General features: G+C 40.6%; 52 protein-coding genes (1 of these 52 running past the window's edge). 12 read left to right on the top strand and 40 right to left on the bottom strand.

Features of this window, described 5'->3' with window-relative positions; translation table 11 throughout:
• The 3 genes from L1D46_RS03425 to bfr (L1D46_RS03415) all read left to right on the top strand — a co-directional run.
• Positions 1-693: the 3' end of a TonB-dependent receptor gene (locus tag L1D46_RS03425; RefSeq protein ID WP_130052505.1), read on the top strand. 1,443 nt of this gene lie to the left of the window's left edge; the window shows 693 of its 2,136 coding nt (coding positions 1,444-2,136); the start codon falls outside the window, past its left edge; its stop codon occupies positions 691-693.
• Between the two features lie 209 nt (positions 694-902).
• Entirely contained in the window at positions 903-1,376 is a 474-nt protein-coding gene (bfr, locus tag L1D46_RS03420; RefSeq protein WP_130052506.1) for a bacterioferritin, read from the top strand.
• An 11-nt stretch (positions 1,377-1,387) separates the two neighbouring features.
• Positions 1,388-1,852: a bacterioferritin gene (gene bfr, locus L1D46_RS03415; RefSeq protein WP_130052508.1), complete on the top strand. Its 465-nt coding sequence runs from the start codon at positions 1,388-1,390 to the stop codon at positions 1,850-1,852.
• A gap of 57 nt (positions 1,853-1,909) precedes the next feature.
• Here bfr (L1D46_RS03415) and L1D46_RS03410 read toward each other — a convergent pair whose 3' ends face one another.
• Both L1D46_RS03410 and L1D46_RS03405 read right to left on the bottom strand, forming a co-directional pair.
• Positions 1,910-2,383, bottom strand: coding sequence for a mechanosensitive ion channel domain-containing protein (locus L1D46_RS03410; protein ID WP_130052509.1), 474 nt, complete (start codon positions 2,381-2,383; stop codon positions 1,910-1,912).
• Between the two features lie 59 nt (positions 2,384-2,442).
• Positions 2,443-2,898: a hypothetical protein gene (locus L1D46_RS03405; protein ID WP_130052511.1), complete on the bottom strand. Its 456-nt coding sequence runs from the start codon at positions 2,896-2,898 to the stop codon at positions 2,443-2,445.
• A gap of 184 nt (positions 2,899-3,082) precedes the next feature.
• Here L1D46_RS03405 and L1D46_RS03400 point away from each other — a divergent pair, with 184 nt between their 5' ends.
• Positions 3,083-3,514, top strand: coding sequence for a hypothetical protein (locus L1D46_RS03400; RefSeq protein ID WP_130052512.1), 432 nt, complete (start codon positions 3,083-3,085; stop codon positions 3,512-3,514).
• A gap of 151 nt (positions 3,515-3,665) precedes the next feature.
• Here the strand turns inward: L1D46_RS03400 and L1D46_RS03395 are convergent, their stop codons facing one another.
• From L1D46_RS03395 to hutH, 4 genes are all read right to left on the bottom strand, one after another.
• Positions 3,666-4,052, bottom strand: coding sequence for a hypothetical protein (locus tag L1D46_RS03395; protein WP_130052514.1), 387 nt, complete (start codon positions 4,050-4,052; stop codon positions 3,666-3,668).
• Between the two features lie 90 nt (positions 4,053-4,142).
• Entirely contained in the window at positions 4,143-4,553 is a 411-nt protein-coding gene (locus L1D46_RS03390) for a GFA family protein (RefSeq protein WP_130052515.1), read from the bottom strand.
• Between the two features lie 121 nt (positions 4,554-4,674).
• Complete coding sequence (locus L1D46_RS03385; RefSeq protein ID WP_130052517.1) at positions 4,675-6,675, bottom strand: urocanate hydratase; 2,001 nt, start codon at positions 6,673-6,675, stop codon at positions 4,675-4,677.
• A gap of 11 nt (positions 6,676-6,686) precedes the next feature.
• The gene (gene hutH / locus L1D46_RS03380; protein WP_130052518.1) at positions 6,687-8,180 is read right to left on the bottom strand and encodes a histidine ammonia-lyase; all 1,494 of its coding nucleotides are present in this window, start codon (positions 8,178-8,180) and stop codon (positions 6,687-6,689) included.
• A gap of 119 nt (positions 8,181-8,299) precedes the next feature.
• Between hutH and L1D46_RS03375 the strand changes: the two genes are divergently transcribed.
• Complete coding sequence (locus L1D46_RS03375) at positions 8,300-9,196, top strand: LysR family transcriptional regulator (protein ID WP_130052519.1); 897 nt, start codon at positions 8,300-8,302, stop codon at positions 9,194-9,196.
• 6 nt (positions 9,197-9,202) lie between these two features.
• Here L1D46_RS03375 and L1D46_RS03370 read toward each other — a convergent pair whose 3' ends face one another.
• From L1D46_RS03370 to L1D46_RS03340, 7 genes are all read right to left on the bottom strand, one after another.
• A complete protein-coding gene (locus tag L1D46_RS03370) occupies positions 9,203-9,586 on the bottom strand; it encodes a DoxX-like family protein (protein WP_130052521.1) in 384 nt (127 codons plus the stop codon).
• Positions 9,587-9,635: 49 nt separating this feature from the next.
• Positions 9,636-10,052 (bottom strand): DUF805 domain-containing protein, encoded by a 417-nt coding sequence (locus L1D46_RS03365; RefSeq protein ID WP_205987947.1) that lies wholly within the window; start codon positions 10,050-10,052, stop codon positions 9,636-9,638.
• Positions 10,053-10,241: 189 nt separating this feature from the next.
• Positions 10,242-10,769 (bottom strand): DUF4240 domain-containing protein, encoded by a 528-nt coding sequence (locus L1D46_RS03360; RefSeq protein ID WP_062565591.1) that lies wholly within the window; start codon positions 10,767-10,769, stop codon positions 10,242-10,244.
• Positions 10,766-10,960, bottom strand: coding sequence for a YwbE family protein (locus tag L1D46_RS03355; protein ID WP_130052523.1), 195 nt, complete (start codon positions 10,958-10,960; stop codon positions 10,766-10,768). The genes L1D46_RS03360 and L1D46_RS03355 overlap by 4 nt, the downstream gene beginning before the upstream one ends.
• Positions 10,961-11,019: 59 nt before the next feature.
• Positions 11,020-11,466 carry a hypothetical protein gene (locus L1D46_RS03350; RefSeq protein ID WP_130052525.1) on the bottom strand — a complete coding sequence of 149 codons (447 nt, stop codon included), beginning with the start codon at positions 11,464-11,466 and terminating at the stop codon, positions 11,020-11,022.
• Positions 11,467-11,468: 2 nt separating this feature from the next.
• Positions 11,469-11,741 carry a hypothetical protein gene (locus L1D46_RS03345; RefSeq protein WP_130052527.1) on the bottom strand — a complete coding sequence of 91 codons (273 nt, stop codon included), beginning with the start codon at positions 11,739-11,741 and terminating at the stop codon, positions 11,469-11,471.
• Positions 11,734-11,940: a hypothetical protein gene (locus tag L1D46_RS03340; protein WP_130052529.1), complete on the bottom strand. Its 207-nt coding sequence runs from the start codon at positions 11,938-11,940 to the stop codon at positions 11,734-11,736. Before L1D46_RS03340 ends, L1D46_RS03345 begins: the two co-directional genes overlap by 8 nt.
• Positions 11,941-12,028: 88 nt before the next feature.
• On the opposite strand from L1D46_RS03340, the gene L1D46_RS03335 reads away from it, so the two are divergent.
• Positions 12,029-12,835: an ion transporter gene (locus L1D46_RS03335; RefSeq protein ID WP_175580486.1), complete on the top strand. Its 807-nt coding sequence runs from the start codon at positions 12,029-12,031 to the stop codon at positions 12,833-12,835.
• Between the two features lie 54 nt (positions 12,836-12,889).
• Here the strand turns inward: L1D46_RS03335 and L1D46_RS03330 are convergent, their stop codons facing one another.
• The 21 genes from L1D46_RS03330 to L1D46_RS03230 all read right to left on the bottom strand — a co-directional run bounded on the left by L1D46_RS03330 (position 12,890) and on the right by L1D46_RS03230 (position 40,003).
• A complete protein-coding gene (locus L1D46_RS03330) occupies positions 12,890-13,270 on the bottom strand; it encodes a VOC family protein (protein WP_130052532.1) in 381 nt (126 codons plus the stop codon).
• A gap of 344 nt (positions 13,271-13,614) precedes the next feature.
• A complete protein-coding gene (locus tag L1D46_RS03325) occupies positions 13,615-13,920 on the bottom strand; it encodes a hypothetical protein (RefSeq protein ID WP_130052534.1) in 306 nt (101 codons plus the stop codon).
• 54 nt (positions 13,921-13,974) lie between these two features.
• Positions 13,975-14,298 carry a hypothetical protein gene (locus tag L1D46_RS03320; protein WP_130052535.1) on the bottom strand — a complete coding sequence of 108 codons (324 nt, stop codon included), beginning with the start codon at positions 14,296-14,298 and terminating at the stop codon, positions 13,975-13,977.
• Positions 14,299-14,847: 549 nt separating this feature from the next.
• Positions 14,848-15,282: a GNAT family N-acetyltransferase gene (locus tag L1D46_RS03315; RefSeq protein ID WP_130052537.1), complete on the bottom strand. Its 435-nt coding sequence runs from the start codon at positions 15,280-15,282 to the stop codon at positions 14,848-14,850.
• A gap of 2 nt (positions 15,283-15,284) precedes the next feature.
• A complete protein-coding gene (locus tag L1D46_RS03310) occupies positions 15,285-16,817 on the bottom strand; it encodes an EAL domain-containing protein (RefSeq protein ID WP_130052539.1) in 1,533 nt (510 codons plus the stop codon).
• Positions 16,818-16,922: 105 nt separating this feature from the next.
• On the bottom strand, positions 16,923-18,881 hold the full coding sequence (locus tag L1D46_RS03305; RefSeq protein WP_130052541.1) for a methyl-accepting chemotaxis protein: 1,959 nt from the start codon (positions 18,879-18,881) through the stop codon (positions 16,923-16,925).
• Between the two features lie 283 nt (positions 18,882-19,164).
• Positions 19,165-19,776, bottom strand: coding sequence for an FMN-binding negative transcriptional regulator (locus L1D46_RS03300; RefSeq protein ID WP_130052543.1), 612 nt, complete (start codon positions 19,774-19,776; stop codon positions 19,165-19,167).
• 61 nt (positions 19,777-19,837) lie between these two features.
• Positions 19,838-20,980 carry an aspartate-semialdehyde dehydrogenase gene (gene asd, locus L1D46_RS03295; RefSeq protein ID WP_130052545.1) on the bottom strand — a complete coding sequence of 381 codons (1,143 nt, stop codon included), beginning with the start codon at positions 20,978-20,980 and terminating at the stop codon, positions 19,838-19,840.
• A 122-nt stretch (positions 20,981-21,102) separates the two neighbouring features.
• On the bottom strand, positions 21,103-21,999 hold the full coding sequence (gene yegS / locus L1D46_RS03290) for a lipid kinase YegS (protein ID WP_130052547.1): 897 nt from the start codon (positions 21,997-21,999) through the stop codon (positions 21,103-21,105).
• Between the two features lie 403 nt (positions 22,000-22,402).
• A complete protein-coding gene (locus tag L1D46_RS03285; RefSeq protein ID WP_130052549.1) occupies positions 22,403-25,093 on the bottom strand; it encodes a TonB-dependent receptor in 2,691 nt (896 codons plus the stop codon).
• Between the two features lie 65 nt (positions 25,094-25,158).
• Entirely contained in the window at positions 25,159-29,259 is a 4,101-nt protein-coding gene (locus tag L1D46_RS03280) for a hypothetical protein (protein ID WP_130052551.1), read from the bottom strand.
• A 290-nt stretch (positions 29,260-29,549) separates the two neighbouring features.
• Positions 29,550-30,857, bottom strand: a complete 1,308-nt coding sequence (locus L1D46_RS03275) for a tetratricopeptide repeat protein (protein ID WP_130052553.1) — start codon at positions 30,855-30,857, stop codon at positions 29,550-29,552.
• Between the two features lie 17 nt (positions 30,858-30,874).
• Positions 30,875-31,480 (bottom strand): energy transducer TonB, encoded by a 606-nt coding sequence (locus L1D46_RS03270; protein WP_054552071.1) that lies wholly within the window; start codon positions 31,478-31,480, stop codon positions 30,875-30,877.
• Positions 31,481-31,492: 12 nt separating this feature from the next.
• Positions 31,493-31,906 carry a biopolymer transporter ExbD gene (locus tag L1D46_RS03265; RefSeq protein ID WP_063707380.1) on the bottom strand — a complete coding sequence of 138 codons (414 nt, stop codon included), beginning with the start codon at positions 31,904-31,906 and terminating at the stop codon, positions 31,493-31,495.
• Between the two features lie 46 nt (positions 31,907-31,952).
• A complete protein-coding gene (locus tag L1D46_RS03260) occupies positions 31,953-32,480 on the bottom strand; it encodes a MotA/TolQ/ExbB proton channel family protein (RefSeq protein WP_054552070.1) in 528 nt (175 codons plus the stop codon).
• A gap of 3 nt (positions 32,481-32,483) precedes the next feature.
• Entirely contained in the window at positions 32,484-33,851 is a 1,368-nt protein-coding gene (locus L1D46_RS03255; RefSeq protein WP_130052555.1) for a MotA/TolQ/ExbB proton channel family protein, read from the bottom strand.
• Positions 33,852-33,861: 10 nt separating this feature from the next.
• Complete coding sequence (locus tag L1D46_RS03250; protein ID WP_130052557.1) at positions 33,862-34,614, bottom strand: DUF3450 domain-containing protein; 753 nt, start codon at positions 34,612-34,614, stop codon at positions 33,862-33,864.
• Positions 34,615-34,790: 176 nt separating this feature from the next.
• Positions 34,791-35,396: a DsbA family protein gene (locus L1D46_RS03245; RefSeq protein ID WP_167658882.1), complete on the bottom strand. Its 606-nt coding sequence runs from the start codon at positions 35,394-35,396 to the stop codon at positions 34,791-34,793.
• On the bottom strand, positions 35,397-36,476 hold the full coding sequence (locus L1D46_RS03240) for a diguanylate cyclase (protein WP_239976781.1): 1,080 nt from the start codon (positions 36,474-36,476) through the stop codon (positions 35,397-35,399). It lies immediately after the preceding gene.
• Positions 36,477-36,494: 18 nt separating this feature from the next.
• The gene (locus L1D46_RS03235) at positions 36,495-38,384 is read right to left on the bottom strand and encodes a methyl-accepting chemotaxis protein (protein WP_130052559.1); all 1,890 of its coding nucleotides are present in this window, start codon (positions 38,382-38,384) and stop codon (positions 36,495-36,497) included.
• 347 nt (positions 38,385-38,731) lie between these two features.
• Positions 38,732-40,003 carry a sugar MFS transporter gene (locus L1D46_RS03230; protein WP_130052561.1) on the bottom strand — a complete coding sequence of 424 codons (1,272 nt, stop codon included), beginning with the start codon at positions 40,001-40,003 and terminating at the stop codon, positions 38,732-38,734.
• Positions 40,004-40,140: 137 nt separating this feature from the next.
• Here L1D46_RS03230 and L1D46_RS03225 point away from each other — a divergent pair, with 137 nt between their 5' ends.
• From L1D46_RS03225 to L1D46_RS03215, 3 genes are all read left to right on the top strand, one after another.
• On the top strand, positions 40,141-41,358 hold the full coding sequence (locus L1D46_RS03225; protein WP_130052563.1) for an AGE family epimerase/isomerase: 1,218 nt from the start codon (positions 40,141-40,143) through the stop codon (positions 41,356-41,358).
• The gene (locus L1D46_RS03220; RefSeq protein ID WP_130052565.1) at positions 41,358-42,311 is read left to right on the top strand and encodes a carbohydrate kinase; all 954 of its coding nucleotides are present in this window, start codon (positions 41,358-41,360) and stop codon (positions 42,309-42,311) included. The genes L1D46_RS03225 and L1D46_RS03220 overlap by 1 nt, the downstream gene beginning before the upstream one ends.
• Before the next feature lie 100 nt (positions 42,312-42,411).
• Positions 42,412-44,148, top strand: a complete 1,737-nt coding sequence (locus L1D46_RS03215) for a hypothetical protein (RefSeq protein ID WP_130052566.1) — start codon at positions 42,412-42,414, stop codon at positions 44,146-44,148.
• 26 nt (positions 44,149-44,174) lie between these two features.
• Here the strand turns inward: L1D46_RS03215 and L1D46_RS03210 are convergent, their stop codons facing one another.
• From L1D46_RS03210 to L1D46_RS03200, 3 genes are all read right to left on the bottom strand, one after another.
• Positions 44,175-44,699 carry an RNA methyltransferase gene (locus L1D46_RS03210; protein WP_054552060.1) on the bottom strand — a complete coding sequence of 175 codons (525 nt, stop codon included), beginning with the start codon at positions 44,697-44,699 and terminating at the stop codon, positions 44,175-44,177.
• Positions 44,699-45,196, bottom strand: a complete 498-nt coding sequence (locus tag L1D46_RS03205; RefSeq protein WP_130052567.1) for a YcgN family cysteine cluster protein — start codon at positions 45,194-45,196, stop codon at positions 44,699-44,701. Before L1D46_RS03205 ends, L1D46_RS03210 begins: the two co-directional genes overlap by 1 nt.
• A 70-nt stretch (positions 45,197-45,266) precedes the next feature.
• Entirely contained in the window at positions 45,267-47,090 is a 1,824-nt protein-coding gene (locus tag L1D46_RS03200) for a DUF885 domain-containing protein (RefSeq protein ID WP_130052568.1), read from the bottom strand.
• A 147-nt stretch (positions 47,091-47,237) separates the two neighbouring features.
• On the opposite strand from L1D46_RS03200, the gene L1D46_RS03195 reads away from it, so the two are divergent.
• Entirely contained in the window at positions 47,238-48,506 is a 1,269-nt protein-coding gene (locus L1D46_RS03195) for an amidohydrolase family protein (protein ID WP_130052569.1), read from the top strand.
• A gap of 196 nt (positions 48,507-48,702) precedes the next feature.
• Positions 48,703-51,114, top strand: coding sequence for a TonB-dependent receptor (locus tag L1D46_RS03190; RefSeq protein WP_130052570.1), 2,412 nt, complete (start codon positions 48,703-48,705; stop codon positions 51,112-51,114).
• Positions 51,115-51,279: 165 nt separating this feature from the next.
• Here the strand turns inward: L1D46_RS03190 and L1D46_RS03185 are convergent, their stop codons facing one another.
• The gene (locus L1D46_RS03185) at positions 51,280-51,999 is read right to left on the bottom strand and encodes a hypothetical protein (protein WP_058155173.1); all 720 of its coding nucleotides are present in this window, start codon (positions 51,997-51,999) and stop codon (positions 51,280-51,282) included.
• Between the two features lie 321 nt (positions 52,000-52,320).
• Here L1D46_RS03185 and L1D46_RS03180 point away from each other — a divergent pair, with 321 nt between their 5' ends.
• Positions 52,321-52,944: a tyrosine-type recombinase/integrase gene (locus L1D46_RS03180; RefSeq protein WP_004589486.1), complete on the top strand. Its 624-nt coding sequence runs from the start codon at positions 52,321-52,323 to the stop codon at positions 52,942-52,944.
• A 248-nt stretch (positions 52,945-53,192) separates the two neighbouring features.
• On the opposite strand, the gene L1D46_RS03175 is transcribed toward L1D46_RS03180, so the two are convergent.
• Positions 53,193-56,393 carry a CusA/CzcA family heavy metal efflux RND transporter gene (locus L1D46_RS03175; protein ID WP_004588883.1) on the bottom strand — a complete coding sequence of 1,067 codons (3,201 nt, stop codon included), beginning with the start codon at positions 56,391-56,393 and terminating at the stop codon, positions 53,193-53,195.
• Positions 56,394-56,404: 11 nt separating this feature from the next.
• Positions 56,405-57,661, bottom strand: a complete 1,257-nt coding sequence (locus L1D46_RS03170; RefSeq protein ID WP_002962258.1) for an efflux RND transporter periplasmic adaptor subunit — start codon at positions 57,659-57,661, stop codon at positions 56,405-56,407.
• Positions 57,662-57,671: the final 10 nt, after the last annotated feature.

Raw genomic sequence — 57,671 nt, 5'->3', positions numbered from 1 at the left:
TATTCACAAGGTTCTGATATCTCAGATATTGGCCGCTTATTACGTTCTGCAACAGTAAATGATATTGGCCTAATTCAAACAGAAGCATCAATCATCGATAACTATGAAATTGGCTTTACATCACAGTTTGATGACTTACGTTTTGAATTTGCAGCTTACCGCAGTACGTCTGAGTTTGGCACTACTAATAGCTTTAATGAGGTAACGGGTGTCTATGAGCCAGTAAGAGCGCCACAAGAGATCTGGGGTTACGAAACACTAATCGATTATAAAATTAATCCAACTCTCAAACTTGTTGCAACCTACAGCTATGTTGAAGGTAAGAACACCGAAGACGACATTTACTTAGGTTCTCGCCAAATAAGCCCACCAAAAGGTACTGCTAATTTAAACTGGCAACCAAATGATGAATTATCACTCACTGTGAGTTATTTATATGTGGGTTCACGCAAACGCTTTGAGCCAAATGCAGAGGGTGAGTTTGTTGGTGATCAAGGTCCAATTAGCAGTTACAACCTATTTAACCTAAGCGGTCGTTATAACTTTAGCAACAACTGGCAAGCGTTTATGGGTGTAGAAAACCTATTTAATAATGATTACTACCCTGCCCGTGCGCAGTCTTATACTTATGGTGGCTATAACATTAATGGTTTAGGTACGACCATGACACTTGGTGCAACTTATAGCTTCTAAAGCAGTTTTTGTTTAGAGCAACAAGCCCTTCTTAGTAAGGGCTTTTACCTTTAAGAATAGAAACGATAAATTGTTCATTTATCAACCATTAACGCAAACTTAAACGAGAATCACACTCAATAGTAAACAACTGATTTACAAAGGAAAATGTTTGCAATCTTATTTTTATATACTACAATTATCGCAACTTGGAATTCGAGGACAGCATTATGAAAGGTAACCAAAAAGTCATCGATAGTTTTAATAAACTACTCGCAAACGAATTAGCTGCTATAGATCAATACTTTATTCATTCTCGTATGTATGACGATTGGGGCCTAAATAAGCTGTATGAGCGTCTTAACCACGAAATGGAAGAAGAAAAAGACCACGCTGATTGGTTGATAAAACGTATTCTATTTTTAGAAGGCGTACCAAACATGACTAAACGTCGTGATTTATTAATTGGCTCAGACGTTAAAAGCATGATGCAAAATGACTTAACACTTGAGCTAGAAGTTGTTGACTGCGTTAAAGAAGCTATTTCAATTTGTGAACAAGAAAAAGACTATCAATCACGCGAAGTGCTTGAAAAGCTATTATTTGATACAGAAGAAGATCATGTTTACTGGTTAGAACAACAGCTGGGTCTAATCGACAAAATTGGTAGCCAAAACTACCATCAATCTCAAATGGGCGAATAGAGGCTAATTGTATGAAAGGCGATAAAAGCGTCATTGCTGCACTTAATAAAGTATTAGCAAATGAATTAGTGGGTATTAACCAATACTTTTTACACGCTCGTATGTTTAAAGATTTTGGTTTTTCAAAATTAGACAAAGCTGATTACAAAGTATCTATTCAAAAAATGAAAAACGCCGACCGTTTAATTGAGCGTATTTTGTTTTTAGAAGGTTTACCAAACTTACAAGATTTAGGTCGCCTACGTATTGGTGAAAACTCAGAAGAAATGATCGAAGCTAACATGAGCTTTGAGCTTGATTCATTAGTCGATCTTAAAGCGGCAATTAAACTTGCTGAAGAGAAAAAAGATTACATCAGCCGTGAAGCGTTAGATAACATCTTAAATGAGCAAGAAGAACAGATTGATTGGCTTGAAACACAGCAACAGTTAATCAAAACCGCAGGGCTTGAGAATTACCTGCAATCTCAAATGTAATTTGCTAAAACTTAAAAAAGCAGCCTAGGCTGCTTTTTTTATGGCAAAAATTTGTGCTTAATCATCTTCGCGATCAATGATTGACACTTTATTACTTAAAATTAAAGAGTTAGGAATTAAATGCACCGCTCCCTCGCCTTTAATTGTGATATAGCGCAAATTAAGGTCAATCACTGTGCCCTTTGAATTGCTCACTTCAATGTAATTACCAAGCTTAATGGGCTTATAAAGCACAATCATGACACCTGCTACTAGATTCGAAATAGCATCCTTCAACGCAAAACCCAAAGCAAAGCCTGTTAGGCCTAAGCCGGCAACTAAAGCGGCAACGTCAAAACCCAGTTTCGATAACGCAAGCACAATACCAATGAATAATAAAATAGCACGCTGCGAGTTAGAAATAAGCCGAAAAGTTTCAAGAGCGGTTGAATCAAAGCGTCGTTGAAATTGTTTAATAGCATGGTCTATAATCAGGCTTGCAATGTAAAACGCGGCGATAACTAAAAGTGCTTGAATAAATTGGCTAGTCATAGAATTTTCAATTAAAAATAAAAGCCCATAATAGGCTTGAAATTGCGTGAGACAAACATTTATTGCTTTTCAAACACACATGAAACTTCAGGTTTATTCAGTGTGTAAGTGATATTGCCATTATCTTTAAAACGCAGATCTTCAGTTGTTGAACCGTTATCGTCTTCATTTTCACAGCGAAAGTAGCGCTTAGTTCTGACAATCCCATTTACAAAGTATTTTAACTTCGAGCTGACAACACAAAAATTTGGGATCTTCTTTACCTGCGTACCGTTATGTAAGTCACTAAAGTCGATTAATGTTCCTAAGCTAAATCCTTGAGTTGTTTCTTTTATCAATGAAAAGGAGGCGTTTTGACAAACCACATCACTGCCTGCTTTCACTTTGTAATCACCTTGTTTATCTTTAATCAGAGCCAAAAACTGCGTTTTATTGCTCGGCTTCACATCAAGTAGAGCACTAGCAATTGACGAGGTTGATAGTAAAAAAGCCACTAAACAAAAGTAATATCTCATTGAAAATCCATAAACTTATAGACACTTTACTAGCATAGCATGCTGATTAAGGTTGGTGAATTTATAACGCATTAGTTAATACGATAAAAAAATGCTTTTGGTTCTATTTTATGAACTTTGCATAAGCAACCAATCTGTTTATGTGCTATAAATTTTAATGATGAAAATTTTTGGAGGGAATCAAATGAAAATAATCAAACTCATCGCTTTAACAACATTTTTAGCCCTAGCTAGCACACAAAGCCTAGCCAGTGATGACGACTGGAAGTCCATCGCCGAGAAAAAAGTCAGCTACAAAAGCGAAACCGATACCGTTAATCCTATCACCAGCAGCAACTACAGCCATATTAAAATTAAATGTACCCATGGCACTGTGAATCTTAAGAAAATTAAAGTTGTTATGAATAACGGTGAAGAAAAAGTGTTTGATAACCTAGGGGTTTTAACCAAAGGGATGTCGTCACGTAGTTTAAGCTTACCAGACAAAAACGACGCAAAACTCGATAAAATCAAACTTGAATATGAATCGGTAGGCAGCACAGCCCTTAGTATGGCAGGTGTAACCGAAAAAGCAGAAGTTGAGATTCTCGCGAAAAAAGCAAAGAAAGAAGATTAAAGTTGCGAGTTGCGAGTTGCGAGTTGCGAGTTGCGAGTTGCGAGTCAGGATGTTAGAGCCTATACAGTTTCACAAGTAGGAACGGCTTCAGCAGTGAACCTTCGATGTTCGGCGTTGAAACGCCTCCTACAAACTTTACTCTAGTATCTCGCTAACTCTTTACTGATTTGTCTAATTTAGTTACATAAGCTTTAAGCTCTGCAAGCTGACTTTTTTCGCCTTGGTGAACATTCATTGCTTTTGCAAAGTAGCTATTGGCTTGCTGCTGCTCACCAGCTTGCTCATGAATAAGTCCAATCCGAAGATAAGTAAACGCAAGATTATTAGGGCCTAACTCTGTTTGCAGCGTTTTAGCGCTATCAAGCTCAAGAATTCTTGCGAGTGCATTTAACGCATAAAGCGCACTATCGCTTGAACCTTTGATGTACTGAGAATGAGCGATTTCTAGCTCATTTTTAAGAAACTCGGCTGTCATTTCATTTGCGTTTGTAGGTACTGCTAACGAGACTAAAGCAGCTAAGGTTAAAACTTTAAACATATTAAACCTCCTTTTAAAATGTATCTTAAAGATTAATCAAACTCGATTAGCTGGTCAAACTTTATTCATAAAAGCAAATTATCAAAGCGCTTAATCGCGACCCAAGCCAATCAACTTTTTGCCATTTAAGCCTTTTCTATGCCATTCGGTTTGTTCTTCACAGAATATTTGCGCGTCTAATTCTTTACTTGGCTCTTCGTTTAAACTACCTGCAGGTACAAGTAGGTATTTACTGTCTTGTGATTCAAATGGCAGCGCAGAGCCACAGGTTTTACAAAACGCTCTAGATAATGCACGACCAGGATAATTAAACCGCGTTATATGCTGCTGACCTTTTACCCATTCGATAGCATCTGGTGAGGTAAACAAATTTGCAGCGTGAGCTGTTCCGCTCAGTTTTCGACATTGTTCACAATGACAGAAGTAAAAACGCCTAAATTTATCAGCAACTTTAAAACTCACTGCACCGCAGCAACATTCACCCGTCAGTGTTTTAGTCATCTCTATCTCCTCATTAGCTAAGCCAAAAATTTATTACCTAAACAATGCGCTATTTAAAAATTTTAGGCAATAAAAAAGGCCATGTTGCGTGTACAACATAGCCTTTTTGCATTGACACAACTTAGAAATCTAAGTTTGATAAAACTTCATCATCAACGTTATTAGACAAGGTCACTTTAAGTTTAGGCGTACGAGCCATTTCACGTTTAATTGCAAAATTAGCTTCTTCGTTACGAGCCCAACTACGACGAGCAATACCGTTGTTTACATCAAATAATAGCATAGATTTCAGACGACGCTCGGCAGCTTCACTACCATCTAGTAGCATACCAAAACCACCGTTGATCACTTCGCCCCAGCCTACACCACCACCATTATGGATAGATACCCATGTTGCACCACGGAAACCATCACCAATTACGTTATGAATAGCCATATCTGCTGTAAAGCGGCTACCGTCATAAATGTTTGATGTTTCGCGGAAAGGTGAATCAGTACCACTTACGTCATGGTGGTCACGACCAAGTACAACTGGACCAATTTCACCACGATTAATGGCATCATTAAAGGCTTTAGCAATTTCAGCGCGGCCTTGTGCGTCTGCATAAAGAATACGAGCTTGAGAACCTACAACAAGTTTGTTTTGCTTCGCATCTTTGATCCACGTGATGTTGTCTTGCATTTGCTGTTGGATCTCTTCAGGAGAGTCTGCCATGATTTTATTTAAAACATCTGCAGCAATAGCATCTGTTTTATCTAGATCTTCTGGCTTACCTGAGGTACATACCCAGCGGAACGGGCCAAAGCCGTAATCAAAACACATTGGGCCAAGAATATCTTGTACGTACGATGGGTATTTAAAATCAATACCATTATCAGCCATTACATCGCCACCAGCGCGTGATGCTTCTAACAAAAACGCATTACCGTAATCAAAGAAGTAAGTACCTTTTGCCGTGTGCTTGTTAACAGCATCGGCGTGGCGCTTAAGCGTCGCTTGTACTTTTTCTTTAAATACTTCTGGCTCTTCACGAATTAAACGATTTGACTCTTCATAGCTGATATCAACCGGGTAGTAACCGCCTGACCATGGGTTATGAAGTGAAGTTTGGTCAGAACCTAAGTGAATGAAAATATCTTCAGCTAAGAAGCTTTCCCATACATCAACCACGTTACCAATAAAGGCAATCGAAACCACTTCTTCATTTTGCTGAGCAGTACGTACACGCTCAACAAGCTCTGGCATGTTATCGATTAGCTCATCTACCCAACCTTGTTGATGACGCTTAATAGCCGCCTTAGGGTTAACCTCAGCACACACGGTAATACAGTTAGCAATGTTACCCGCTTTAGGCTGAGCACCACTCATACCGCCTAAACCAGCAGTTAAGAAGATCTTACCTTTTGGTGATTCGCCTTTTGCAAGTACTTTACGGAACGCATTCATTACCGTAATGGTTGTACCGTGAACGATACCTTGCGGGCCGATGTACATAAATGAACCCGCAGTCATTTGACCATATTGAGTTACACCTAGTGCATTGAATTTTTCCCAGTCATCTGGTTTTGAATAGTTCGGGATCATCATACCGTTTGTCACAACCACACGCGGTGCTTCAACTGATGATGGAAATAACCCCATAGGGTGACCCGAATACATGTGTAGCGTTTGGTCTTCTTCCATTTCGCTTAAGTACTTCATGGTTAATAAGTACTGCGCCCAATTTTGGAATACCGCACCGTTACCACCGTAAGTGATTAGCTCTTCTGGGTGCTGTGCTACAGCAGGGTCAAGGTTGTTGTCGATCATCAACATAATAGCGGCAGCTTGTTCGCATTTAGCCGGGTAATCACTGATCGAGCGCGCTTTAAGCTCATAGTTAGGTTTAAAGCGATACATGTAAATACGGCCAAATTGTTTGAGCTCAGCAGCAAATTCAGCAGCTAATTCTTGATGCCATTCTTTAGGGAAATAGCGCAATGCGTTACGAATAGCCAATTGCTTTTCGTCGGCCAATAAAATGTCTTTACGTTTTGGAGCTCGGTTTGCATCGCTTGGATACGGTTTTGGCTCTGGCAATACGCTTGGGATACCTTGCTTAATTTGTTCTTGAAAAGTCATTATTTGCTCCCTTAGTTAACTTTAAACGCTTGCGATTTAACAAGTTCTACCATGGCATCAATATCAGGCTTAAGTAAGCGGTCTTCTTCTAATTTGGCAACTTTGCTGCGAATTAATGCAAAGTTTTCTTCAATGATGTCAGAACACTTATTAGGACGTCTAAATTCAATTGCTTGTGCTGCATACATAAGCTCAATTGCAAAGATTTTATCAAGATTACCTAAAATCTGGTTTAACTTACGACCAGAAATACTACCCATAGATACGTGATCTTCTTGACCCATTGATGTTGGTACACTGTCCGCTGATGGTGGGAAACACAAAGATTTGTTTTCTGTTACCAATGCCGCAGTCACGTATTGTGGGATCATCATGCCAGAGTTTAAGCCACCCGATGACGTTAATAAACGCGGTAAACCATGTAAGCCCTCAAGTAGCAAGTAACAACGACGATCAGCAATGTTACCAAGCTCTGCTGCTGCAATTGAAGCATAATCTAATACCATAGCAAGTGGTTGACCGTGGAAACCACCACCCGAAATTGCTTCTTCTTCGCTGATCACAATTGGGTTATCTGTAACTGAATTCATTTCTGTTTCAGCAAGTTCTTTTAAGTGGTAATACGCATTACGTGATGCACCATGAACTTGAGGAATACAACGCAGTGAGTAAGGGTCTTGAACACGGTCACAATCAGTATGTGAAGCCATGTTTTCAGAGCCTGCAAAAAAGCTGCGCATACGCGCTGCAACTTCGATGTTACCTTTAAAAGCACGGATAGCATGTAACTCTTCACGGAATGGTGATTCGCTACCTTGCATACCTTCAATACTCATAGCACCTGCGATGTCTGCAAGGTCTAATAGGTAACGCATTTTAGTAAGCGCAGTAATGGCATGAGATAAAATAAACTGAGTACCATTAATTAACGCTAAACCTTCTTTAGCATGTAAATCTAGAGGCGCTAAACCGTGCTCTTTTAATACTTCTGCTGCTGGCTTGATTGTGTCGTTTACCCAAAACTCACCTTCACCTAGAAGAGGTAAAAATAAGTGCGATAACGGTGCTAAGTCGCCCGATGCGCCAACTGAACCTTGCTCTGGTACAACAGGAATGATATCAAGTTCAATAAACTTAAGCATACGCTCAACAACGGTTAAACGAATACCTGAAAAACCTTGGCTTAATGCATGTACTTTGGTGATTAGCATTAGCTTTGAAATAGGTTTAGCGATTGGCTCACCCACACCTACAGCGTGTGTGATCAATAAGTTCTTTTGTAGTAGGTTAGTTTCTTCTGGAGAAATTTGTGTATCACATAATGGACCAAAGCCAGTATTGATACCATAAATGGCTTTATCTGAGGCAGCCATTTTGTCTACATTTTGGCGGCTTTTATTAATTTTATCAATTGCTTCTTGGCAAAGCTCTGCCTGTAACGTACCGGCTGCAATAGCATTAACGCTATCTAACGTTAATTGGTCAACACCATACTTAAATGTCATTTATAACTCCTAAAGAACAGGATTAGTTTTATTTAGAGGGAGTCTAGCTTGCTCTAGTTGTTTTACAAATGCATAATTATCGTTATTCATTCCAGATTTATCGAACTAAAAGAAGAGCTATGCAAGTTCATGACGTAGACCTGCGCTTATTGCGCGTTTTTGTAGCAATTGTTGAGTGTGGCGGGCTTTCAGCCGCAGAGTCACGTTTGAATATTGGCCGCTCAACCATCAGTGCGCATTTATCAGACTTAGAAGTAAGGCTTGGCATTAAATTATGTAAACGTGGCCGCAGTGGCTTTGAAATTACAGATGCAGGAGCTATCACCTATCAGGCATCGATTGAACTGCTTCAGCAATGCGAAGCCTTTGCTAATACCGTAGCAAGCTCTAAAAATGAGTTATCGGGACGTTTAAGTATCGCCATGATAGATACCATGGTTAGCGATCCACGCTGTGCCGTTCCCCGTGCTATTGCAAGGTTAAAAGGAAAAGGTAAAAACATTCAGTTCGATATTAACGTATGTGAAGCACGAGAGGTAGAAACCGCAGTAGCCAATGGCCGCTCGTTAGTGGGGATTGGTGTTAGCCGCCATCATATTCGCGGATTAGATTACACCGCCCTACATAACGAAACCAACTTTCTGTATTGCGCAGTCGGTCACCCGTTATTTAATTGTGAAGACAAGAAAATAAATGAGCTGCTCAAAGAAGCGGAGGTGATTACCAGTAACTACATGCGTGATAAAGAAAGCCGAAACGACGGTTTAAACTATCAAAATAGTGCCGTTGCCTACCATGATGAAGGGATTGCACATTTAATTTTATCTGGTGAGTTTATTGGTTATTTACCTGATCACTATGCACAGTTCTGGGTCGATAAAGGCATTTTTAAGGCTGTTCAGCCAAACAAATATCACTACGATATTCCTGTGGTATTAATCACCTCAAAAACAAACGCCAGCTCCCCTTTAGCAAACGCTATGATTGACGAAATTAAGCGCTGTTACGCGGTTTAGGCTTTATTACTTTTTTGGCGCTTTTTGCTCATTTATAAGCACTAGACTAAACGCGATTATGGCAAGGTTTGTAGTTACAGGATTAAACGCTTCGATTAAAAGTGCGGGTTGTAAAACAGCAACAAACAGCATTAGCCCAACTAAAGCAGCTATATTGAGAATATTGATTAAGATGGAACGGTAGAAAATAAAAAACAGCACGGCAAATATAATTTCACCTATGCCAGCTGCTCGGGTGATGAGCGTTGAGATTTCGGGATTAAAACCAAAACTGGCTGTCATTTTTAGCTCTAGGGGGGCAATGTGAATAAGCTTTGGTATCAGCCCATGATAAAACCAACTAAAGCTAATAATAAATCGAGCTATTTGAATCGTATTTAAATGCTTCATTAGACAAGTTGGCTTTGTGTGCTCTGTTATTCAGAGCACACAGTATAGCTTATAAGCTAGTAGGTTGACCGAAACGGTTCTCAGCTTCATCACCAGCTAAAAAACCATTTTCAATTAAAGCCCAGATAGGACCAATTAATGGCACAAAACTAATTAGTACCCACCAACCTGATTTATTACGGTCATGCCAGCGTTTCACTTGAATCGCAAGCGAAACCCATATTAGCGGAATATAGAGAATAAGCATGATTACAGAAATAGCAGACTCATTACCACCTGTTAATAGTGCTACTAAAAACATAAGAACAAATGAAGCTAAAATCATACCTAATGCTGAATACCAATAAGTCTTACGAGGAATACGTCCTTTAAAAGAAAACAAAATTTCTTTTATGCTTAAAGTGGTTGTTTCTGTTGATGCTGTAGCGAGGTTTGCTTCTGGGGCTTGATATACATTTTCTGACACTGTCATTTCCTTTGATATGTGTTGTAGCAAACCGATTTAATCTAGTCTGCTGATTTATATTGTAAATAGTGCTGAATTCAGCATTAATAAGATAACACAAAGTGAATAGATTTGGGTACTAAGAAATTACTTAAAAGCCATAGACAAGTAAGTATAAAGACATAAAAAAGCACCCTTAGGTGCTTTTATTTAACTCGGTTGTTGCCAATACTTGGCGTATAAATTTGGGTAGGTTTGTTTTAAAAACTTTGCTTTATCTTTAAAACGTTTACCTTTTGGTTGCTCAAGGCCTGATGGCACAAAGGGTAATTCGTCATCATTACGCTCTTCGTACAACATACCGGCAATCAAGTCGTACTCATCTAAATACGGGTAAGGCTGTTCGTTTAAATGATAAACTGGCGTACACTCAGCAATTGAGTCTGGGTTTTCAAGCGCCTTTAAAAAAGCCTGTTCACCACGTGAAATAAGCCAACATAAAAACTCAGAAAAGCCATAATCATCGTTACAACCGGCCATTACATAAGCTGCACCAAATAAGTCCCAGGTATAGGCTTTACGCATACGTAGGTTAAACTGCTTATCAAATTCCATCAGCTGCTGGTCAGATAAATCAGTCAGTTTTGCTTTTAATGCATTACAAACAGACTCAGGCTCGGCAGTTTTATCTTCGGCGGTCACGAGTTGCCAAAATTCACTTTCGCTTAAAACACTCATGATAAAATCTCTTTCACGCGCCCTACTTGACCATCATCAAGTTGAACTTTAATACCATGCGGGTGATTCGGTGACTTAGTTAAAATACGTGACACTATACCTTGAGTTAACTGACCAGTTCGTTGATCTTGTTTTAATACAATGTTGACTTCGCAGCCAATTGAAATTTGTGAACGCGTAGGCACTGCCATTGCTATATCTCTTTCAATAATTTTTGCCGATTATAGCCATTTGCAGCTGGCTTACCAAATTAAACCTGTTTGATTGGGCTGTTTTTAAGCAGCTCCTTTGGCAATATTTCATTTAAACGTTCAGTAATGGCTTGAGCTTTGCCTTTAATTTGAAAATCGAAGCCTTGGCCGTTGCCATCTAAAATGACAGCTAAATAGTTATCAGCAACTTTCAATTGTGTAATACGGCTCAACTCAAGAGTCTCTACTTGCTCGCCATAATACACCTGCTTAACCGTGAGGCTTGTGTCTGTTGCTGTGAGTGTTTTACTAAGGGCTGTTTTGGCTACAAACTTTTCTGTATAGCGATAGGCCTGTGCCAAAAAACCGATAGCAAATATAAAACCAGTAAAACTTGAAATAGGTAATGAGTCTGATTGCAAGCTGTACACACCAATAATACAAAACAACACAGCAAGAGCTAGGTTTAACCTAACCATCTGTTTAGGGGTTAAATTTAAATTCATTTTTATTCCTTTAAAAACGCAATTGCTTTTGGATTGATCGCTAAATCTATTGCACTCAATTCTTTGATAATTAGACTGCTAATTAACTGGGTTTGCTCAGCTGTAATCGGCAGCTCTTTACAGTAACAACTTACTCTCAGCGATTGCGGTAGTTTTTTTAGATCAGCAGTATGAGTTAACCATGAAAATTCGTGTACTTGTTCTTTTGCTTGTTCGCACGCTTGCGTTAACGCAACTCGAATAGCCTTATCTTGGCGCTTTTCAGTTTTAGTCATGTTCTGCTTGTTGTTTTTTAAATTCTTCGTAGCCATCTTGCTGGCGCTTTACACACTCATGGTACTCTTTATCTGCCATATGATTGCATTCACTTAAACGCGCCGATTGAATTTCATGATAACGGGCGTCTGAGCTACAAGCTGACAAGAGCACTACAACAGTCGCGATGATGGCCAATTTTAAAGCATTAAAAAACATTAAATTTCCTTTATGTAGTTATACATTGGTGCTGCGTTTTCCTGTATATTGCGTGGGTTTAAATATTATTACCAAAGGGTTCTATATGATGTTGTCGCAGTTACAAGAGCTGTTTCAGCGTATCGATAAAAGTAAAATTTTTCAATCATTTGTTATCGCTGTCATTGTTATTTCAGCACTAACAGTGGGTGCACATACCTATTCATTACATCCTACAGCTGAGCTTGCTTTACATTGGATGGACGTAGGTATCACGGTATTCTTTTTAGTTGAACTAGTGATCCGTTTTATCGCAAGCCGTGGCTTTAAAGATTTTTTCAGCAAAGGTTGGAATATTTTTGATTTCATAATCGTGGTCGGTAGCCTTTACCCTGCAGCTGGATCAACAATTTTTATCGCTCGATTACTGCGTATTTTCCGCGTTCTGCGACTAGTCTCTATGATCCCAGAGCTTAGACTGCTGGTTAACTCGCTTTTAAAAGCTATTCCGCAAATGGGCTATATTGCCCTACTTATGTTTGTGATTTTTTATATTTATGCCGCTATGGGTAGCATGCTGTTTGCTGATATAAACCCTGTATTATGGGGCGATGTATCTATTTCTATGCTCACCCTATTTAGGATTGCAACGTTCGAGGATTGGACTGATGTCATGTATGAGACCATGGCTGTGTATGAACTCAGTTGGATTTTCTACCTAACGTTTATCTTCTTAACTGCCTTTATATTTTTAAACATGATGGTGGGTGCAATTTTAGAAGTCATGTCTGAAGAGCATCGCAACGCTCGAGAAGAGCAAACATCTGATGCCGACATGCCTGCAACCAAAGGACAAATTGCTCAGCTACAAGCTGAAATGGCCGAACTAAAACAATTACTGAAAGAAAAGCAGTAACATTTTAAGAGGTTAGTTTTTAGATATTAGGCGCTAGGACCTAGCGCCTTTAATTTATCCTCTTTTTTCTACTTTCCATGGTGGGTTTAAGCGGTTCTCTCCGGCCCAATACAATTTAATTTTATTACCTGATGGATCTTTTAAAATTGCTTCTTTCCATAAATAACGCTGGGCGGTTGGTGGCTGTTCAAAGTTAATGCCTTTTTCAACAAGGCTTGCGTAGAGCTCATCGAGCTGCTCATGTTCAAAATAAATTACCGCATGATTATTATAATTATCGGTTTCTAATGACAGCGAAAATGTGGCATCACCATCTGGGCATTGAAAGCGTGCGTAATGCGGGGTATCTACAATCTGAATCATTCCCAGTGTTAAGTAAAAAGCCACCGCTTCATCCATATCTTTTACAGGTAACGTCACCTGATTGAGCTTCATTTTCAATTCCAATGTAATTCAATATTCGTTATGTCAGCATATCGCGAACAGCAAATTAAGCAAAAGATAAGTGACGAGTTACAAGTTACAAGGGGAAAGTTAGCAAGCTACAAGATGAAAGTTGTAGGAGGCGTTTCAACGCCGAGCAAATAGCATCGATTTTACATCGCGTCCTAGAGCCTGAATCCTAGCGCCTAATGTTTTTCCAACGTAGGCGTGAAACTTGTTTCGCGCGTTTGTTTATAAGAGGCGTTTCAAAGCCAAACATTTATGGTTCACGGCAAAAGCCGTTCCTACATGAAAATGTTCAAGGTTTTGTCGCCATAAATAGCGACTTACAAAGACTAGCCATTGGTAAAAACTAATTGAGATGGGTTGTCTGTTTGAATAAACAAGACTCTTGTCACTGTTGAACCTGATTCGTCTTTTGATGTGTTTGTGAAAAGGTAGTTTTCATCAAAAGTACTCAACTTATCAAGATCAAAATCAGAGTTAGCCTCATGGTGAAATGACATAGCACAGACTTTACCTCTACAAGCAAAGTCTTCAGCATAAACGTCGTTTGTGCGAATTTGACTCAACATCTCGAGCAGCTTAACTTCTCTTTCTATTGAATTATCTGTTTCTTCAGTAACTCGTACATTATTCAAAAAGTCATGAAATTCAGGAATTGTGATTGCGCCAAATACGCTTTGCTGTTTAATTTACCCATTATCAGTGATGAATGAATTGGTAACAGATTCTGATGATGAAAAATGTCTATCAGCTAAATTCGTTTGTTGACCTTGCTCTTCACTCACCTTATTACCTTCAGGCTCTGAACTGGCTAATTGTTTAACTTGAATAGTGCTTTGATGTATATCTTTGTTATTCGCCGAGATCACTTCTTTATTAGAATCACTATTAACTTGACTCTCTATTACGGTAGCCGTCACCTCACTATTGTTGCTCGATGAAGTAACCAAATAAGTTATTAGCGAACTGATAGCAATCAAAATTAAAACTGTGAATCCATTTAGTTTAACCATTACTAAAATCCTTTTATTTTTAAACCTTAATCCCCTGAAAATACAATAGATTATTTTGTATGACAAGTAATGATTTTTTAGTTTGTAAGATACGAGAGTAAAGTTTGTAGGAGGCGTTTCAACGCCGAACAAGTAGCAGCGATTTTACATCGCGTCCCAGAGCCTAAATCCTAGCGCCTAATGTTTTCCAACGTAGGCGTGAAACTTGTTTCGCGCGTTGTAGGTCGTGCTTTAGCGCGTTAAAAGAGAAGTTTGCGAGTTACAAGGTGAAAGTTTCAGGAGGCGTTTTAACGCCGAGCAAGTAGCAGCGATTTTACATCGCGTCCCAGAGCCTAAATCCTAGAGCCCAATGTTTTCAATCGTAGGCGTGAAACTTGTTTCGCGCGTTGTAGGTCGTGCTTTAGCGCGTTAAAAGAGAAGTTAGCGAGATATGAGAGTAAAGTTTGCGAGTTACGAGAGTAAAGTATGTAGGAGGCGTTTCAACGCCGTACATTCATCGTTCACAGTTATTGTCGCCATAAATGACGACCTACATGGCTGTAGCCATTCCTACACGAGTTCCATGTGTAATATTGGAAATGGTTTGCCCATATCATCTAAAGGTGAGCGTGAGATAACTTTAAACCCCATATGTTGATAAAACCCAACTGCAAGTGGGTTTTGCTCATTAACATCCACTTTGTTGGCTGCTAATTGCTCAACCGCATAGTTCAAGAGTACTTTACCTATCCCCTCACCTCTGGCAGCATCTAAAATGAACAACATTTCAATTTTGCTATCGTGAACACCAACAAAACCTAAAATTGCTTTATGTTCATCCTTTATGCACTTCAAAGTAACATTTGGAAAAGCCTGCTCAATGATAATGGGCTTAAAAAAGGCTATGTCGTCTTCTGTTATAAAATCATGTGTCGCTCGAACTGAGTTTTCCCATACACTAAGTAGTTCTGGGAAATCTTCAGTGTTCACACTTTCTATTTTCATTGTCATCCTTGCTGGCCATCTAGTGCTTTATTTAGCTCGGTTAATGGTAAAGACTTATAAAAATACCAACCTTGAATTTGATGATTAGGATTAAAAGCTTTTATGAAGTTATATTCTTCAAACACCTCAACCCCTTCAAAAATGACCAAGCGATTAAGATTTGTAACCAGAGACATAATGGCTAATACCATATCCTGTTTAAATTCATCCGTTATTGATTGTGTTAATATTTTATCAATTTTAATGATGTCGAAGTTAATTTCAGTGAGCCACACAAGGTTAGATACTCCTGTTCCAAAATCATCAAGAGCAATAATAAAGCCATAGTACTTTGCCCGTGTTGCAAAGTTAGATAACTCTTCAAGTGGCAAACCTATTCGCTCTGTAATTTCTATTTTTACTTGCTGCGGCTTTATTTTATAACTCATACAAAGTTCGTATAGGTTATCTAAATACTCTGAAGTTTTAATTTCGTACGCATTAACATTAATCGCAACTGTGAACTCGGGATCCCTATGTAAAATAGCTGAAAGCTCTGCAAATGCTCTTTTAACTAAGTCATATGCTAAGGTTGAGTACAAGCCTAACTGTTCTGCGATACTTAAGAAAAGTTCAGGTGATACATTTCCATGAACGGCGTCTTTCCACCTAACTAGGCTCTCCACACCAATTATTTTATTATTTTTCAGCTCAATTATTGGTTGGTACTCTAAATATAATTCACCGTTTTTTATAGCTTTACGCAACCTAAACTCGATTGAAGAGTTCTTATCAAAATATGAAATAACAGAATAAGCAATTAAAAAACTTATTAACCCGATTAAACAAATAAGTGATGACGAGATAAAAATTGGTAAATAAAGTAGCCCAGGACGATTATTTAACGTCTCTACGCAGTATTCGAATTTTGAACTGCAAATTTTTAATTCCTGAGAATTTAATAACGTATCCTTTTTGAACTGATACTCAGATTTGTAGTTATGGAAAGTATGGCTCTCATTTTTTGAAATAATTTTATAAGAAAACCCTTTTTCAAGATGGTCAAAACTCTTAAATGGTTCATTAATTGTGAAAGCAATCACGTTGTCTTTTTTTGTTATATCGTATCTGGCTGGAACTGGGAAAATATTCCCTACCTTCGAAGCGAATTGATACCCCGAGGAAGAACTATAAAACTCTCTTGCAAATAAAATTGGAGTTTCAAATAGTCCCCAGTTTGCTGAACAACCGACCTTACCATCAAAAATTAGACCTAAGTCATGAGTGTATTCATATTTTGAAAGAATTATACGTAATGTGTTGATGGAATCAGAGTCACATCTATTAGGAGATAGCGTTGCGACTTCTTGGATAGAAGCCACTATATCATTCGATATATTTTCTGCTTTAGTTAATAGAGATTCAGCAAACTGCTTTTGATGATTTACTTGAAGGTAGCTTATGAGGAGGTGGAGACTCAGCGTAAAAAATAGCATGATAAAAAATATATAAATAGTTTGTTTGTTATTGTTTAGCTGAAATATTTTTCCCTGCATGTTCTACTTTAGGTTTGATAATACCAACATAAAAACTAACCTTTAATCTCTATTTAATCAACAAAAAAGGGACAAGGTTAGTATCCAAGCATAATTTTAACTACTCTAAACTTTAAACTTACCTACTAAATCAGTAAGCGTGTTCGATAATAAGTTTAGTTTCTCTCCGTTGCCTCTTGCACTTTCAGCAATTTCGCTGACATCATCCGCCGCGTTTTTAATCTCTACCACATTACGATTAATGTCTTCAGCTACATGCTGTTGCTCTTCAGCTGCTGTCGCGATTTGTGTATTCAAATCGCTAATATTAACAATTGACGCGGTTATTTCACTAAATTGTTGCTGTGCTGAATGGGCTAACTCAACTGTTTTATTTGTGCGGTTTAAGCTGGTTGTCATTTCTTTTGACACTTGATCAGACATCTTTCGTAAGGAGTCTAATTGGCTTGCAATTTCTTCTGTTGATTCAGATGTTCTTTGTGATAATGCACGAACCTCATCTGCAACAACCGCAAAGCCTCGGCCATGGTCGCCCGCCCTCGCCGCTTCAATTGCCGCATTTAATGCTAATAAATTGGTTTGTTCTGCAATCCCTCTTATTACGCTCAATATCGACATGATGTTTTCACTTTCAGCATCAAGTTGGTTTATATCTTGAGTTGCTTTGGTGATCACTTCAGACAAAGATACAACGCTATCAACAGTCTGAGAAATCACACTTTGTCCAAGCTCTGAGGCTTGTTGAGTTTGCGATGCAAGCTCAGCTGCATTTGCACAACTGGCAGAGACCTCATTAGCAGTCGCTGCCATTTCATTAATCGCTGTGGCCGCCATTTCAAGAGCTTGTTGTTGCTGCGATGTTGAGCCTGACAGTTGTGCGGCCTGTGATGATGTTTGTGCGGAGGTATCACTCACATTTTGAGCGCAATCATTAATTTGCGTAACTAAATCCGATATCAGGTTCAAAAATAAATTAAAGCTGTTTGCTAATTTGGCCGTTTCATCACGTGTTTTAATAACCAAACGTTTGGTTAGATCACCACCACCTTGCGATATTTCTGTCAGGCCATCACTTACTTCAACAATAGGTGCTGAAATTAATTTAGAAATGTAGCTAGCAACTAGAATGAATACAGCAATCAGAATTGCACTGATGACTAAAATAGTAATCGTCATTGCATTTGCGGCACTCATCACTTCAGATTTTTCAACTAAGCCTATAAATTTCCAGCCTAGTTTTTGTGAGGTATAAATATTCGCTAAGTAATCTTTACCATTAATGTCTATTTCAAATTGACCATGATTATTCTCAGCGAGCTGCTTGTATTTTCCGTTATTGACTTGTGCTAGCTGCTTAAACCTGTAATCAGCATTTTTAACGTCAACGAGTACATTGCCACTGTCTTCAATCAGCATTAAATAGCCAGTTTCACCAAGTTTAATGTTCGCAATAATATCGGTAAGCCCCTGCAAGGATACATCCATGCCTTGCACACCAATAAACTCGCCCTCTTCTTTAATTGCCTTAACAGTAGAAACAATTACCATGTCATCTACTGCCCAATAATAGGCATTGGTTCTTACTGTTTTACCATTTGCAGCTTTACCTGTTTCGTACCATGGCCTAACTCTTGGGTCATAATTTGCTGTTACTTCACCCTCTGGCCATTGAATATAACCACCTTGTTCATTACCCATGTAGATATAAGCAAGTCCCGGGTGGGTTACGCCAAAGTGATCAAACAAACTAAAAGCGTTTTTTTCGGTGCTACTGCCACTTAAATGATCAAGCATCTCTGCACTAGGTGATTGCATATGGGTTTTAACGCCTTGCTTGGCGTCTAAGATAGCGGTATGAGAAGCAAGGTAATCGACATTTTTCTCAATTTCTGCAAAAAACATACTGATACCATTATCGACTTGTCTGGCTTCTCTTTCACTAAGCTCGGCAAAATTGTCGAGAGCTTGCTGTCTTGTTTGTGTAATTACAAGCGCAGCAATGATGATCAGCGGCAGCGCGATGGCTGATGCAAAAGCGAGCTTTAATTTTTTTGAGATATTCATAGCATACTTCCAACTAGGTACTTAAGAAAATATAGTGAGGCCTTGGAAGTTCAGCAAATAAATAAGTGTTTATTTTTATGGGGCAAAATAGATTGGGCTAATAAAATCAATGTGCAGTTTATGGCTATTTTTATTGTCTATACCCAAAACTTACCTTCATATATATGTCATTTAGTTGACATGAACATGGAATGTACTAACTTTAGCCTTAGTAATTAACATGCTTTTAACAAAACCATGCTAGGTACTTTCCAACCAATTGGCAGCATTTGCTGGATGCAAATTAGCTGCCTATTCCTACTTCGTGTTTTAGCATATAGCTAAGTAAAGCCTGACAATCAGGGTGTTTATCGGCCTTTAACCCAGCTACAACACCTTGCTGATCCGCCGCCGATTTATGCTGGCCTAACTTTTCTTTTGCCTGAATTGAGTCAAGTTCAATTTTAATGCCTACAATTCCCCGCAGTAACTTTGCTTGATATTCATCTGGTAGCAAACTGGTATCGTTTAAAATACTTGGCTCGTATTGCCTAATTAGCTCATCTAGGCAAGCTAAGGTGTTTTCATCATCAAGATATGCAACCTTACCCTTGGCATGAACCACAGCATAATTCCATGTCGATACAGCAGGCTTTTCTGCATACCATGTCGGAGATATATAACTATGAGGCCCATTAAAAACCACTAATACCCGAGTATTTTGCAAGCTTTTACCATGACCATTTGCCCGTGAAACATGACCATATAAGGTCCCAAACTCGCCCTCATCGGGTTTATAAACTAATGGTAAATGAGTTGCCTCAAACTCACTATCAACCATTAATGCAAAGCTGTAGGTTTTAATAAACTGCGACACTCTTTCGGGTGTCATTTTCCATTTACTAGGCGTGTGCATTACTTTCCTTTAGTGCTAAAAAAGGCCAGCAAGCTGCTAGCCTTAATGTTGAGTTGTGTGATTAATGTTGACCATCAACAATAATGCGTAACATGCGGCGAAGTGGCTCTGCAGCACCCCATAACAGTTGATCACCAACCGTAAACGCGCTGATATATTCAGGGCCCATCGCTAATTTACGAATACGACCAACAGGAATAGACAGTGTGCCAGTTACTTTTACAGGTGTTAAGTCTGTAGCAGAAATGTCACGGTCATTAGGGATCACTTTTACCCACTCATTGTGAGAAGCAAGAATTTCTTCAATTTTCTCAACGCTAATGTCTTTGCGAAGCTTAATTGTCATTGCTTGTGAGTGACAACGCATTGCACCAATGCGAACACATAAGCCATCAACAGGGATAGGTTGTTCGCTGCTGCCTAAAATTTTGTTCGCTTCAACTTGCGCTTTCCACTCTTCTTTACTTTGACCACTTGGCATTGGTACATCAATCCAAGGAATGAGGCTACCTGCTAAAGGCACACCAAACTGGTCTTGCGGTAAATCGCTTGAGGCAATTTTTTCGGTGACTAATTTGTCAATTTCAAGAATAGCAGCGTTAGGATCAGCAAGCTTATCAGCAACGGTTTCGTGAATTGCACCCATTTGTGCAATTAATTCTTTCATGTTGCGAGCACCTGCACCAGAAGCCGCTTGATATGTCATTGGGCTAACCCATTCAATCAAGTCTTGCTCAAATAAACCGCCAAGTGCTAATAACATAAGTGATACGGTACAGTTACCGCCAACATAAGTTTTAACGCCTTGCTCTAGGCCCGCTGTGATAACATCTTTATTTACCGGGTCAAGCACAATAATACTATCGTCACTCATGCGCAGTGCCGATGCCGCATCAATCCAGTAACCTTGCCAACCTGATTCGCGTAATTGCGGGTAAACGGCTTTGGTATAGTCACCGCCTTGGCAAGTGACAATAATATCCATCTTTGCAAGCTCAGAAATATCATTGGCATCTAAAAGCGGTTTAGCTGGGCCAGCAAGATCAGGACCTAATTGACCGGTTTGAGAGGTGGTGAAAAAAGTCGTGTCGATATTAGAAAAATCATTTTCTTGCTGCATACGTTCTAATAACACAGAGCCAACCATGCCCCGCCAACCGACTAATCCTACTTTTTTCATTGTTTGTTCCACTGTTTGATTCATTCAAATTACCTAAACTGTTAAAAATTAAAGTCCATTGCGTGAGAATTTAATTTTTACAGAAGTAATCTAGCATTGCGGCCCAAGCAAAACCAGCGCAAACCGAGTAACATCAAAATTTTTCATCATCGTATTAGCGGACAAGCGTCTGGTAGCACCATGTTTAGCGCGCCAGCATGCACTTCAAAACGCTGTTGTTTTGAGGTGATTGGCTCGCCATCTAAGTTTATAGGCATTTCTGTTTGTGTTTGCCATTCAAGCCAAGGCACTTGAAAGCGTTTTACCCACTTTTGTGATGAATTAGGGTAGTTGCTTAGCTCTTCGATAACCGCCGGCACATCTGAAATTGCAAATGATGTAAACGCCACTAAATCAACCAAGCCATCATTTATGTATGCATGTGGCGCAAGTAGCTGACCACCACCCGCTTGGCGACCATTACACACGGCAGCAGCAATAATATCGCCCGAAGCACGCTCACCATCAGGCAGTGTTAACTCGCCACTGTAAGGTACAAAACTAAGCGCTTGTACAAGCCCTGCCAATGTATATGCGCCACCTCCTAGTATGTTCTTAAGTGCAGGCGGTGTTGTAGCGGTAATTTTAGCCCCAAAACCAGCACTGGCTACGTTCACAAAGTAACGCTCATCAACCTCTACCGTATCAATTGCATGCGGCTGACCATTGGCGGCAAGTTTAAGTGCTGGCAAGTACCCGTGAGGAATGTGGGCGGCTGTGGCAAAGTCATTCGCCGTGCCCATAGGTAAAATAGCAAGCTCTAAACGCTGTGATTTTTCTAACTTCATTAATGCATTAACTGCTTCATTAACGGTGCCATCGCCACCAGCCACAACAACACGTTTTACGCCTTCTGCTACGGCTTCATTAATAAAGCGCTTAATGTCACCGCCTTCATAGGTAACACGCACCGCCAGTGGCTGACTAGTTCGAAATTTACCGATGGCGTCACGAAGCTGCTCATCAGCCGCTTTTTTACCATTTATAATTAACCGTAAGTCCATTTTAAATCCCTGTTTTAACACTTAGAACTACCATAACACGCAATGGTTTAATATACCCAAACTACCTCAAGATGCGAGTTTCAGTTGGAATTAAAAGCGATTTAGGCAAGGCATTGATTGCAAGTAATAGTGGTTCTATTGTTAAAATCAATAACGCAGTATAAATCGCTTTTAAACCAACCCCTTGGGCGCTTCACAGGCACTTACTCTCATCGTTGTTACTTCTTAAAAGGGACTGCCATTCTTGCAAAGTAACGCCTTGATATTAAGCACCTGTGAAACGCTGAATTCTGCATCTTGAGGTGGTTTGGGTATAGACAATACAGAAACAAAAAAGCCCTGCTATTGCAGGGCTAAATCAACGTTAGGATTTATTATTGTATCCTTCCTTGGGGGAGTTTCATTAAAACTCGTAGCTGAAGCCTAAGCTAAACTTAGTGCCTTCTTCTTTCTTCCAAAGTGATAAACCTTCTTGTTCAATTTCTTTATCTTGACCAAGGATGTTTTCAATTTTGAACTTAACTTTTGTATTGAAGTTCGGGAAGTAAGAATAAACTAAATCAAGCGAATGGAATGGCTTCTCTTCTGCATCTTCGTTACCTCGAGTACCTGGTACAATAATACGCGGACCAAACACGTTATATACAAGTGATGTTGAATGGAAACCATCAGCTGAGTCATAACCCATCTGCAAGTTTGCTACCCACTCAGAGTGACCCACTAAACGGCGCTCATCGTTAGTAACAATGTTAGACACTGTATCTGCATCAAGTGCATCTTTTAATTGCTGCTCAAACAACGAATCAACACCGTCAGAATCATCAATGCCTAGTTTCACACTTGAATCAGATAGCGTAACGTTACCCGACAAAAATACACTCGACCAGTCAGCACTGATAAAGCTAAAATCAGTTAAGAAATCAACCTCAATACCGGTTAACTCACCTGATTCAGCATTAGCAGTTAATAACTGTGGTGCCGCACCACCAACACCCGCAAGCTCTACCATTTCAATAGGGTTAGTAATGTCTTTGTAGAACAATGCAACTGATAGGTTATTACCTGATGCCATATACCATTCAAAACGGAAATCAGCATTTTTAAGTTTTGAACTTTGTAATGTCGGTGAACCACGAACAAGGAATTCCGTTAACGGGTCAACGAAGAAAGTAGAGCTAACATCACGCATATCTGGACGAATCGTTGTCTCGCTTAAATTTAAACGAAATTGCATTTCTTCATCCATGATATAAGTCACAGCTAAAGATGGATAAAAGTCATCTTCTTTGATAGCTACTTCAGCTAACTCATCAGTTGTCGCATCAAACAAATTACTATGCGCCTTAAATGGCACTGATACTTGCGCAAAATCTTCCCAACGAACACCACCAGTAATACGCCAAGTGTTGTCGATAAAGTAGTCAGCCATAAAATAATAAGCATCTAGCTTATGTGCCGCACTGTATTTATCACCGTCAGTTGTTCTGTCGTCGAAAATACCTGACCCCGTTGAACTTGCATAGAAAGCATCATTATTGATGTTATCGTAAGCGAAAATTTCATCTAAACGTGAGCCAAATGAATAATCATCTGAAATACCACGGTGTGTAATACCGAATGTCGTATTATTTGCGTTACGTGTTTTCTCAGAGAAGTCGCCACCTACTTTTAGCTCAAGCTCATAGCCTTCACCATAAAATGGCATACCCATGTTCCAACCCCAGGTATCAACTTCGTCATGAAGAACTTGGAATTCACGTGTCACGTTAGTTGCAGAAACGTCCTGTAATTGCTCAGATACAAACGCCCCATCGTCATAGTTACGTTGGAAAACAGCATCAACACCACCTGGAGCATCACGGTTTGCACGGCTTGTACCGGCATACCAATCAACAAACAAGTTGTTAAAATCAATAAAGTTGTGGGTGCCTTTTAATTGGCTGGAGAACATTTCACGCTCTTCATACACGACATCAACACGGCGAAGATCACGAACACCTTCTTCCGTTTCGTTGGCATCATAGAAATTACGATTACGAACACGGTCACGCATGTCATGCAGGGCAATATTAGTCAGTTCAATTTTATGGTTTGAATTAAACTCATAACCAATATTGAATGTCCCACTCCAACGCACATTTTGTTCAGTCGATGTACCATCGTAATACTGAGCAAAACACTTGTCTTCACACCCTAAGCTGCCAAGGTTGGTACCACTTTTCTCTTGCGCTACTTCCCACTCATTTTCATAAGAAACAGCAGCAAGTACACCAAATGTGCCCATTTCACTTTCAAAGCGATCGCCTAGTGAAACTGAAAAGCTCATTTCAGGATCAACGTCTTTTTCAGTTGCTGAAATATTCCAGTCAAGAGCCGACATCAATGCTTGGCGCTCAGCCAATGTTGTATTGATATCACCCTCAAGGCCAGCACCATAAAAGGCATCGATGAACTCACTTGGTAACGCGCGAGTTCCATCGTCACGTCCCATCCAGTCATCATCACCACCTTCATAGAAGTAGCCTGTATCACTGTTATTGGTGTTATAAGAAGTACCAATATCGACTTTAAATAAAAAATCAGTCGGAATTGATTTGGTTCTAATATTTACGTTACCACCACCAAAATGCGCTGGCATATCGGGTGAAAACGATTTTTGAACACTAAGACTTTCAATAATATCTGATGGAAATAAGTCAAGCGGTACAACTGAGCGAGTTGGATCAGGGCTTGGTACATACATGCTATTAAGCTGAGTACTCGAATATCGCTCACCTAAACCACGAACATAAATGAACTTGCCATCAACAAGTGTCAAACCTGTTACACGACGAAGTGCCGATGCAGCATCGCCATCACCAGTACGAGAGATTTGCTCTGCACCCATGATATCAGCAACGAAAGCTTGATTTTGACGCTCTTGAAGAACCGCGCCAGCACTCCCTTTTAAACGCTGTCCTACAGCAACCACTTCTTCAATTTCTTGTGCTTCATCCGCTGCATAGGCAGTATTCACTGATAAGCCAACTAGTGCTGCAAGCACTGCGTGGTTTATCTTTGAACGCACAAGTTTAGAGGGGGTAAAAGATTTCATTATTATACTCCGAAAACAAAACTAGAAGCTGGCCGGGGTCGCCCCCGACCATGGATTAGAAGGTCTTAGTTAAGACCTACTTTTACCCAACCTGCTGTCCAGTCTGTTTGCGCATCCATTGCACCGATGTAATCTACTTGGTCGAAGAAGCTATTTAGGCTTGAAGCATCGGAACCGCTACCAAGTAATGCTGATTCTGCACTTGGTTGATAACCGTTGTCGCTAAGACCTAACATCGCTGCGTCCATAATAGAGTTACCTTCTTGGCCTTCGAACCAAGATTGAACATTACCAGTACCAATTGCTTGGCTTGAGAAGTTGTTATCTGCTGCACATGCAACCACTGAGTGACTGATAGTCAGTGAGCCATCTTCAGCGCGTGGAGCTGAATCTGCGCCAACTCGTAAGCAGTTTTTATAACCTTCACCACCTGTCACTACTACATTTTTAAGCATACCCGCAGTACCTGCACGTAAACGGATACCGTTTACACCATCTGCACCGATGATAGTTACGTTAGAGATAGTAGGTGTTGTTAAAGGTGATGCATCTGAATCAAACTCTGAGTTATCAGCTTCAATTGCATTATCACCTTCTGAAGAAGACTGTTTGATTAATACGTATTGTGCATTACCAGTCCAACCGAATGACCAATCAAGAGAATCATCACCAATGTTTGTCAGTACTAAGTGGCTAATGCTTGCAGTACCACCAAAGAACTCAACACCGTCGTCAAGGTTTTCGTGAACGTGGATATAATCAAGTTCAGTTTGGCTACCAACGCCAGCTAGTGAGATACCATTAAGCTCATCACCGTTACCTAGTGTTTTACCCGCTTGCTTTACAACAACATACTTAAGCGTACCTGAGTTATCTTCTGGTTGGTTACCACCGAATTGACCTGCATCACCTTCAGCTGCAACACCACAGTTTGCAAGTTCATCTGCTGTTGTTTCACCCACTTGGTCACCACAAGAGTTAGCTGGTGCGTTACCAAGAAGCACTACACCACCCCATTGACCAATACCTGTTTCAGCACCTGTCATATCTTGGATTGATGTCATAACGATTGGTTGAGTTGCTGTACCTACAGCCTCAATCTTAGAGTCACGACGCACAACTAAGAAGTCATCACCGTTTTCACCGATTAGTGTTGTACCAAATTGAACATAAAGAGTTGCACTATCAGTTCGGTCACCACCCACTGCTGTACGACCTTTTAATATCCAGTGAGCATCGTTAGTTAATGTCACGTCAGATGTGAACACAACATCTTGTGCTAACTGATACACTGGCTTATCGGTAATTTGTGGGAAGCTAGCAGAAACATCAGTCGCTAGACCTTGTTCCATTGCGTTAGTGATATCTTCAGGGAAGCTTGGGTTAACAGCAACTGTCCAACCTTCCATCCAGTTATTGTCACCGTCAAATGCACCAATGTAGCTTGTTTTAGTGAAGAATGGGTCAAGGTCTGACGCATCAACACCTGCACCTAATAGCGGAGAGTTTGATTTAGGCGTGAAACCATCTGTTGCTAAGTTTAATGTCGCTGCTGTAAGTGTTTGGTTACCTGTTTGACCTTCGAACCAAGACTGAACATTACCAGAACCAATTGCTTCAGAACCGAAGTTATTGTCTGCACTACATGCTACAACTGAGTTCTCGATAGAAAGCTCACCAGACTCAGCATTTGCTACAGAGTCAGAACCTACACGTAAACAGTTTTTGTAACCTTCAGGGCCTGTCACAACCATGTTACGGATAACACCAGCCGTACCTGCACGAAGACGAACACCGTTTTTACCGTCAGCACCAACAATCGTTACGTTTGAAAGTAGTGGCTTAGTTAATGGTGTAGCGTTTGAATCGAATTCTGAGTTATCTGCTTCGATTGCATTGTCACCTTCAACAGATGATTGTTGGATATATACGTTTTGTGCACGACCTGTCCAACCAAATGACCAGTCAAACGCGTCATCACCAATATCAGTTAGTACAACATTACGAACGTTAACAGTACCACCGAAGAACTCGATACCATCGTCAAGGTTTTGGTGAACCTGGATGTATTCAACTTTTGTTTTAGAACCAACACCAGCGAATGAAATGCCATTTAGCTCATCGCCATTCCCCAATGTTTTACCTGCGTGTTTAACGACAACATAACGAACAACACCCGAGTTGTCTTCTGCATCGTCACCACCAAATTGACCTGCATCACCTTCAGCTGCAACACCACAGTTTGCTAGCTCTTCAGGTGTTGTTTCACCTTGTTGGTCACCACACGAGTTAGCCGGTGCATTACCAAGTAATACTAAACCACCCCATTGACCGATGCCTGTTTCTGCACCTGTCATATCTTGGATAGATGTCATGGTGATTGGTGCTGTTGTATTACCATTAGCGTTGATTTGTGAACCACGGCGAACAACTAAGAAGTCATCACCTGTTTCACCGATTAATGTAGTACCCGCTTGAACATATAATGTTGCGCTATCAGTACGGTCACCACCGACTGCTGTACGACCGTTTAAGATCCAGTGAGCGTCATTTGTTAATGTTACATCTGCAGTGAAAGTTGTATCTTCAGCTAAACGATACACTGGCTTATCAGTGATTTGTGGGAATTCAGATGAAACGTCTGTCGCAAGACCTTGCGCCATTGCATTTTCAATATCAGTTGGGAAACCGCCATTGATAGCAACAGTCCAACCTTCCATCCAGTTATTTGTTGCGCTAAATGCTCCGATTTGACCATTCGCTAATAATGGTGAGCCTGCTAAAGGCATATAACCATTATCATCTAGCATTAAATCTGCAGGTGTAAGAGTTTGGTTACCGTCTTGGCCTTCAAACCACGCTTGTACAGTACCACCATTAATTGTTTCGCTACCGAAATTATTCGCAGCTGTTTGACAAGCAACAATTGAGTTAGTGATAGTTAGTGAACCGTCTTCTGCACGAGGAACTGAATCAGAACCAACACGTAAACAGTTTTCGTACGTTGCAGGGCCTGTAACGAAAACGTTTTTCAGCATACCTGCAGTACCTGCACGTAGACGAATACCATTGTTACCTTCAGCACCCACGATTGTTACGTTTTCAATGGTAGGGTTAGTCAGTGGTGTAGCGTCTGAATCAAACTCAGAGTTGTCAGCTTCAATCGCGTTATCACCTAAGTTCGCAGCTTGTTGAATGTATACGTTTTTCGCCGTACCAGTCCAACCAAAAGACCAATCTAGTGAGTCATCACCAATACTTGTAAGTACCACGTTGCTTACGTTTACTGTACCACCAAAGAACTCAATACCATCATCTAAGTTTTCGTGTACTTGAATGTAGTCAACAGTTGTAGCAGAACCAACACCGGCAAATGAAATACCGTTTAACTCGTCACCATTACCCAGAGTTTTACCAGCATGTTTAACAACTAAGTATTTCAATGTACCTGAGTTATCATCTGCAACGTTACCACCGAATTGACCTGCATCACCTTCAGCTGCAACACCACAGTTTGCAAGCTCGTCTGCAGTTGCTTCGCCTTCTTGGTCACCACATGAGTTTGCTGGTGCATTACCAAGAAGAACTAAACCACCCCACTGACCGATAGACGTTTCAACATTAGTCACATCTTGAATAGAAGTCATTGTGATTGGTTGGCTTACAGTACCTACCGATTCGATTTGTGAACCGCGACGAACAACTAAGAAATCATCACCCGATTCGCCAATTAATGTAGTACCTTGTTGGATATAAAGAACAGTATTATCTGTACGGTCGTTACCTACCGCTGTGCGACCATTTAAAATCCAATGAGCGTCATTTGTTAACGTTACATCTGCAGTGAATGTCGTATCTGCTTTTAAACGGTAAACTGGTTTATCTGTAATCGTTGGGAATTCTGAAGAAACATCTGTTGCTAAACCTTGTGTTAAGGCATTTTCGATGTCAGTTGGGAAACCAGTTGTCGCATTTTGAGAATCATCACGACCTGACTGATCGCCGCCGTTATCACCATTGTCACCACCATTATCGATGATATTAGTGATGTTATCGCCTTCATTTACAGTGGTGTCGCCTTCTTTAACGACTAAATCACCACCACAACCAGCTAAAGAAACTGCAGCAGCTACCAGACTAACTTTAAATAAGTCAGATAATTTCATTGTTCACTCCGTTAAGATAGATATTTAATTATTGTGTTAGCGCATAAACTCAAGTCACCGAAAAGCACTGAAACTTAATGCTTTTGGGACACTTGAGTTTTAAACTGCGACTACCTTACGGGAGCTGTATGACAAACTAGTTACACTTTAATAAACATAAAATGACAATATTAATTATTTTAAAAAGAGTAAGTTAGTAAACTTTAGGAACGGAAAAAAGCCGCCCGAAGGCAGCTTTGGTGTTGCGATTATAAATGAGTTCTTTTGTACGCTTACCTGTTGAATACCATTTAGAGTAAGGCGGTACGTAATGTTTCGGCGTGCACTTTTTCACGCTTCACATACTTGATCCATTGCTCAGCTAAACGCTGTGACTTTTTGTGTTTTTCCGCTTGCTCAAACGCTAAAATAGAGGCATCAAAGTTTTGTAAATTGTACTGCGCCATACCTAAGGCAACATACACATTCGATTCAAACTCTAAGCCGCCTTTATCTAGGGCTTTACGTGCTGCATCCGCTGCTTCTTCATATTTTTCAAGGTTAATGCTTACCTCTGCAATACGTTGTTCGTATTGACCATGCGTTACTAAATCCGCGGCTTTTGCAAAGTAAGGAAGTGACTTTTCGCTTTCTTTTGCTTGTACCATCGCTTCTGCAACAAAGGCATAGTTTTTCGCTGATTTTTCAGCTATACCGTCTTGCATTGCTTTACTCATCACGTTCGCGGCTTTAAAAGCCAGGCCGTTGTATAAATACACTTGTGATAATTGACGTAAATCTGATTTAGATTTCATGAAACCTTGTTGGTATGCCGCTTCTAAAATCGCTAATTGCTTTTTCTCTGCGCCCGTTTCACCGTACATGCCACCTAACTGAACCCAGTACTCTGGCTTGTTATAAAGCTTAACTAAACGCTCAAGTACCTCGACTACTTTGTCAGACTGATTAAGTGAGTAGTACATAGCACGCTGTAAGATTAGCCAGTTTTCTTTTGGCATTTCGCCCTTGCTGTCGGCTTCTGCGATAGCAAGGTTAATGCTTTCAATGCCTTTTTGGTAATCTTTAAGCTGATAATAAGCTTGAGATTTCAAAACGTAATAAGCATCTGTTTTAGGCTTATCGTTAATCACATCCCACTGCGCTAAGTATTTGATTACCTTTTCGTAATCGCTATTAGCCATCGCAAGTTGCGCTAAACTAAACATGGTGCTTACACGTAATGTTTCTGGGATCGCATCTTCGTTTACTACTTTTTCAAACGACGCAATTGCTTTATCTAGGTCATTTTCGTTGTAGTAAATAAAACCATAGAAATTATGCATCATGGCAATTTCATACGAGTTCATGCTTGAAGAGCGCTCTTGAATACTATCAAGTGCTTCCAGCCCTGCTTTTGCATCACCATCATCAGCCAGCTTTTGTGCACGAGCTAATTGGCTATAGACTTTTTCACGCAGTGCAGGTACTCGTTTGGTTTTTTGCTCTTCAGCATAGGCGGTAGCAATTGTTACACCTGGCAACATGCTAACAACGCTTGGGATTACCAGGCTGCTTGTGAAAGCAGCCGCGCAAATCACGGCAACTTTTAAAGGTTTCATAATCGCATTCCTCTTTTCTAACCGTTAATTTGGAAAGAAATTTTGTTCTGTACGCCCGCTACTTCAACAGCTTCACCGTTAACAACGCGCGGTTTATATTTAAATTTAAGTGCTGCATCCATCGCAGCGCGGTCAAACAGTGATTCAGGCTCAGCTTTAATAACTTTCGGGTCACGTACTGTGCCTTGCTTGGTTACTGTAAACTCAACAATCACATAGCCTTCAATACCACGCGATAAAGCTCGGCGCGGATAAACAGGCGCTACTTTTACAATCGGTAGGTATTCACCGTCGCTTGATTCAAGCGCTAAGCCACCCGCTAAGTTAACGTCTGCTTCAACGCTAGCACCAAAGTCAAAGTTGGCATTGCTCGCGTTAGGATCACTATTTTGCATTTGCGGTGATTCCATTGGCGGAGGTGGCTCTTTTGGCGTTGGTGGCTTTTGCGGTTTACGTTCTTTCTTTTGCACTGTCTCTTCTTTTTTCAGACGAACAAAATCAAGTACGTTTCCTTTTACGGGCTCAGACATGGCCCCTTCACCACCGGTGATCAGTGCCTGCATGCCTAAAAACAGCATGACAGTCACGATACCAGCGATGATTAATGCAACTATATAACGCATCGCTCACATTCCTTATGATGCTTCTTGCGCAGCAATCGACACATCAAATGCGCCAGCAGCTCGCGATGCATCCATAACTTTGATAAGTACATCAGTTGTGGCTTTCTTATCAGCTTGAATAACCACGCTACCTTGTGGATTTTCAGCTTTTAAGCGCTCGATATTTGCTTGTACTGCACGGATATCTACTTGGCGTTTGTTGATCCAAATTTCACCTTTGTCAGAAATAGCAACTAAGATGTTGGCACGCTCTTTTTTAACTGCAGTTGCTGCTTCCGGACGGTTAACATCAATACCCGCTTCTTTGACAAATGATGCTGTTACGATGAAGAAGATAAGCATGATGAAAACAACGTCTAGCATTGGCGTCATGTTGATTTCTTCTGCGTCGTCTTCTTGAAATAAGTTACCTAGTGGCGCTCTCATTGTTAGTCTCCTAGTGGGTGATGTGTAACATCACCCTAAAATTCGTTTAGTGGTCTAAGACCATGTTGTCTTCAAGTAATTGCACTTCACGTTTTGCTCGACGTTGTAAGAACGTTGATGCGAATACCCCTGAAAGTGCACCCACCATACCGGCCATGGTTGGAATAGTGGCTTTAGACACCCCTGATGCCATCGAACGAGCACTGCCTGTGCCTGTGATTGCCATTACATCAAATACTTCGATCATGCCGGTTACGGTACCTAACAGACCTAAAAGTGGACATAACGCAACCATTACGTTAATTAGCGCAAGGTTATTATTTAGTTGCATGCCAGCGCGTGAAATCATCGCTTGGCGAATTTGCTCTGCGTTCCAGCTGTTACGCTCTGCTCTATTGCTCCAAGTGCTCTTTACGTCTTTCTTGTAGCGTTTAAAGCCGCCAAAGAAATACATAAAACGCTCAAGTATCAATAACCACATCGCGAAGATGAGGACCCCGATGACCAAGAGAACTTGGCCACCTGTGTCGAGGAAATCACGTAGAGCATTGATTGCATCAATCAATAGCACCATGATTTATGCTCCTTTCTCGCTTCGTTCTGCGATAATACCTGCGCTTTGCTCTTGTAAAATCAACAACATATTTTTAGAACGCGTGTTAAGAAGTGTGTATAAGAATACTGTTGGGATAGCCACAACCAGACCAAGTACAGTTGTTACAAGTGCCTGAGAAATACCACCCGCCATTAGTTTAGGGTCACCTGTACCGAACAAAGTAATAGCTTGGAAAGTGTTAATCATACCCGTTACCGTACCTAGTAGACCAAGTAGCGGGGCTACCACAGAGATAATCTTAATTAGCGTCAGGTTACGGGTTATTTTCGGCATTTCACGAATGATTGCTTCGCTTAATTTTAGCTCAAGTGTGTCGTACGCTACATCTGGGTACTGATCTTTCACTTTCATTACACGGCCAAGTGGGTTGTCATCACGTGCAACGGTGTCTTTAAGCTGACGACGGATTTTGCTACCCATAATCATCAGTGATACAAAGCGCTCAAGTGCGATGAGTAGAGCAATTAGACCAACACCTAAGATGATATAACCTACAGTACCACCTTGGTGAACTTGCTCTTCAGTGTCAGGAGCTTGTACTAAAAGACCTAAGATAGAACCACCTGTTGGGTCAAGAGCGAACTGAACAACACCCGAATTTGCTTGTTGCAGATCAGTAGCAGTTGCTGTGTAACGGCTGCTTGGCTGACGTGTAAGCTGGCTGATTGTATTCGTAGCAGGTGTGTACTCTAGGTATTTACCGTCTGCGATTAAGTTAAATGCACCAACACGCACCACTTCTTTTTGTGCTTTGCTGCCACCTTCAACGATAACATCAGTTGTAAAGCGTGATACTTTACCTTGTTCGGTCATTTCACGTTGTAATTCAAACCATACTTTTTCGATATCATCGATTGAAGCAAGCTTTGACGTTGAACCCATTTTTTGTGCCAGCTCATCCATGAAGTTACTGCGTCCAGGTAGCTCTGCAGAAACAACTGACGTCATAAATTTGTTACTTGAATCACCCGCGACTTGTTGTAACACACCGAAAAGTTCCTTAAGTGAACCCATACGGTTTGAAAGCGTGTCAGTTAAGTTAGCTAGCTTTACTTCATTTTCTTCAAACTGAGTTTCTAAGCGCTCTGACTCATTTAACATTGCAGTACACTTTGCTTGTGTATCTTTAAGCATTTGTACTTGTTCGTTTTGACGCGCCATGAACTCTTGTTCACGTTGTTTATTCTCAGCGCTTTGCTGTGCGTTACCTTGCTCTAATGTTTTTAGTAATGAATCTAAATCCATTGGCTCAGCCGCTAGGCTGCTACCAGCAAAACCAAGGCCAGCTGCAAATACGGCCATTTTTGTCATTTTCGTTAATAATTTCATCTCAAACCTCTTATTCAGCAGCGTGGACTGGCAGTGTTAACATATCTGGGGCAAGTTGCTTACGAGCAATGCGTAAACCTTTGTTAATTTGGCTGATTGCAGAATCTGGTAACTCAACAAACGATTTTGTTTCTTTATCCCAGCTACCTGCTTTTTTGCCGTCGCGTGTTAAATAAATAAGTTCTAAGCGACCAATGCGTAAGAAATCGACTTCGCGCTCTTGACCATCTACATTAAGTAATGATGTATACGCTTCGATAGTGCGACCGTAATCAACCTCTACTTGGTAAGCTTCAAGTAAACGGCGGAATTTTTCACTTGAAGTGATATCTGCGCGGTCCATCATTTCTTTTAATGATGCGATACGTTTGCTTCGTTCTTCAGTTAAGAAAGGCACGTCTAGTGCAACAAATTGTTCCAGGCCCGTGATCATGCGCATCATTAACGGCGTAATTTGACGCTCGATAACTGATACCTGATCCATTGACTCATTTAACGCGTCCATTTCAGCAATTTGGTTGTTTAACTGCTTGGTAAGTTGCGCGTTATAAACAGTTAAGCCTTCAATTTCTTTATTAAGAGCTTTGAATTGTTGTAAACGACCTTGCATTGAATCTGCAATCTTGTCGATTTTAGTTTGTGATTGCGCTGCAGATTTGTTTATCTCGCTGCTTTTATCAATTACTTTATCTAGATCGTTTGCATGTACCGCCGCAGATGCCGCTACAATACCTGCTAAAATCAGTGGTTTAACGCCTTTCATCGCATACACCTTTACTCGTTAAGTTAGCTTAATTTACTAGTGGGGTTGTTTTAATGTGCGAAAGGATAACGGTGAAAAATGACAAGCGTGTTGCGTAAAAAATACAAAATTATGACAGCTGTAACAATTAGTTTATATTGCGCAAAGATAAGGCAAAACTTGCAGGGTTTTGGGAACTAAATATGGGAAACGATCTGTTGATAAGTGCTTTCCCAGTCTAGATAGTTAACAGGGATAGCGTGGTAGTTCCCTTTATTTTCAATAACTAAAGACGGAAAGCCTTGGATAGGTAAGCTTCTAGCTTGGTTTATTTCGGCCATTAATAAAGAATGTATGTTTTCACTTTCAATTTCTTTTATAAATGTGCTTTTTTCTAAACCTATTTGCTCAGCAAGGAGCACAAGTGTGCTTATGTCTGACGGGTTTTGTGCATTTAAGTAATAGGCTTTTTGAATGGCATAAAGCATCTCCTGCTCTTTTTCGTGCTGCCTTGCAACAATCACAGCTCTACATGCTGGGTAAGTAGAGCGACGTGGTTTAGCAGTGTGCCAAAACTCATGATTAAATGGTGTACCAAGTTGCTGCTCAATTCGCAGCCATGTTTGCTGTAAAAACTGTTGCATATCTATAGGCATTGGCTCATCGGAATCAGGAGCAAGGCCGCCCACTCTATATTCAATAGCAAGTTTATCACCAAGGGCTGCTTGAAGCTTTAACCAAGTTTCTCTATAGCCCCAACACCAACTACACATAGGGTCGTAAACATAAATTAACCTTGCCATTTAGCTTATCTCGGTTAAATCAGAAACCACGACATTACGCCCTTTTGCTTTAGCTTTATAAAGGTTGTCATCAGCTTGTTTAATCGCTTTACTAAATTGACTACCACGTTCTAGGCTGGCAATTCCGATACTACATGTGATTGTCACAGACTGCCCAACATCGAAGGGGATCTGTTTTTGAGCGACATAACTACGCAGCTTTTCGGCCACGGCATGAGCTATATTGAGTCCAGCTTTAGGCAGTAAAATAATGAATTCTTCGCCACCATAGCGCGCTTTAATATCTGTGCCACGTAATTTATCATGCATCATAGAGGTAAACGCTATTAATGCCTGATCACCAAAATCATGGCCATAACTATCGTTAATTGATTTAAAGTTATCTAAATCAATTAATAATATCGACATCGGTAAATAGTTAGCCGCTTCGGCTTCAAGACGAGGCTGAATATGCTCATAAATATAACGACGATTCGCAAGGCCAGTAAGTGGATCTGTCAACGCATCGCGCTTTTCTATTAAGGTAATATCAGCAATTTTTTGATGGCTTTTTTGTCTAAAGTATTCGCTAATCGCAGAAAACAATATCACCATTGTGAAAGAGGCTATAAAGCGTGAGGTTTCAACTTGCCCATAATGCGCTTGACCAAAATTAGGGGTAAATAACAAAGCAACCGCACTGCTATACATAATAATAACCAATACACTGCCAACTTTTAAACCTAAGGTGACATAAGCCACAATAGGGTAAAACATCAGCCAATATAAAGCGGTATTCTCTTTGCCACCGGTATATACCAATGCCACGCAGAGCAACAGAATAATAGACAATATAATGCAACTAACAGACACCAAAGCGCCAGTGCGAAAGTAATAAAACATGCACAGCACAATAGTCACATCACTGACCACTAACATAATAGTTAACGGTAAGGCATAAATTTGATAGTTAGATAATACTAAGGATGTGATTAATACAATGGCAAAAAAAGCCATTGTAAACAGCGTGAAGGCACGGCGTTGTTTATCCGCCGTGTCGACACTATTTAAATTAATGGCATTAAGCCAGTTTTGATCCAAAATTGCAGTCTCTTAAAACTAAACTTTAAATTTAAGTACCAATTTTTCAAGCTCATAGAACTGGGCTTTTAATTTTGTACACTCATTCAAGGTGTTATTAAGATTACTCTTACCTTGATTAGAAAGCTCACTAATTGAGTGTATATCACTGTCTAAACTTTGAATTACTTGGTTTTGCTCTGTGGTGGCATTCGCTACACTGTGGTTCACTTCATCGATTGATTCGATAGCACGCGTCACCTCAGCCATTTTATCACCCGCTACATGAGCTTGTTCAACACTCTTTTCGCTGTCACGAATACTTGCAGTCATTACTTCAACCGCAGACGCAGAGCCTTGTTGTAACTGAGAAATAGTGTCTTCTATTTCTTGCGTTGATTGCTGTGTTCGGTGTGCTAGTTGCCTAACTTCGTCAGCAACAACCGCAAAACCTCGACCAGCTTCACCTGCGCGGGCCGCTTCAATAGCAGCATTAAGCGCTAATAAATTAGTTTGCTCACTTACACCTTTAATCACTTCAAGTACTTGACCAATGCTTACAGTGTGCGCATCTAAACTATTAATCGTTTTTTGTGCTTGCTCCATATTACGAGACAAGGCATTTATAGCAGTTAAGTTATCAGCTAACGCAGATTGGCTTTGTAGTGACTGGCTATTCGCACTGGTCGCAAGGCTAGATGCATTACTTGCACTATTTGAGATTTCTACCGCGCTAGAGGTAAGTTCGTTGATTGCGGTTGCAACGTTGTCAGTACGTTTTGTTTGGTCTGCATACATATCGAGCGTACCTTGAGTTTGGTTCACTAAACTTTCAACTAAACGCTCAAGCTCAACAGTGGTATTTTTAACTTGCTCAATTGATGTATGAATTTTTTCGATAAAAGCATTGAAGTAATGACTTAATTCACCAAATTCATCATTGTTTTCGACCTCAAGACGACGGGTTAAATCACCCTCACCTTGTGCGATATCCTTAATTGCATCGTTTAGGCGCTGCATTGGACGCATTAAATAACGAAGTAAGAACTGCATCATTAATACAATAGCAGCTATACCCATCAGCATATATATGGCCGCCATATTTCTAAATGACGCGACCGATGAATAGGCAATTTCTTCGTTGATCACCACACCAAGATACCAATCAACGTTTTGAATTCCTTTAATTTTGGTAAACGACACTAATTTATCTAAGCCACCAACTTGTACTTCTACAAACTCAGATTGTAACGATAGGCTTTTACCGAATAAATCGCGCATGTTTTTGTCGTTAAACTTAGTTTCTGGGTGACTTAAAATGCGGCCTTCACTATCAAGTAAGAAACCATAACCAAAACCTAAAAAGTCAATTTCGTTAACTATCTTAGTAATGGTTTTCATATCAATATCGGCACCTGCAACACCGCTAAACACACCATTTGCTTGCATAGGGGCTACAGCCGAAATAGTCAGCTCATTGGTTGTTACATCAATATAAGGGGCAGTAAAAGCAGTGTTAGTTTTGTTTTCAACAAGTTTGTACCACGGGCGTGTCGTAGCATCGTAGTCAGGCGGTAACACAACCGATTGGTCATTCAATACAAATGTGCCATCAGTGATACCTATATATGTGTTTTTAAAGTTACCAGCTTTGTCAGCTGTGTTGAGCTGTGTAAGTGTTAGCTCTTTGCTGTCACCAAGTTGATAGGTGTCTGCAACTGACGAAACAATCGCTAACTTGGCATTTAACCAGTTCGCTATATTTTGCGACACTGACTGAGAAATCTCTTGCAGCACAAGCGAAAGCTGCTCCTGCGTTTGGCTGCGCATAGAGATGAAGTTATTAATGGTGAATAAACCGAGCACTATCACTAAAACCAGTGATGCAGCCACAGTTACCTTGGTGGTAAATTTAAGAGTGCTTTGCATGACAAACCTGTTTGTTATTTTTTTCGTTGTTAGCCTCATTATATTTAACAAATTTAAAGCTCTTTGTCTTATAAAATTAAGCTAAAACTAGAAAAACGTTCCTTTTATTAAAGTACGCTTTCTTTGAAAATCAATTACTTTGTTAACGGCAGCCAATTCCACTTCTTAAGTCGCATTAATAAAAAAGCAGCAAAAATCAATTGGAACGTTCCTAAACAGATTTGATTTAATCGCCCTTGAATACGTATTCATTAAATCATTTTGTCATCTAAATTTGTTCCTGGTAGCAAATAAATGGCATAAAAAAACCCCGCAAATCTGTGCGGGGCTTTTATTAGAAAGTACTTTTAACCGATGCGCTGTTTCCAGCTATCAGCTAAACGCACAACGTTTAAGCCATACCAAGCGATAAATCCATAACAAATCACTGGTACGAAGAAGCTTTGTTGTATGTTAACTGTATCTGCAACCACACCTTGTACTAATGGTACTAATGCACCACCTACAATAGCTAAGCATAACCAACCCGAACCTTTACTGGTGAGTGAACCTAAACCTTCAATAGCTACAGAGAAAATAGTTGGGAACATAATTGAGTTAAATAAACCAATCGCAAGTACAGAGTAAAGTGCTAAGTCACCTTCAGTGAAAATAGTCACTAACAGCAGTGCAATAACCATCATGGCATTAAAGAATAACGCTTTTGATGGTGCAATCTTCTGAAGAGCTGCAGAACCAATAAAGCGACCAACCATTGCACCGCCCCAGTAGTAAGCAATTAAGCTTGCAGCTGCATGCTCTTCAAGGCCAGCAATATGCTCTTCTCCGAAGTAGTTTACCAAGAAACTACCAATAGAAACCTCAGCACCTACGTAACAAAAAATACCTACCACACCCATCATTAAATGTGGTGCTTCTTTCAGGCTGTGGCCTTTCGCTTTACAGTCTTGCTCTTCTGTGTGCTCTGCAATCACTGGTAGTTTAAAGAATGCAAATACAACAGCAATAGTTAATAGCGCTGCTGCTAACATAAGGTAAGGCACTTTTACTGATTCAGCAGTTGCCGCATTTGCAGCTAAAGTACCCGCTGTACCGAAGAATAAAATACCACCTACATATGGTCCAACCGTTGTACCTAGGGAGTTAAGTGCTTGAGCAAGATTTAAACGCGACGACGCTGTTTTTTCAGGGCCTAACGCCACAACATATGGATTAGCTGACACCTGTAATACGGTAACACCCGCTGCTAGTACAAATAATGCACCTAAGAACAGCCAGTACTCATGCACTACAACCGCAGGATAAAATAACATACAGCCAATTGATGCCACGACTAAGCCTGTTAGTACGCCATTTTTATAGCCAAGTTTTTTAACCAACATACCCGCTGGTAGCGAAACAATAAAGTAAGCACCAAAGAAACAAAACTGAACCAGCATTGCCTCTGTATAGGTTAAATCGAATACCCCTTTTAAGCGCGGGATCAACACATCATTTAAAACTGTAATGAAACCCCACAAAAAGAATAGGGTTGTCATTGCCGTCAGTGGTAGCAGGTAATTTTTATTTTGCTGCGAACCATCGGCGACAAACGATTGGTTTGTATTTATTTCACTCACGTGGTTTTCACTCCGTTAACAAGTTACCTTTGATTCTACACATTGAAGTAAAAATAGCACAAAGATTTACTAGGAACGTTCCAATATTTCTATTTCCTGCTATAGTTGCAAGATGAACACAGATTTATTGATAGACCATGGCCACAGTTAACTTTAAAAGCTCTGCTTTTCTTAAGCAGCATATCCAAGATACGCTTGCTTTTTATCACCCACACTGTGTTGATTATTCAGCTCATGGCTTAGCGGGCTTTTATCAATTTTTTAAAAATAATGGCGCGATTTACGATAAACACACTCGCCATTTAGTATCGAGTACACGCTTTGTTTTTAACTACGCAATGGCGTACATCGAGTTCAAAGACCCTGAATATTTAAGCCTCACTAAACATGGTTTAGCCCACCTTGAACATGCCCATAAACAAGCATCCGGTGGTTACGCTTGGCTTATAAAACAAGATAACAACGGCAAAGTGAGTGTTTTAGACGATACCAACCATTGTTATGGGCTTGCCTTTGTAATGCTTGCCAATGCAGTTGCTTTAAAAGCTGGTGTTAGCGACTGTAAAAATACTATCTCACAAGTATGGGATTTATTAGAGCAACACTATTTTGAACCAAAGTATAATGCCTATTTAGATGAACAAAATGCCGATTTTAGCTGTGCAGATGAGTATCGAGGGCAAAATGCCAATATGCATTTATGCGAAGCTCTTCTCATGTGTTTTGAAGCAACATATGAACAGCGTTATTTAGAGCGCGCGAAAGAGCTAGCCAAAACTTTCACAGTTAAACTAGCAGCATACAGCCAGCAGTTTGTGTGGGAGCACTACTCTAAAAACTGGCAAATTGATTTAGATTACAATAAAGATGACCCGCAGCATTTATTTAGACCATGGGGCTTTCAACCTGGACATCAAACAGAGTGGGCAAAACTGTTAATTATTTTGAACCGCCACATTGATGAACCTTGGCTGGTGACTAGGGCGAAAAGCCTTTTTGATGAAACTCTAAGCATTGCATGGGATCAGCAACATGGGGGCATTTTCTATGGCTTTGCACCAGACAAACAAATTTGTGATAGCGATAAATACTTTTGGGTGCAGGCCGAATCACTAGCCGCAGCAGCCCTACTCGCTGATGCCACAAATGATGAAAGCTATTGGCAATGGTACGAAAAAATTTGGCAGTACAGTTGGCAACATATGGTAGATCACCGATATGGTGCTTGGTACCGTATTTTATCAGCAGAAAATCTGCCTTACAGTGACGAAAAATCGCCAGCAGGCAAAACCGACTATCATACTATGGGTGCCTGCTACGAAGTATTAAGAACCTTAACCTTGAGGAATGCATAATGAGTTTAGTGTGTTTTGGCGAAGCATTAATCGACTTTTTATCAGATGGTAAACAACCTGAATCATTTACTAAATACGCAGGTGGCGCACCTGCCAATGTGGCTGTTGCAGCTGCAAAACTAGGCCTAAACACCAGCTTTTGTGGCATGTTAGGCGATGATATGTTTGGTCACTTTATTAAACAAGAGCTTGACCAACATGCGGTAAACACTGATTACTGTACATTCACTGATGCTGCTAAAACAGCGCTGGCGTTTGTATCACTCGATGAAAGTGGCGAGCGCTCGTTTAGCTTTTATCGCCCACCAGCAGCTGACTTACTGTATCGCGTAGACGACTTTGACCATGCAATGTTCGCAAGTCACGCTATTATGCATGTATGCAGCAACAGTCTCACTGAGCACAACATCTATCAAACAACTATTTATGGCTTAACTCAGGCGAAAAAAGCCGGTGCAATTTGTAGTTTTGATATGAATCTACGCGAAAACCTATGGCCAAGCATGCGCCATACGCTAGATAGAATGTGGCATGTTATTTCACTGGCAGATATCGTCAAACTATCATTTGAAGAACTTGAGTTTTTAAATCAAAAGAGCCATCAAGCAATGCCACTGGAACATACCATTGATACCATTTTAAAGGCAGGTGTAACTTGTTTGCTTGTTACCAATGGCGGTGAAGCAATCAGCTTTTATCATGCTGACTTTAAAGGCCAAGTAAGTCCACCTGCTACAAAAGTGGTTGATACCACTGCCGCAGGCGACGCTTTTATTGGCGGTATGCTGTCTAGAATTGGTCAGCACTGTGAAAACAAACAAAGCTTTAAAGAGTTTTGCCAAACGCAAGCTAATATTGAACAAACTATTGCTTACGCTGCTAAAGCCGGCGCTTTTGCTGTAAGCCGTTATGGTGCCTTTGCATCATTACCTAGCGGCGAAGATCTTCTATAACCACTCATAATTGCTTACAAATCTATTAAGCACTCTAGTGGAGAGTGCTTAAATTTCATGGTATGTTTTTCAACTAATTAAAGAAAAAGGAATTCATCCTATGAATAATAAGCTTCTAGCTGGGGGCGCGATTGCCATTGTTGCAGGTGCGTTGTTGTACTCACAAAACAAAGCCAGTGTTGATGTAGATTTACCTGAGCTTGCTTATGTACCAGCAGATACGGCGGTTTTTTATGGTCAACTTAAGCCGTTTCCGTACAGCAAGTATTTTGCGCTTATGCCAGATGCAATGAAAGGTACTAGCGATTTAACGCCCGTTATTGCTGAGCTTAAAACAGTTGATGATAAGAATGCCCTATTCCTTGCATCACTGATGGAAAAATACCAGCAATCACTGAGCTCTTACGATGCCTTTAAATCGATTTGGGGCTTTGGTGACGACTACAAAGGGATGATGTATGCGCAAGGTTTAATGCCTATTGTGCGCTTTCAGGTCGCAGATCAAAGCAGTATTATCAATAGTATTAAACAAGCTGCTGATGAAGCAGGTATTGCTTATACAACAGAAAGCCTTGAAGGCGTTAGCTACACGCGCTTTGCCATTGAACTTGAAGGGCTAGATAACTTCAACCTAATAGCATCAGCTCACAACAATTGGGCTACCTTAACGCTGACTACCTCGCTTTCTAACGATCAAGACTTACGTATTGCCCTTGGCGTAGAAAAACCAGCTCAATCACTGGCTGAGACTAAAAAACTACCTGAGCTTATTAAAACTTTCTCGCTTGATGGTAACTCGGTTGGCTTTGTCGATCATCAACGCATCGCCAATGCTGTAACAGGCAAAGAAGACTCTCGTTTACACCAGATGCTAAAAGAGCTTCTTGATAAAGCGCAGCAATCAAATGTCTTAGCAGCGATTTCAACACCACAGTGTCAAGATGATATTGCTGCTATTGCCGCTAAATGGCCCGCGACAGTATCAGGCACAACAAAAACACGTATTACAGCCGACTACGCCGACTTTGACGTAAAAGCAGTGCTGCAAAGCACTGATCAAGACTTACTTAATACTTTACAAGCCGTGCGTGGTTTTGTACCAAAACACACCACACAGCTTGATGGCCAAATGATGAGCGTTGCTTATGGTATTGATGTAGCAAAAGTACTGCCACTGGCCAATACGCTAACCGGTGCAATTAAATCAGCTGAGTTTAACTGTGGCCCGATTGTCGCACTACAAAATGAAATGCAAGATGTGAGTACTGCTGGACTTGCTATGCTGTCGGGTTTTGCAAATGGCGTACAAGGCATGAGTGTAAGCGTTCAAGATGCTGCATTTACCATTGATGACTACAACGGCCCACAAATTGATAAGCTTGATGCCATCGTTACTCTATCTGCAACCGATGCCCATGGCCTTTATTCTATTGCGCAAGGTTTTGTACCGCCACTTGCTAACATTAAACTGCCAGCCAATGGTGATGCTGTGTTGATCAATGAATACATTCCATCGCCAGTGCCACTTAACTTTGATATTAAAATGGCGCTGAAAGGCAATCATATTGTGGTTTTCACGGGCGATAAATCAGCACAAATTGCCGAGACTTTAGAGTCGCAAAGTGTCACTAAAAATGGCTTTGTGAACATGGCATTCGACGTGCAAAAAATCCTATTACCTTTGCTTGATACGATTGCTGCAACGGGTCAATTATCTGATGAAGAAATGGCTGAGCTTGATACGCTACGCGACCAACCTGTCGGTGTTTATTTTGCCACAGACATTACCGACAACGGTATTGGCCTTGAAAGTAACGTACAAATTACTAAAAAGTAGTTTTGAGTTTGAATCTAAAAAGAGCGTTATTTAGCGCTCTTTTTTTGTTGCCATTTAAGTGAGTTGTTGGTGTCTCGACTATTGCAAATGGTGTCGTTTGAACTCTCAATACCACCGAGCTTTGCAAGTCGGTCGTACAGCACAACATTGCAGGTTGCGGCTAGGTTCATACAGCCTATGGTTGGCACATACACTACTTCATCACACCATTTCAGCACGTCTTTACTAACCGAGCCATCTTCAGGGCCAAACACATAAAATGCGTTTTCAGGGTGCTTAAATTCAGGCAGCGGCGTTGCACCTTCAACAAGCTCAATCACCACCGTTGTGGCACCTTCAGGCTTTGCTTGCTCAAGGCTTTCAACTTGCGTTAGTGGAATATGCTCAAGCACATTTTTGGTATCGGTGTGATACTTATTGGCACGTAAATAGCGGCTACCAGTAAAAAACACCTGCTTGGCATTGTAACAACCCGCGGCACGTAATACGCCACCCACATTGGTTGGGCTTTTTGGGTTTAACAAGCCAATGCTGGCTTTAAGGGCGCTCATTAATCAATGTCTCTAGTTGGCCACTCGGCCACGTAAAGGTCAAAGTCATCTAGGTCAACATCACAGTCTTTAACTGTTTTGTCACGCACCGAAATACCTAGCTCATGCATCATGTCTTTACTGCCACCGTTCAGTAGCGGGTGCCAAGACGCAAGACCACGTCCTTCGTAAAGGCGGCGGTAGCTACAGCTTTGCGGCATAAAAAAGATGTCTTTGAGGTTTTCTTTAGTGAGTTTTACACATGAAGGCACCAAGGTTTGACGATTCTCATATTCGCTGCAACCACAGGTGTCGTTGTCTAGGTATTGGCAAACGATATTAGTGAAGATGAGTTCTTCACCCTCGCGAAGTTGATCCGTTGCGGTAAATTCATCTTCGTCTTCGCTGTCGATAAATGTGTTTAAACAACATTTACCACAGCCATCACAAATGGCCTCCCATTCGGGTTGTGACATTTGCTCAAGCGAGCGCTTAAGCCAAAATTGATCTTCTAACATGGTATTACTCAAAGCCCCTAAACAGCGCGCATTCTAGCGTAAAGCCAGCATGCGCGCAAAGTTTAGCGTGTTACTTTTGCTCGTTAACCCAACGCTTAATTTTCTCTTCAAGAATTGGCATAGGTAATGCGCCATCAATCAGAACTTGCGTATGGAAAGCTTTAATGTCGAACTTATCACCAAGCTCTTTGCTCGCGTAGTCACGTAGTTCTTGAATTTTGAACTGACCTAACTTGTACGATAGCGCTTGGCCCGGCCATGCAATATAACGCTCAACTTCGGCGATAATGTCACTTTCGGCCATTGATGAGTTTGCCAACATGTAATCAATACCTTGTTGACGTGTCCAACCTTTCGCATGGAAACCAGTATCAAGCACTAAACGCATTGCACGTAATTGCTCATCTGATAAACGACCGTACCACATGTAAGGGTCAGTGAATAAACCAAGCTCTTTACCTAAGCTTTCTGCATACAATGCCCAACCTTCTGCAAATACCGTGTAGCCACCGAATTTACGGAACAGCGGTAATCCTTCAATTTCTTGTTGCAAGGCAATTTGAAAGTGGTGACCCGGCGCTGCTTCGTGAATAGACAGTGTTTCAAGTAAAAACTTAGGCTGTGCTTTTAAGTTAAAGGTATTGATATAAAAAATACCTGGGCGTGAACCATCTGGTGCTGGCGACTGGTAAGATGCACCCGCAGCAGATTCAGCGCGGAAATCTTCAACTGCTTTTACAACGTATGGCGCTTTTGGCGCAATATCGAACATTTGCGGCAGCTTAGCATCAATTTTTTCTTTTACTGCTTCGTACGCAGCAATTAACTCTTCTGGCGTATCGTAGTAAAACTCATCTGAAGTTCTTAAGTGTTCAAAAAACGCTTTTAAATCGCCTTCGAAACCGACAGTCTCTTTGACTTTTTTCATCTCAGATAAAATACGCGATACTTCGCTTAAGCCAATGTCATGAATTTCATCGGCGTTTAAGCTAAGTGTTGTATGCTGTTTGATTTGATACTCATACCATGCTTTACCATTTGGTAGGTCGCTGTAACCAATGCTTTCACGGGCATTTGGAATATATTCATTAGCTAAAAAGTCAGCCATTTTTTGATACGCCGGCACTAAACGCTCGCTGATCATCGCAGAGTATGCGCTTGTTAGCTGTGCTTTTTGTTCGTCGCTGAAAGACTCAGGTAACTGAGCAATTGGCCCCCAGAATAATGACTCTTCTGGTTTTTCTACAATATGAGTTTGAAATTGTGGTAATAGTTTTTCAGCAAGCGGCTTAGGAAGAACCACTTTGTCTTTCATGCCTTGGCGCATTGATTGCTCAACACTGTCTAACCAAGCGATGAAACCATCAGCACGTTTTTCAAATGCTCGATAATCTTCCACGGTGTTAAAAGGCTGTGCACTTTGCCCAGAACCTAATGCAGCAAAGGTATTATGCGCCCCACCCATTTGGTTAATTGGCATTAAGTAACTTGGAAACTGAGCACCTTCAATCGCAAGGTCTAAATCGCGCGCTAGAATTTCGTAGCTCAATAATGACTGACCCGTTAATTGCGCTTTGTCGATATTTGCTAGTTTGTTTTTGTATTCTTTAACAAAGTTAAGCTGCTCGTCGCGGTTTGCTTTACTAATAGGTGCAATAAATTGGTCGTTATATTCGCTACGGCCAATGTAAGTACCGCCAATTGGATTAAACTTTAGGCCTGCTTCAAAGTAGTCTGCTAGTAATGTATCAAGTTGCTCTGTAGCTGAGCTTGCGCTAGGCGCTTGTTTGCTCACCGAAGTGGTTGGTTTTTCGTTTGTTGGCGTTGATTCATTACAACCAAGTAATGCAAACATCACTGCCGAACTAAGTAGTGCTAGTTTTACGTTTTTCATTCTTTCCCTGCCCTTATATTAAGTACGCGTAAATTATGAGGGTTTAGTTCCCTATTTAGCAAGTATAGCCGTAACTTATCGCAGTTTATTTACACTTTGCAGGCTGATTGCTAGAGTGGCGACTCGACTTACCAATTTTGAATAAAAATGAAAAAGACAGTTCTTGCGATTAGCCTAGGCCTTACTTGCCTAACCTCTTTAAATACCCATGCAACAACCTACTTATCGGCAAAAGCCATGGTAGATGTAAATTCAGGTAAACTGATTAAATCACCACTTATTAGTATAGATAATGGTCAAATTACAGCTGTACAAAGCAATAAACAGCCGAATTTAAAAGACGGCGATAAGCATGTTCAATTACCAGAGCTGACTTTGGTGCCAGGTTTAATGGATATGCATGTGCATTTAACAAGCGATCCTACCGTGCCGCGCAGTGAGCGAATTGGTCAATCGATTCCGCGTAAAGCAATCAAAGCGGCGCACTTTGCCGAAAAAACACTGTATGCAGGTTTTACAACGCTGCGTAACTTAGGCGCAGAAGGCTACAGCGTGATTGCAGTTCGCGATGGCATTAACGCAGGCGACATTGTTGGCCCACGTATTTGGGCTGCAGGCCCGTCGTTAGGTGTTACTGGCGGTCACTGCGATAACAACCGTTTGCCACCAGAAATGAAATACACCGCCGAGGGCGTTGCTGATGGTCCATGGGCCGTGCGCGCTAAAGTACGTGAAAACATTAAGTACGGTGCTAATGCCATAAAATTTTGTGCAACAGGCGGTGTATTCTCAAAAGGCACAAAAGTCGGTATTCAACAATATAGCCAAGACGAAATGAACGCCATTGTTGACGAGGCTCATTTACGTGGCCTTACTGTAGCAGCCCATGCGCATGGTACCAGTGGTATTAAAGCGGCCATTGTTGCCGGTGTAGACAGTGTTGAACACGTTAGTTTTGTTGATGACGAAGCCATTAAACTTGCTAAAAAGCACGGTACTTGGTTCTCAATGGATATTTACAACACTGAGTACACCCTAGCCTTTGGTGAACAAAATGGGGTTGCAGAAGAAAACCTCAACAAAGAACGCCAAGTATCTAAAAAGCAACGCGATAGCTTTAGCCGTGCAGTAAAAGCAGGAGTGAACATGGTATTTGGTACCGATGCGGCGATTTACCCACATGGCGATAACGCGAAGCAGTTTTCGCGTATGGTTGAATTTGGTATGACACCACTGCAAGCATTGCAATCTGCCACTATCAACAGCGCTAAACTGCTTAAAGCTGATGATCAACTTGGGCAAATAAAAAGCGGTTTCTTAGCCGATATTATTGCCGTTAAAGGCAACCCGCTTGAAAACATTGCAGTACTTGAAGATGTACAATTTGTTATGAAAGACGGCAAAGTTTTTAAATAAGCTAACATGCTGGCTTTGCATGAGTGAAGTCAGCAACCCTCACTTGTATCTATATCGTAAACAAAATTACCAACCATAAAACCAATTGTTAACAACCTGTGCCTAGAATGAGAAATTACCCAAAACAGATAAATAAAACTTGAAATGAAAATAGATCGCATTATCATTACCGAAAAACTTCGACTAATTACCTATAATGACGACACATAAATACTCAATTTTAGCCCTAGCCTGCTTAAGCGCATTCAATGCAACCGCCAACGATTTAAACTCAGTTGAACGTATTACCGTTTACGATAAACAAAACCGTGTAGTACTTGAATCTGGCCTTGCCACTAAATCAAATATGACCCTAATGGAAACGCCAGCGCCAGTTGTGGTTGTTGATCAAGAGCTTATCAACTCGCAAGGCGCAACAAACTTACAAGACTTAGTACGTAACATCAGTGGTGTAACCCAAGCCGGTAATAACTACGGTATTGGCGATAACTTAGTGATCCGCGGTTTAGGCGCTAACTATACTTACGATGGCATGTACGGCGGTGCAGGCCTAGGTAACACCTTTAACCCAACCCGCTCAATGACCAATGTTGAATCTGTAGAAGTACTTAAAGGCCCAGCAACGGGCTTATATGGTATGGGTAGCGCAGGTGGTGTTATCAATCTGATTGAAAAGAAACCACAATTTACTGAACAGCACACCGTTAATGCTGAGCTTGGTCAATGGGATAGCTACTCACTAGGCTTTGATAGTACAGCAGCATTAACCGACAACCTTGCTTATCGCGTTAACGCAAAAACAGCTCGCAGCGATGGCTACCGCGATTTAAAAGACGACCGTGATGAAATTTATGGCGCGTTAAAATACGTATTAAGCGACAAACAAGACATCATGATTTCTGCCGCTTATATCAAAGATGCCATTGCCGTTGATTCAATTGGCCACCCTATTCGTATTTTTAACAGCGACTCAGTCAATGGTAAAACCGCAGGTGAAGTAACCGCTGCTGATTTAATTAACGACGCAACGGCAAAAGGCCTGCAACTAACCGATCAGCAACGCCAGCAATTAGCAGATTCACTGGCAGCAAATGATGGCTTAACACCTTACACCTTTGGCCATAACGGTATTATCTCGCCAATGGCGAATGATAACGAAGGCGAAGAACTACGCTTTAAATTAACTCATAACTACTTCATTACTGATAATTTATTTTTAAATCAGCAACTACAATACCGTAATTACGAATCGAGCTTTGCCCGCCAAACGGGTGCTTACAACTATGTTTATTGGAACCGTAATGGCGTGATCAATGCTGACCCGCGCGCTCCATTAGTAGTTGATGACGTACTATACCCATTTGCTGCGCGCCGCCAAGAATACCGCCAAGTAGAAGCTGACGAAAAATCATGGCAATACTTTGCTGACTTGCGTTATGACTTTAGCTTTGCTGGTATTGATAACGAACTACTTGTAAACGCCAACTACGAAGACCGCGATATTCGTTTTAAACAATACTCAATTTACGATGCCGACAAAGTCATTAAAAATAAAGATGGAGAGGTTATTTACCAAGGTCAATTACCTTACATTTTTGATATTCGTAACCCGAACTGGGGCGAAGGCAGCTTTTATGATTACGACCCGCTAAAAACCAGCGATTACAACAAAAAGGTTCAAGCTTGGGGTGTAGGTATTCAACATGTTGCCTATATTCACGACACTTTCACAACCCGAGTAGGTGTTGCGTTCAACCGTATTAAACAAAGCTACGAACACTTTGGCGTTGATGCGCGCTACCGCGCTAGTGCCGCCGAGCCAACGCCAGAAGCAGATACATCAGACAGCGGTATGACCTACAACCTAGGTGCAACATACAAACTTAGCGATGATATTTCGTTCTTTGTAAACCACTCTAAAGGTCGCACAGCCTACAGCGTGCTTGGTAGTGTGTCGGGTAACGAAGCTGACCGCGATGACGCAGAATCAGTCAGTAACGACATTGGTATGCGTGTAAAAGCCTTTGACGATCAACTACTGGCCTCACTGGTGGTATTTGATAGTGCTCGTACAAACCTTGAGTATGCCAACCCAGATTATGAAGCCGGTGTATCTGATGCCTCAGTACCAAAAAGCTTTTACGATGGTGAAGAGCAAACCAAAGGTGTTGAACTTGATTTAAATGCCGATTTAAACGAGCAGTGGAAACTTAACGTAAATGCGGTGTATCAAGACGCTCGCGATAAGAAAAACCCTAACTCATCATCTTTCGATACTCGCCAAAAAGGTGTGCCTTATGTAACAGCAAGCAGCTGGTTAAGCTATGACGCTAAATGGTTTAATTTAGCCGAGCCACTGACAATTAGCGCAGGCGTGCAATATGTTGATGACCGCAGCACAAACTCAACCTCGTTTGGTATTCCTGATGGCTACGTACCGAGCTACACGGTGTACGACGCCGCCATTCAATACCAAACAGATGATTGGAAACTACAGTTAAACCTAAATAACTTGTTTAACAAAACCTATTACTCAAAAGCAATGTTCTTAGGCGGTATGCCAGGAGAAGAGCGTAATGCTAAATTAACCTTTAGCTACACACTTTAATTGTGAATAATGAGTAGAAAGCGCGGCTTAAGTAAGCCGCGCTTTTTTGTTTGTTTAGTGCGAGATTTTGATTAGTAACTTGTTTTTGGACAGTAGTGAGTTAGAGCTGAAGGACGGCTTTGTGCCATTTGCGGACTGTCGTAACCTTAGACTCTTGTTAGCCATTTACTCTGGTAGTGAAAATGTGAACTCTTGATAGTCGTGTTCTTTAGTCAGTGCTGAGGCTGTATTTTCAAAGTGCTGTAAAAAAAATTCAGACTCTACTGAATCAGGTGTCACATGCTCTTTCACAAATGGGTGCAATGCAATTCCTGCATTCAGAGACAAAGGCACAAAGTTGAAAAATATTTGAGATTTACTGAAACCTAAAGATTTTGCCTCTTCTTCAAATTTATCTGCATTTAAATAGTTACGAATTAGATCTCTAGCATTAGCTCTCAATCTTGATTCATTTCGTGGCAAAGTTAACAAATCGTCTAAATCAGACCAAGATAGAGGTATATCAAAGTACCCTCCACCTTCTTCCTCTTCAGGTACAACAGAATTTACGTATAGATACTTCTTTTTGTTTGTAGGCTTTTCACAAACTTGATTATGGTAGTTCCATAAACTTCTAATTCTGTTTGCTTTGTTATGGTGGCGAGCATTGCGAATTGCCAGAATTATGCAAAGTTCAGGGACTGAATACCAATCTACTGGCTTTCCTAATTCTTGCGCCATCAAATCATATAAATTATGGAATGCATTTAATTTTGCGTTAATTGCAGTTTCCACAGTACCCACGGCTTCTGCTCTATCAATATCAATTAATTGTTTTAATCTTTGATTCGATTCAAGCAGAACTCTAAACGTTTGAGTCAGGTCTTCGAAGGAATGGGTAAGCATATAAACTCCGTACGTATGAATTAATGGCTAACAGCTTATTGAACACCGTTTTGGTGGTTTATAACACACCAAAACGGCGTATATTACATACCCCGATAATTTCACCAATAATTTCCTTTGTAAACAAGTAATTAAAATAGCGAGATATTAAGCATGTTATTTTTCCCCAAAGCGGCGTTTAATAATGTTATCGAACAGAATTAGGCTCTTACTCAAAGAAGTAATAATAAATTTAACTTTTCAGTGTCCGCTCCTCGCTCATACCCGAATTCTTTTGTAGCGAGCTAAGCTTAAAACTCCATAAACACCGGAGTACAACTAATGCACCAGTTAACTATATATCAGCCTAAAGAGCCTTGGAATAAAAATAAGCTTGTAGGACAAAAGTTACCTCTAAAATTACAGCAAATATGGGCTATCCGAATACGACTGGAACTTTTTCATAAAATAAGAGATCTAGCACTATTTAACCTAGCCATAGATAGCAAACTAAGAGGGTGTGATTTAGTTTCACTAAAAGTTAATGACATTGCACATGGTAAAGCAATCCAATCACGGGCAATAGTCGTTCAAAAAAAGACTGGTATGCCTGTTCAATTTGAAATTACTGGAAATACAAGGAAATCAATTGTGGCGCTCATAGAGCAATTTACTCTCAATTCTTATGATTACTTGTTTAAGTCACGAATTCATTCCTCTGAACACCTTTCAACCCGTCAATATGGACGTATAGTTGACTCTTGGGTCACCTCAATTGGGTTAGATAAGACTCAATATGGCACTCATTCAATGAGACGTACCAAACCATCACTAATTTACAAAAAAACTAAAAATTTAAGAGCCTGTCAGCTTCTACTTGGCCATAGAAAACTAGAGAGCACTGTCAGGTACTTGGGAATAGAAGTTGATGATGCGTTAGAAGTATCAGAACAGATCGATGCTTAAATTTGAACCTAAGCCAGACTCGAAGTTAGAGTCTGGCACGTGCCATAATCCGACCTTGAGACACATAGAGATTAAGACTGCAAAGATACGAAAGCGGAAGTTAGCTTTGGCCTGTTTAACGACAAATATTCCGACAAAGCAGTCATGACTATTAGTTTATTGTTAAATCTAATCTTTCTTTTCGTTCATCTACTCAATAACCCCACGCTAAACGTGACTTTAGCGTGGGGTTAGAGTTCACAGTAATTTTATCTGGATAGCTCTTTTATTTTTTTCTCTGAAAACCAGCGATATAAAACAGGTAAAACAAATAATGTTAACAGTGTTGCAGTTACCAAGCCGCCAACAATAACACTCGCTAATGGGCGCTGTATTTCTGCACCAACACCATTAGACATTAACATCGGTATCAAACCTAAAGCTGATGTTATAGCAGTCATAAGTACAGGTCTTAATCTTGAAGTAGCGCCTTCAAAAACGGCTTTAGATGCTTCTAGACCGTCTTTAATACGTTGGTTGATACTTTCTACCATAACGACCCCATTCAATACCGCTACACCAAATAAGGTAATAAAGCCAACGGAGCTTGGTACAGACAAGTATTGTCCAGATAAATATAAGGAGAAAACTCCGCCAATTACAGCAAGCGGCACGTTGACCAATATCAGCATAGCTTGACCAACAGAACCAAAGGCAAAGTAAAGTAGTAGTGCGATTAGTGCTAACGATAAAGGTACAACTATAGCTAACCTATTTTGAGCACGTTTTTGACTTTCGAACTGGCCGCCAATCGAAACAGAATAACCTGAAGGTAAGTCAACCTTTTCAGCAATTACCGTTCTGATATCGGCAACCACGCTTCCCATATCTCGATTTTGTACATTTGCTTGGATAACGACTCTTCGTTGTACATCATCGCGTCTAACTTGTGGTGGGCCTGACTCAAATGAGACTGAGGCTACGTCACCCAGCCGCACCCAAGCACCAGTAGGTGATTGAAGCCGAATATCAGCAATAGCTTCTTTGTTACTTCGGTACTCTTCCTCTATGCGAACGTAAATATCATAACGTTCATTACCATTGATTATTTGTCCGGCTTCAACACCACCAATACCATCACGCACAACCTCCATTATGTCACTCACAGACAATCCAAAGCGTGATAGTTCTTGCCTGTTAGGACTTATCACCAATTGCGCTTCACCAGCAATTTGCTCCAATGCAACATCCCTTGCACCTTCAATGTTTTTAATTGCTGTTTCTATTTCTTGACCTTTAGCCGCCAGTACCTCAAGTTCAGGCCCAAACAACTTTATCGCCAACTGAGCCTTAACACCAGATAGTAGCTCATCGACACGAGTCGCAATAGGTTGAGAAAAGTTGAGTAGCAACCCAGGGAATTCTTCTAAAGATCTCTCCATTTTTCCTTGAAGTTCATATCGATTAGATGCACTGGTCCACTCAGAAACAGGCTTCAACCCTATGTAAATTTCGATGTTATTCACAGGCTCTGGGTCTCCACCTATTTCTGCTCGACCAATTCGGCTTAATGCATAGGTTACTTCAGGAAAAGCCATTAGTTTTTCTTCTAGAATTGGTGCCACAGTGAGCGCGGTATCTAAACTGGAAGAAGGTGCAAGCGTTGCTCTTAAGTTTATCGTCCCTTCTTCTAACTCAGGTACAAATTCAGTACCAATTAATGGAACTAATGCAAAGGCAGAGAAAACTAATATAAGTGCGGCTGAAATGACTAATTTGGTGCGTTTTAGTGCGAATGTAAGCCCTTTTCTGTAGAGTTTGTCTAATGGCCTAAGAACAAAGCTTTCCCTCTCTTTTACACCTGACTTAAATAAATAAGTAGCTAAAGCGGGTACAACAAACAACGCAACCACAATAGCAGATATAACAGCTAAAATGATGCTTATTGCCATAGGTTGAAATAACTTTGCCTCAACACCTTCAAAGCTAAATAAAGGCGTAAATACGACTAAAATAATAGAAGCTGCAAAAAATACGGGACGAGCCACTTCTTTACCCGCATTTTGAAGACGTAACTTAATACCATGCTCATCTTGTTCTACATCATGTGGATCAGTATCAGCACTAGGCACTCTTTCTTTTACAGTTTTTAAATGGGTAGAGTCTGGTCTATTTAAATGCTTAAACATGTTTTCAACCATCACGACTGAACCATCAACTAGCATACCAATGGCTACGGCAATGCCACCCAATGACATAAGGTTTGCAGAAATGCCCCACCAAGCCATGATCATTAACGCGATACCAATTGAAATTGGAATAGATATTAGGACAAGGAAGGTTGCACGTATATTCATTAAAAATAGTGCTAATACAATACAGATGAAAATAAATGCTAGTAATAGTGCATCAACTACTGTATCAACGGCTTTTTCAATCAAATCAGCCTGATCATAAAATGGTTCAAAGCGAACACCTTTAGGCAATGCTTGATTAATCAATGGGATTCTTGCATTGATACCATCAATGGTGGCTTTAGTATTAGACCCCATGCGTTTTAAGACAATGCCAGAGACAACTTCACCTAAATTTTCGACTTTACCGTCTTCGGTTTTGCGCGTCATTGTGACAGCACCTTGACGAATTTCACTGCCCATTTCAACTTTAGCAATATCCGAAACCGTCACAACTGTCCCATCAACTGTTTTGACGGGAACTTGTTTGATATTACTAATACCAGCGTCACCACTTTCAAACCAACCTGCACCTCTAATAACAAGCTGCTCTTGCCCACGGTTCATATACCATCCGCCAACATTGGCATTGTTGTTATCTAGGGCACCAACAACGTCTTCTTGCGTTAGGTTATAAGAAAGAAGCTTAGATGGATCTACATTTACTTGGTACTGCCTAACAATACCTCCAAAGGAGAGTACATCAGTAACACCATCGACAGGCATAACGAGTAATTTTACTACCCAATCATTGAGACTCCTGAGTGCCATAGCATCATAGCCTGCATCTTTATCTGAAATAAGAAGGTACTGAAATACTTGGCCTAGCCCTGAGGTGTTTGGCCCCATTTCGGGTGTGCCGACACCTTCTGGTATCAGTTCTTTTGCGGCTTGAAGACGCTCAAATACAAGTTGTCTTGCAAAGTAAATGTCGGTGCCTTCTTTGAAAACAACCGTGACGCCAGACAAGCCTGTTTTAGAAATTGAGCGCACTTGTTCTACATCAGGTAAGGCATACATGACCGCTTCAATGGGGTACGTAATGAGTTGTTCAACTTCTTCAGCAGCTAGTCCTGGCGCTTCAGTATTTACAGCAACTTGAACATTAGTAACATCAGGAAAGGCATCTAAATTTAGTTTTGGTATAACCATAATTGCGCCGACAATTGTGGCAAACAGCGCAATCAAAATCAGGAGTCTATTATTAACAGACCAATCTATTATTTTATTAAACATAGTCTTGCTCCTTAGTGGTTATGCGGATCAAATCCGCCTTTAGCGATTTCAGAAGCAACAAAAAATGCGCCTTTGGTTACAATTCGCGTCCCACTATCAAGGCCAATGATTTCCCTAAAATCACCTAAGGCTCGGCCTAGTTCTACTTCTACAGCTTTAAATTCTCCAGGGTGGTCTTCGACAAATACGGTCCAATCACCATCTGCGCTGCGGATCAATGCTTCTTCTGGCACAGCCATCACTTTCTGCTTTGTGGCAAACTGAAAGTAAACTTTTACAAACATACCTGAATGAAGGTTATCATCAGCATTCTGTACCCCCAATCTAATAATTCTTGTACGAGTTACGGGATCAATTGTATGGGCTTCTTGGATAACTTTGGCATTGTAACTCTGGCCTTCTAATTTAAGTACCGCAGGAGAATCAATTGATAAATTTAGCTTTTTATTTGGAGAAACTTTTGCTTCAACCCATAGTTGTTTTTCATCAGCTAACAACATGACTGAATCCCCAGCATCAACACGTTGCCCTTGGATAAAGTCGTCTTGAAGCACGACACCTTCACGGTGCGCCGTTAATGCATATTGTCCAAATGCTTTAATGTCTTTGTTAGAAATACCATTTATTGCTTTTTCAGTTAACCCTAAAGCAATGAGCTTGCCATAGCTCGCATTGTATGTTGTTTCAGCTTGTAATAATCGACTTTCACTCACCGTCTTATTACCCAGCTTTTTTACACGTTGCCATTCGGTTGAAGCGATTAAATAGTCAGCTTGTGCTTGTGCCATTGCTTCACTAAATAATGTAACTAACTTCTGACCTATTTCTACATACTCGCCAAGCGCTGCATGGCGACTGATAATGACTGACTCTGTACGTGGTGATACCACATAACTTTTATAGCCATTAGCTTTTATTTCGCCAGGTGCATATACGGAGCTAAATTGATATTCAGGCTTAACACTTTCCACTTTAATGTTAGCAAGCGACATCTTCTTTGGATCAATAGTGATACCTTCTTCATGTCCTTCTTCTCCCTCTTTATTACCACCTTCATGGCCGTGCTCGTCATGGTCACCTTTATCTTCTTCATGTCCCTTTTCGTGTTCATGCTCATCTTGATGTTCTTTTTCTTCTTGTTTCGAAACGTTTGTGACAGAACCAGTTCCATCTGACGACTGTGCAAAAGCATCATGATTTGTAGTAAACCCAACTAACAGGCAGCTAATTACTACGGCTAAAAATTTTTTACTAATTACTGTATTCATTTTTGTAACC

The organism is Pseudoalteromonas sp. Isolate3, assembly GCF_022398505.1.
Taxonomy (GTDB): Bacteria; Pseudomonadota; Gammaproteobacteria; order Enterobacterales; family Alteromonadaceae; genus Pseudoalteromonas; species Pseudoalteromonas apostichopi.
The sequence above is the reverse complement of the archived record's forward strand: the minus strand, read 5'-3'. Positions and strand labels throughout refer to the sequence as shown.

Bases quoted from the DNA above. Each gene is read 5' to 3' on its own strand.
- L1D46_RS03305 (WP_130052541.1), bottom strand. From the start codon at position 18,881: ATGAATATCTCAAAAAAATTAAAGCTCGCTTTTGCATCAGCCATCGCG.
- L1D46_RS03280 (WP_130052551.1), bottom strand. From the start codon at position 29,259: ATGAAATTATCTGACTTATTTAAAGTTAGTCTGGTAGCTGCTGCAGTT.
- L1D46_RS03330 (WP_130052532.1), bottom strand. From the start codon at position 13,270: ATGAAGCTCAATCAGGTGACGTTACCTGTAAAAGATATGGATGAAGCG.
- L1D46_RS03405 (WP_130052511.1), bottom strand. From the start codon at position 2,898: ATGAGATATTACTTTTGTTTAGTGGCTTTTTTACTATCAACCTCGTCA.
- L1D46_RS03320 (WP_130052535.1), bottom strand. From the start codon at position 14,298: ATGGTTAAACTAAATGGATTCACAGTTTTAATTTTGATTGCTATCAGT.
- L1D46_RS03180 (WP_004589486.1), top strand. From the start codon at position 52,321: ATGCACCAGTTAACTATATATCAGCCTAAAGAGCCTTGGAATAAAAAT.
- L1D46_RS03300 (WP_130052543.1), bottom strand. From the start codon at position 19,776: ATGCACACGCCTAGTAAATGGAAAATGACACCCGAAAGAGTGTCGCAG.
- L1D46_RS03190 (WP_130052570.1), top strand. From the start codon at position 48,703: ATGACGACACATAAATACTCAATTTTAGCCCTAGCCTGCTTAAGCGCA.
- L1D46_RS03225 (WP_130052563.1), top strand. From the start codon at position 40,141: ATGGCCACAGTTAACTTTAAAAGCTCTGCTTTTCTTAAGCAGCATATC.
- L1D46_RS03170 (WP_002962258.1), bottom strand. From the start codon at position 57,661: ATGAATACAGTAATTAGTAAAAAATTTTTAGCCGTAGTAATTAGCTGC.
- L1D46_RS03175 (WP_004588883.1), bottom strand. From the start codon at position 56,393: ATGTTTAATAAAATAATAGATTGGTCTGTTAATAATAGACTCCTGATT.
- L1D46_RS03370 (WP_130052521.1), bottom strand. From the start codon at position 9,586: ATGAAGCATTTAAATACGATTCAAATAGCTCGATTTATTATTAGCTTT.
- L1D46_RS03315 (WP_130052537.1), bottom strand. From the start codon at position 15,282: ATGAAAATAGAAAGTGTGAACACTGAAGATTTCCCAGAACTACTTAGT.
- L1D46_RS03255 (WP_130052555.1), bottom strand. From the start codon at position 33,851: ATGAAATTATTAACGAAAATGACAAAAATGGCCGTATTTGCAGCTGGC.
- L1D46_RS03250 (WP_130052557.1), bottom strand. From the start codon at position 34,614: ATGAAAGGCGTTAAACCACTGATTTTAGCAGGTATTGTAGCGGCATCT.
- L1D46_RS03390 (WP_130052515.1), bottom strand. From the start codon at position 4,553: ATGACTAAAACACTGACGGGTGAATGTTGCTGCGGTGCAGTGAGTTTT.
- L1D46_RS03360 (WP_062565591.1), bottom strand. From the start codon at position 10,769: ATGAGTGTTTTAAGCGAAAGTGAATTTTGGCAACTCGTGACCGCCGAA.
- asd (WP_130052545.1), bottom strand. From the start codon at position 20,980: ATGAATCAAACAGTGGAACAAACAATGAAAAAAGTAGGATTAGTCGGT.
- bfr (WP_130052508.1), top strand. From the start codon at position 1,388: ATGAAAGGCGATAAAAGCGTCATTGCTGCACTTAATAAAGTATTAGCA.
- yegS (WP_130052547.1), bottom strand. From the start codon at position 21,999: ATGGACTTACGGTTAATTATAAATGGTAAAAAAGCGGCTGATGAGCAG.
- L1D46_RS03235 (WP_130052559.1), bottom strand. From the start codon at position 38,384: ATGCAAAGCACTCTTAAATTTACCACCAAGGTAACTGTGGCTGCATCA.
- L1D46_RS03265 (WP_063707380.1), bottom strand. From the start codon at position 31,906: ATGAGAGCGCCACTAGGTAACTTATTTCAAGAAGACGACGCAGAAGAA.
- L1D46_RS03310 (WP_130052539.1), bottom strand. From the start codon at position 16,817: ATGCAGGGAAAAATATTTCAGCTAAACAATAACAAACAAACTATTTAT.
- L1D46_RS03355 (WP_130052523.1), bottom strand. From the start codon at position 10,960: ATGGCAGTGCCTACGCGTTCACAAATTTCAATTGGCTGCGAAGTCAAC.
- L1D46_RS03200 (WP_130052568.1), bottom strand. From the start codon at position 47,090: ATGAAAAACGTAAAACTAGCACTACTTAGTTCGGCAGTGATGTTTGCA.
- L1D46_RS03350 (WP_130052525.1), bottom strand. From the start codon at position 11,466: ATGAATTTAAATTTAACCCCTAAACAGATGGTTAGGTTAAACCTAGCT.
- L1D46_RS03270 (WP_054552071.1), bottom strand. From the start codon at position 31,480: ATGCGTTATATAGTTGCATTAATCATCGCTGGTATCGTGACTGTCATG.
- L1D46_RS03195 (WP_130052569.1), top strand. From the start codon at position 47,238: ATGAAAAAGACAGTTCTTGCGATTAGCCTAGGCCTTACTTGCCTAACC.
- hutH (WP_130052518.1), bottom strand. From the start codon at position 8,180: ATGACATTTAAGTATGGTGTTGACCAATTAACGTTAGATAGCGTTAAT.
- L1D46_RS03205 (WP_130052567.1), bottom strand. From the start codon at position 45,196: ATGTTAGAAGATCAATTTTGGCTTAAGCGCTCGCTTGAGCAAATGTCA.
- L1D46_RS03210 (WP_054552060.1), bottom strand. From the start codon at position 44,699: ATGAGCGCCCTTAAAGCCAGCATTGGCTTGTTAAACCCAAAAAGCCCA.
- L1D46_RS03285 (WP_130052549.1), bottom strand. From the start codon at position 25,093: ATGAAATCTTTTACCCCCTCTAAACTTGTGCGTTCAAAGATAAACCAC.
- L1D46_RS03400 (WP_130052512.1), top strand. From the start codon at position 3,083: ATGAAAATAATCAAACTCATCGCTTTAACAACATTTTTAGCCCTAGCT.
- L1D46_RS03215 (WP_130052566.1), top strand. From the start codon at position 42,412: ATGAATAATAAGCTTCTAGCTGGGGGCGCGATTGCCATTGTTGCAGGT.
- L1D46_RS03245 (WP_167658882.1), bottom strand. From the start codon at position 35,396: ATGGCAAGGTTAATTTATGTTTACGACCCTATGTGTAGTTGGTGTTGG.
- L1D46_RS03410 (WP_130052509.1), bottom strand. From the start codon at position 2,383: ATGACTAGCCAATTTATTCAAGCACTTTTAGTTATCGCCGCGTTTTAC.
- L1D46_RS03335 (WP_175580486.1), top strand. From the start codon at position 12,029: ATGTTGTCGCAGTTACAAGAGCTGTTTCAGCGTATCGATAAAAGTAAA.
- L1D46_RS03260 (WP_054552070.1), bottom strand. From the start codon at position 32,480: ATGGTGCTATTGATTGATGCAATCAATGCTCTACGTGATTTCCTCGAC.
- L1D46_RS03275 (WP_130052553.1), bottom strand. From the start codon at position 30,857: ATGAAACCTTTAAAAGTTGCCGTGATTTGCGCGGCTGCTTTCACAAGC.
- L1D46_RS03375 (WP_130052519.1), top strand. From the start codon at position 8,300: ATGCAAGTTCATGACGTAGACCTGCGCTTATTGCGCGTTTTTGTAGCA.
- L1D46_RS03385 (WP_130052517.1), bottom strand. From the start codon at position 6,675: ATGACTTTTCAAGAACAAATTAAGCAAGGTATCCCAAGCGTATTGCCA.
- L1D46_RS03395 (WP_130052514.1), bottom strand. From the start codon at position 4,052: ATGTTTAAAGTTTTAACCTTAGCTGCTTTAGTCTCGTTAGCAGTACCT.
- L1D46_RS03220 (WP_130052565.1), top strand. From the start codon at position 41,358: ATGAGTTTAGTGTGTTTTGGCGAAGCATTAATCGACTTTTTATCAGAT.
- L1D46_RS03340 (WP_130052529.1), bottom strand. From the start codon at position 11,940: ATGTTTTTTAATGCTTTAAAATTGGCCATCATCGCGACTGTTGTAGTG.
- L1D46_RS03185 (WP_058155173.1), bottom strand. From the start codon at position 51,999: ATGCTTACCCATTCCTTCGAAGACCTGACTCAAACGTTTAGAGTTCTG.
- bfr (WP_130052506.1), top strand. From the start codon at position 903: ATGAAAGGTAACCAAAAAGTCATCGATAGTTTTAATAAACTACTCGCA.
- L1D46_RS03345 (WP_130052527.1), bottom strand. From the start codon at position 11,741: ATGACTAAAACTGAAAAGCGCCAAGATAAGGCTATTCGAGTTGCGTTA.